The sequence below is a fragment of the Kitasatospora sp. NPDC058243 genome (assembly GCF_042882025.1).
Lineage (GTDB): Bacteria > Actinomycetota > Actinomycetes > Streptomycetales > Streptomycetaceae > Kitasatospora.
Genome location: NZ_JBHVWW010000033.1, coordinates 1 through 56,311, shown reverse-complemented (window position 1 = coordinate 56,311; position 56,311 = coordinate 1). Strand labels below are relative to the sequence as shown.

51 protein-coding genes and 1 pseudogene (1 of these 52 cut by a window edge) are annotated in these 56,311 nt (G+C 71.7%); 28 read left to right on the top strand and 24 right to left on the bottom strand.

All coding sequences use genetic code 11. The annotated features are described in order from the left end of the window. The 5 genes from ACFVX9_RS22075 to ACFVX9_RS22055 all read left to right on the top strand — a co-directional run. A protein-coding gene (locus tag ACFVX9_RS22075; RefSeq protein ID WP_380374712.1) for an HAD-IA family hydrolase crosses the window boundary here: on the top strand, positions 1-242 show its final stretch. Its footprint begins 424 nt before the window's first position; only the last 242 of its 666 coding nucleotides appear in the window; the start codon falls outside the window, past its left edge; the stop codon is at positions 240-242. 74 nt (positions 243-316) lie between these two features. Then, positions 317-586 (top strand): type II toxin-antitoxin system Phd/YefM family antitoxin, encoded by a 270-nt coding sequence (locus ACFVX9_RS22070; RefSeq protein WP_380374713.1) that lies wholly within the window; start codon positions 317-319, stop codon positions 584-586. Further along, complete coding sequence (locus ACFVX9_RS22065) at positions 579-842, top strand: type II toxin-antitoxin system RelE/ParE family toxin (RefSeq protein WP_371517250.1); 264 nt, start codon at positions 579-581, stop codon at positions 840-842. The genes ACFVX9_RS22070 and ACFVX9_RS22065 overlap by 8 nt, the downstream gene beginning before the upstream one ends. A 526-nt stretch (positions 843-1,368) precedes the next feature. Beyond that, positions 1,369-2,784: an AAA family ATPase gene (locus ACFVX9_RS22060; protein WP_380423923.1), complete on the top strand. Its 1,416-nt coding sequence runs from the start codon at positions 1,369-1,371 to the stop codon at positions 2,782-2,784. Next, positions 2,781-3,413, top strand: coding sequence for a hypothetical protein (locus ACFVX9_RS22055; RefSeq protein WP_380423924.1), 633 nt, complete (start codon positions 2,781-2,783; stop codon positions 3,411-3,413). The genes ACFVX9_RS22060 and ACFVX9_RS22055 overlap by 4 nt, the downstream gene beginning before the upstream one ends. A 468-nt stretch (positions 3,414-3,881) precedes the next feature. Here the strand turns inward: ACFVX9_RS22055 and ychF are convergent, their stop codons facing one another. After that, positions 3,882-4,955: a redox-regulated ATPase YchF gene (gene ychF / locus ACFVX9_RS22050; protein ID WP_063347971.1), complete on the bottom strand. Its 1,074-nt coding sequence runs from the start codon at positions 4,953-4,955 to the stop codon at positions 3,882-3,884. A gap of 254 nt (positions 4,956-5,209) precedes the next feature. Between ychF and ACFVX9_RS22045 the strand changes: the two genes are divergently transcribed. Then, entirely contained in the window at positions 5,210-5,848 is a 639-nt protein-coding gene (locus ACFVX9_RS22045; RefSeq protein ID WP_380424926.1) for a DUF6542 domain-containing protein, read from the top strand. A 22-nt stretch (positions 5,849-5,870) separates the two neighbouring features. On the opposite strand, the gene ppgK is transcribed toward ACFVX9_RS22045, so the two are convergent. Together ppgK and ACFVX9_RS22035 are read right to left on the bottom strand one after the other, a co-directional pair. Beyond that, entirely contained in the window at positions 5,871-6,617 is a 747-nt protein-coding gene (gene ppgK, locus ACFVX9_RS22040) for a polyphosphate--glucose phosphotransferase (RefSeq protein WP_063347972.1), read from the bottom strand. Between the two features lie 156 nt (positions 6,618-6,773). Beyond that, positions 6,774-7,748 carry a 4-hydroxy-3-methylbut-2-enyl diphosphate reductase gene (locus tag ACFVX9_RS22035; protein ID WP_063347973.1) on the bottom strand — a complete coding sequence of 325 codons (975 nt, stop codon included), beginning with the start codon at positions 7,746-7,748 and terminating at the stop codon, positions 6,774-6,776. A gap of 87 nt (positions 7,749-7,835) precedes the next feature. Here ACFVX9_RS22035 and ACFVX9_RS22030 point away from each other — a divergent pair, with 87 nt between their 5' ends. Continuing rightward, positions 7,836-9,200, top strand: a complete 1,365-nt coding sequence (locus ACFVX9_RS22030) for an APC family permease (protein ID WP_387983089.1) — start codon at positions 7,836-7,838, stop codon at positions 9,198-9,200. A gap of 10 nt (positions 9,201-9,210) precedes the next feature. Then, positions 9,211-10,431, top strand: coding sequence for an exodeoxyribonuclease VII large subunit (gene xseA, locus ACFVX9_RS22025; protein ID WP_387983087.1), 1,221 nt, complete (start codon positions 9,211-9,213; stop codon positions 10,429-10,431). Positions 10,432-10,459: 28 nt separating this feature from the next. Here the strand turns inward: xseA and ACFVX9_RS22020 are convergent, their stop codons facing one another. Further along, positions 10,460-10,954 (bottom strand): GNAT family N-acetyltransferase, encoded by a 495-nt coding sequence (locus tag ACFVX9_RS22020; protein WP_380423927.1) that lies wholly within the window; start codon positions 10,952-10,954, stop codon positions 10,460-10,462. 164 nt (positions 10,955-11,118) lie between these two features. On the opposite strand from ACFVX9_RS22020, the gene ACFVX9_RS22015 reads away from it, so the two are divergent. Next, on the top strand, positions 11,119-11,376 hold the full coding sequence (locus tag ACFVX9_RS22015; protein ID WP_063347976.1) for an exodeoxyribonuclease VII small subunit: 258 nt from the start codon (positions 11,119-11,121) through the stop codon (positions 11,374-11,376). A 113-nt stretch (positions 11,377-11,489) separates the two neighbouring features. Continuing rightward, the gene (locus ACFVX9_RS22010) at positions 11,490-12,092 is read left to right on the top strand and encodes a malonic semialdehyde reductase (protein WP_063347977.1); all 603 of its coding nucleotides are present in this window, start codon (positions 11,490-11,492) and stop codon (positions 12,090-12,092) included. A 151-nt stretch (positions 12,093-12,243) separates the two neighbouring features. On the opposite strand, the gene ACFVX9_RS22005 is transcribed toward ACFVX9_RS22010, so the two are convergent. Then, positions 12,244-12,759: a DUF4245 domain-containing protein gene (locus ACFVX9_RS22005; protein WP_063347978.1), complete on the bottom strand. Its 516-nt coding sequence runs from the start codon at positions 12,757-12,759 to the stop codon at positions 12,244-12,246. Between the two features lie 236 nt (positions 12,760-12,995). On the opposite strand from ACFVX9_RS22005, the gene glpX reads away from it, so the two are divergent. Continuing rightward, entirely contained in the window at positions 12,996-14,036 is a 1,041-nt protein-coding gene (gene glpX / locus ACFVX9_RS22000; protein ID WP_063347979.1) for a class II fructose-bisphosphatase, read from the top strand. Between the two features lie 87 nt (positions 14,037-14,123). Here glpX and ACFVX9_RS21995 read toward each other — a convergent pair whose 3' ends face one another. Together ACFVX9_RS21995 and ACFVX9_RS21990 are read right to left on the bottom strand one after the other, a co-directional pair. Then, entirely contained in the window at positions 14,124-14,507 is a 384-nt protein-coding gene (locus ACFVX9_RS21995; RefSeq protein WP_380342135.1) for a WhiB family transcriptional regulator, read from the bottom strand. Between the two features lie 313 nt (positions 14,508-14,820). After that, entirely contained in the window at positions 14,821-15,606 is a 786-nt protein-coding gene (locus tag ACFVX9_RS21990; protein ID WP_244293381.1) for a DUF1707 domain-containing protein, read from the bottom strand. Positions 15,607-15,751: 145 nt separating this feature from the next. Here ACFVX9_RS21990 and ACFVX9_RS21985 point away from each other — a divergent pair, with 145 nt between their 5' ends. The 3 genes from ACFVX9_RS21985 (at position 15,752) to ACFVX9_RS21975 (ending at position 18,117) form a co-directional block, all read left to right on the top strand. Then, a complete protein-coding gene (locus tag ACFVX9_RS21985) occupies positions 15,752-17,419 on the top strand; it encodes a fumarate hydratase (protein ID WP_387983084.1) in 1,668 nt (555 codons plus the stop codon). A gap of 168 nt (positions 17,420-17,587) precedes the next feature. Continuing rightward, entirely contained in the window at positions 17,588-17,860 is a 273-nt protein-coding gene (locus ACFVX9_RS21980; protein WP_387983117.1) for a type II toxin-antitoxin system Phd/YefM family antitoxin, read from the top strand. Next, on the top strand, positions 17,857-18,117 hold the full coding sequence (locus ACFVX9_RS21975; RefSeq protein ID WP_363372471.1) for a Txe/YoeB family addiction module toxin: 261 nt from the start codon (positions 17,857-17,859) through the stop codon (positions 18,115-18,117). The genes ACFVX9_RS21980 and ACFVX9_RS21975 overlap by 4 nt, the downstream gene beginning before the upstream one ends. 57 nt (positions 18,118-18,174) lie before the next feature. Here ACFVX9_RS21975 and ACFVX9_RS21970 read toward each other — a convergent pair whose 3' ends face one another. Further along, the gene (locus ACFVX9_RS21970; RefSeq protein ID WP_063347983.1) at positions 18,175-18,933 is read right to left on the bottom strand and encodes a GntR family transcriptional regulator; all 759 of its coding nucleotides are present in this window, start codon (positions 18,931-18,933) and stop codon (positions 18,175-18,177) included. Between the two features lie 197 nt (positions 18,934-19,130). Between ACFVX9_RS21970 and ACFVX9_RS21965 the strand changes: the two genes are divergently transcribed. Then, complete coding sequence (locus ACFVX9_RS21965) at positions 19,131-19,349, top strand: hypothetical protein (protein ID WP_063347984.1); 219 nt, start codon at positions 19,131-19,133, stop codon at positions 19,347-19,349. A gap of 246 nt (positions 19,350-19,595) precedes the next feature. On the opposite strand, the gene ACFVX9_RS21960 is transcribed toward ACFVX9_RS21965, so the two are convergent. Next, positions 19,596-19,880: a hypothetical protein gene (locus ACFVX9_RS21960; protein WP_063347985.1), complete on the bottom strand. Its 285-nt coding sequence runs from the start codon at positions 19,878-19,880 to the stop codon at positions 19,596-19,598. Positions 19,881-20,095: 215 nt separating this feature from the next. On the opposite strand from ACFVX9_RS21960, the gene ACFVX9_RS21955 reads away from it, so the two are divergent. From ACFVX9_RS21955 to ACFVX9_RS21945, 3 genes are all read left to right on the top strand, one after another. Next, positions 20,096-23,071, top strand: a complete 2,976-nt coding sequence (locus tag ACFVX9_RS21955) for a BTAD domain-containing putative transcriptional regulator (RefSeq protein WP_079135649.1) — start codon at positions 20,096-20,098, stop codon at positions 23,069-23,071. 471 nt (positions 23,072-23,542) lie between these two features. Further along, complete coding sequence (locus tag ACFVX9_RS21950) at positions 23,543-24,307, top strand: class I SAM-dependent methyltransferase (protein WP_079135650.1); 765 nt, start codon at positions 23,543-23,545, stop codon at positions 24,305-24,307. Positions 24,308-24,387: 80 nt separating this feature from the next. Continuing rightward, positions 24,388-26,271: a SpoIIE family protein phosphatase gene (locus ACFVX9_RS21945; protein WP_387983083.1), complete on the top strand. Its 1,884-nt coding sequence runs from the start codon at positions 24,388-24,390 to the stop codon at positions 26,269-26,271. Between the two features lie 68 nt (positions 26,272-26,339). On the opposite strand, the gene ACFVX9_RS21940 is transcribed toward ACFVX9_RS21945, so the two are convergent. Then, on the bottom strand, positions 26,340-28,526 hold the full coding sequence (locus ACFVX9_RS21940; RefSeq protein WP_387983082.1) for an MMPL family transporter: 2,187 nt from the start codon (positions 28,524-28,526) through the stop codon (positions 26,340-26,342). Between the two features lie 155 nt (positions 28,527-28,681). Between ACFVX9_RS21940 and ACFVX9_RS21935 the strand changes: the two genes are divergently transcribed. Continuing rightward, positions 28,682-29,305, top strand: a complete 624-nt coding sequence (locus ACFVX9_RS21935; protein ID WP_363372459.1) for a TetR family transcriptional regulator — start codon at positions 28,682-28,684, stop codon at positions 29,303-29,305. A gap of 20 nt (positions 29,306-29,325) precedes the next feature. Here the strand turns inward: ACFVX9_RS21935 and ACFVX9_RS21930 are convergent, their stop codons facing one another. Further along, positions 29,326-30,276 (bottom strand): LysR substrate-binding domain-containing protein, encoded by a 951-nt coding sequence (locus ACFVX9_RS21930; protein ID WP_063347990.1) that lies wholly within the window; start codon positions 30,274-30,276, stop codon positions 29,326-29,328. Positions 30,277-30,468: 192 nt separating this feature from the next. Between ACFVX9_RS21930 and ACFVX9_RS21925 the strand changes: the two genes are divergently transcribed. After that, positions 30,469-31,020 (top strand): peroxiredoxin, encoded by a 552-nt coding sequence (locus tag ACFVX9_RS21925; protein ID WP_063347991.1) that lies wholly within the window; start codon positions 30,469-30,471, stop codon positions 31,018-31,020. A gap of 3 nt (positions 31,021-31,023) precedes the next feature. Continuing rightward, complete coding sequence (locus tag ACFVX9_RS21920) at positions 31,024-31,566, top strand: alkyl hydroperoxide reductase (protein WP_063347992.1); 543 nt, start codon at positions 31,024-31,026, stop codon at positions 31,564-31,566. 74 nt (positions 31,567-31,640) lie between these two features. Here the strand turns inward: ACFVX9_RS21920 and ACFVX9_RS21915 are convergent, their stop codons facing one another. The 4 genes from ACFVX9_RS21915 to ACFVX9_RS21900 all read right to left on the bottom strand — a co-directional run bounded on the left by ACFVX9_RS21915 (position 31,641) and on the right by ACFVX9_RS21900 (position 37,032). Next, complete coding sequence (locus ACFVX9_RS21915) at positions 31,641-33,032, bottom strand: AI-2E family transporter (protein ID WP_363372455.1); 1,392 nt, start codon at positions 33,030-33,032, stop codon at positions 31,641-31,643. Between the two features lie 472 nt (positions 33,033-33,504). Next, positions 33,505-34,263: a transglycosylase SLT domain-containing protein gene (locus ACFVX9_RS21910; protein ID WP_208869075.1), complete on the bottom strand. Its 759-nt coding sequence runs from the start codon at positions 34,261-34,263 to the stop codon at positions 33,505-33,507. 433 nt (positions 34,264-34,696) lie between these two features. Beyond that, on the bottom strand, positions 34,697-36,031 hold the full coding sequence (locus ACFVX9_RS21905) for a PhoH family protein (RefSeq protein WP_063347994.1): 1,335 nt from the start codon (positions 36,029-36,031) through the stop codon (positions 34,697-34,699). 206 nt (positions 36,032-36,237) lie between these two features. After that, positions 36,238-37,032, bottom strand: a complete 795-nt coding sequence (locus ACFVX9_RS21900) for an isoprenyl transferase (RefSeq protein WP_208869076.1) — start codon at positions 37,030-37,032, stop codon at positions 36,238-36,240. 443 nt (positions 37,033-37,475) lie between these two features. Between ACFVX9_RS21900 and ACFVX9_RS21895 the strand changes: the two genes are divergently transcribed. After that, positions 37,476-39,071: a chitinase gene (locus tag ACFVX9_RS21895; protein WP_387983078.1), complete on the top strand. Its 1,596-nt coding sequence runs from the start codon at positions 37,476-37,478 to the stop codon at positions 39,069-39,071. Between the two features lie 140 nt (positions 39,072-39,211). Here the strand turns inward: ACFVX9_RS21895 and ACFVX9_RS21890 are convergent, their stop codons facing one another. Then, positions 39,212-39,922, bottom strand: a complete 711-nt coding sequence (locus ACFVX9_RS21890; RefSeq protein WP_387983115.1) for a prepilin peptidase — start codon at positions 39,920-39,922, stop codon at positions 39,212-39,214. Between the two features lie 99 nt (positions 39,923-40,021). Between ACFVX9_RS21890 and ACFVX9_RS21885 the strand changes: the two genes are divergently transcribed. Together ACFVX9_RS21885 and ACFVX9_RS21880 are read left to right on the top strand one after the other, a co-directional pair. Next, on the top strand, positions 40,022-40,729 hold the full coding sequence (locus ACFVX9_RS21885; protein WP_387983075.1) for a hypothetical protein: 708 nt from the start codon (positions 40,022-40,024) through the stop codon (positions 40,727-40,729). A 100-nt stretch (positions 40,730-40,829) separates the two neighbouring features. Beyond that, the gene (locus ACFVX9_RS21880) at positions 40,830-42,044 is read left to right on the top strand and encodes a pyridoxal phosphate-dependent aminotransferase (RefSeq protein WP_363372446.1); all 1,215 of its coding nucleotides are present in this window, start codon (positions 40,830-40,832) and stop codon (positions 42,042-42,044) included. A 203-nt stretch (positions 42,045-42,247) separates the two neighbouring features. Here the strand turns inward: ACFVX9_RS21880 and ACFVX9_RS21875 are convergent, their stop codons facing one another. Then, positions 42,248-44,074 (bottom strand): phosphoenolpyruvate carboxykinase (GTP), encoded by a 1,827-nt coding sequence (locus tag ACFVX9_RS21875; protein WP_350879979.1) that lies wholly within the window; start codon positions 44,072-44,074, stop codon positions 42,248-42,250. Positions 44,075-44,350: 276 nt separating this feature from the next. Between ACFVX9_RS21875 and ACFVX9_RS21870 the strand changes: the two genes are divergently transcribed. Further along, positions 44,351-45,055: a hemolysin III family protein gene (locus ACFVX9_RS21870; RefSeq protein WP_380345602.1), complete on the top strand. Its 705-nt coding sequence runs from the start codon at positions 44,351-44,353 to the stop codon at positions 45,053-45,055. Here the strand turns inward: ACFVX9_RS21870 and ACFVX9_RS21865 are convergent. From ACFVX9_RS21865 to ACFVX9_RS21855, 3 genes are all read right to left on the bottom strand, one after another. Continuing rightward, positions 45,026-45,508 (bottom strand): hypothetical protein, encoded by a 483-nt coding sequence (locus ACFVX9_RS21865; RefSeq protein WP_159398445.1) that lies wholly within the window; start codon positions 45,506-45,508, stop codon positions 45,026-45,028. The two genes, ACFVX9_RS21870 and ACFVX9_RS21865, sit on opposite strands and share 30 nt — an antisense overlap. Before the next feature lie 371 nt (positions 45,509-45,879). Then, a complete protein-coding gene (locus tag ACFVX9_RS21860) occupies positions 45,880-46,728 on the bottom strand; it encodes a hypothetical protein (RefSeq protein WP_387983073.1) in 849 nt (282 codons plus the stop codon). A gap of 8 nt (positions 46,729-46,736) precedes the next feature. Continuing rightward, positions 46,737-47,411 carry a papain-like cysteine protease family protein gene (locus ACFVX9_RS21855; protein WP_380377419.1) on the bottom strand — a complete coding sequence of 225 codons (675 nt, stop codon included), beginning with the start codon at positions 47,409-47,411 and terminating at the stop codon, positions 46,737-46,739. A gap of 265 nt (positions 47,412-47,676) precedes the next feature. On the opposite strand from ACFVX9_RS21855, the gene ACFVX9_RS21850 reads away from it, so the two are divergent. Beyond that, positions 47,677-48,609 (top strand): hypothetical protein, encoded by a 933-nt coding sequence (locus ACFVX9_RS21850; RefSeq protein WP_380377427.1) that lies wholly within the window; start codon positions 47,677-47,679, stop codon positions 48,607-48,609. Positions 48,610-48,621: 12 nt separating this feature from the next. Here the strand turns inward: ACFVX9_RS21850 and ACFVX9_RS21845 are convergent, their stop codons facing one another. Next, positions 48,622-49,242 carry a hypothetical protein gene (locus ACFVX9_RS21845; protein WP_380377417.1) on the bottom strand — a complete coding sequence of 207 codons (621 nt, stop codon included), beginning with the start codon at positions 49,240-49,242 and terminating at the stop codon, positions 48,622-48,624. Continuing rightward, complete coding sequence (locus tag ACFVX9_RS21840) at positions 49,239-50,990, bottom strand: alpha/beta hydrolase (RefSeq protein ID WP_380377415.1); 1,752 nt, start codon at positions 50,988-50,990, stop codon at positions 49,239-49,241. Before ACFVX9_RS21840 ends, ACFVX9_RS21845 begins: the two co-directional genes overlap by 4 nt. 67 nt (positions 50,991-51,057) lie before the next feature. Between ACFVX9_RS21840 and ACFVX9_RS21835 the strand changes: the two genes are divergently transcribed. Then, positions 51,058-51,414, top strand: a complete 357-nt coding sequence (locus tag ACFVX9_RS21835; RefSeq protein ID WP_380483556.1) for a hypothetical protein — start codon at positions 51,058-51,060, stop codon at positions 51,412-51,414. Here ACFVX9_RS21835 and ACFVX9_RS21830 read toward each other — a convergent pair. Further along, positions 51,405-52,280 (bottom strand): GNAT family N-acetyltransferase, encoded by an 876-nt coding sequence (locus ACFVX9_RS21830; RefSeq protein WP_380345612.1) that lies wholly within the window; start codon positions 52,278-52,280, stop codon positions 51,405-51,407. The genes ACFVX9_RS21835 and ACFVX9_RS21830 overlap by 10 nt on opposite strands. Before the next feature lie 39 nt (positions 52,281-52,319). After that, positions 52,320-54,420: pseudogene (locus ACFVX9_RS21825) on the bottom strand (thioredoxin domain-containing protein). 283 nt (positions 54,421-54,703) lie between these two features. Here ACFVX9_RS21825 and ACFVX9_RS21820 point away from each other — a divergent pair. Beyond that, positions 54,704-56,239: an ISL3 family transposase gene (locus tag ACFVX9_RS21820; RefSeq protein ID WP_387983071.1), complete on the top strand. Its 1,536-nt coding sequence runs from the start codon at positions 54,704-54,706 to the stop codon at positions 56,237-56,239. The last annotated feature ends 72 nt before the right edge of the window (positions 56,240-56,311 follow it).

The window sequence follows — 56,311 nt, the reverse complement described above, 5'->3', positions numbered from 1 at the left end:
GCAAGCCCGACCCGGAGGGCTTCCTCAAGGGCGCCGCCGCCCTCGGCTTCGCCCCCGCCGACTGCCTCGCCTTCGAGGACTCCGACGCCGGCATCACGGCCGCCCGCGCCGCCGGCATCCGCGTCATCGGCATCGGCCCCCGCGCCACCGCCCACCGACCCGACGCCCACGCCGCCACCCTCGACAACATCACCGTGACCACCACACCGGACGGCGTCATCACCGTCAGCATCCACCCCTGACCGAGCCGACCGCCCGCCCCGCAAGACCGCTCGATACATTGTGTACACATGGAACACTCGGTACTCTTGAGCGCATGACGCAGCCCTTGCCCATAGAGTCCATCCGCGACGTACGCGCGCACCTGGCCGAGGTCGTGGAGCGCGCCGACCGGGACGACGTACCCACGGTGATCACGCGCCGAGGCAAAGAAGTCGCCGCCGTGGTGTCCATCGAGGTACTTCGGAAGTACCAGAAGTGGGAAGAGCGCGAGATCAACCGGATCATCGACGAGCGCATGGCGAATCCGGCAGTCGGCATCCCGATCGAGGACGTCATGAGGGAGACGCTGGCGCGCAATGAGTGAGTTCCGGACGGTCTTCCGACCCGAGGCCCAGGCCGAACTCCGGAAGATCCCTCGCGACATGGCGCTGCGCATCCTGGCCAAGCTGACCGAACTGGAGACCGATCCCCTCGGCTTCAACACCACTGCACTCGTCTCCCAGCCCGAGCGTCGCCGCCTGCGCGTCGGCGACTACCGCGTCGTCTACACGATCGACAACGGGGAATTGGTGATCTGGGTCGTCCACGTGGGACATCGGTCCACCGTTTACGAGGCTTGACGACCACGGACCCGGCGTCAGAACATCCAGCACCCATCCAGCACGATGACGCGGAAGGGGCCGGACTCGACAGAGCCCGGCCCCTTCCGACCTGCACATTCGACCAATCAGTCAACTTGCAGCAACCAGACGGCTACACGTTGAAGCGGAATGTCGAGCACAGAGCTCCGACCTGAGGAAACGTGACTTCGGAGGGGGTCATCCCAGCACCATCCCAGCACGGGAGAGGCGTCCCAGCACGCCCTGCCACCCTGACCCCCTCCGCGAACAGTTGACGTAGCGAGCAACTCGGAAACCTCGGCCGCGCGAAAATTCGGCCCCCGTCAGTCGTTGGAGGTGGCCGCAGACTACCGTTCGTCGCCAGGCTCATCCACGGCTAGGAGGACTGCGAGCCACAGACCGGCAGACTGGGGAAGACGAGGCGGCGCGGGCTCTCATCAACGATGTGGAGAGCAACCGACACACGTAACGGCCCTCCTCGCCAGTAGGCTTGGGCGGATCCGCCCGGCGAGCTTCCGGAGACAGCATGCTGACCCGCATCGAAGTCCACGGGTTCAAGAACCTCCTGGACCTGTCCATCGACTTCGGACCCTTCACCTGCATCGCAGGGGAGAACGGCACCGGCAAGTCGAATGTTTTCGACGCCATCCAGTTCCTCTCCCTGCTGGCCGACCAGTCGATGATGGAAGCGGCCCAAGAGGTCCGGGGCGTACACGGTGAGCGCCAGGGTGACCCTCGTGACCTCTTCTGGAAGGGCTTCGAGCCTGGCCATCACCGGATGCGATTCGCCGCCGAGATGATCGTCCCGCTCAACGCGGAGGACGACTTCGGCCGGGCCGCGAAGGCCACGACCACGTTTCTGCGGTACGAGTTGGAGGTCGGCTACCAGGAGCCGTCCGGCCTAGACCGTTTCGGCCGCCTCACCCTCCTCCATGAGACGCTGAGTCACATCACCAAAGGCAAGGCCCCCCGGCACCTTCTCTTCCCCCACAGCGTGAAGGACTTCCGCAACAGCGTCATTCAGGGCCATCGCAGCGGCGCCCCCTTCATCTCAACGACGACCGAATCCGGCGAGTCGGTGGTCAAAATCCACCAGGACGGTGGCAGTCGGGGCCAGCCCAAGCCAGCCGCAGCGTCCCGTGCACCCGCAACAGTCGTCTCCACCATCACCAGCAGTGACGACCCCACCATCCTCGCGGCTCGCCGTGAGATGCAGTCCTGGCGACGGCTAGCTCTTGAGCCGTCGGCTCTGCGCAGGTCCGACCGCTATGTCGACCCACAGGTAATGGGCGCCGACGGCTCCCACCTCCCCGCGACACTCTTCCGTGTGGCCCACGGCACTCCCGGCGCGGATCCCAGCCAGATCTACGCCAGGCTGGCGGGACGTCTATCGGACCTGACCGGTATCCATATCCGCGATCTGGATGTCGATCAGGACGAGGTCCGGCAGCTCCTCACAGTCAACGTACGCGAGGTGGCCGGCATGACGCTGCCCGCCCGTAGCCTCTCCGAGGGCACCCTGCGCTTCCTGGCCTTGTGCGTCCTGCTCGAAGACACGTCCGTAAGTGGTCTGATCTGCATGGAGGAGCCCGAGAATGGCATCCATCCCGCGAATCTCAACGCCATGGTCGCCCTTGTCCAGGACCTTGCCGTCGACCCGTCAGAGGAACCTGGAACAGACAATCCGTTCCGGCAGGTACTGATCAACACACACTCACCCGGGGTCGTACAACTCGTCGAACCTGAAGACCTCTTGTTCGCCGACACCGCTATCCACATGGCCGAGAACGGCTCTCTGAACCGGGCTCTCCGCCTGCGTCCACTGGCCGAGACGTGGCGGGCCACGAGGGCGGGAGGCGACTTCGTGACAAAGGCAGACATCCTGCCGTACCTCACCACACCCATCGGAGCGCAGCTCACGCTGGACTGGGGGGTCGCGTGACCGCCCGCGTTCTGTTCATTGGTGAGGGCAGCAGCGACAACGGCCTCGTACCGCACGTCGAATCCATTGCCGTGCGCAGGGGGCTCGACGTCTCGATCACCGTCCCTGACTTCGGCCTACTGCGGCCACCGCCCGGCCATTCCGTCCGGGACAAACTGCGGGCAGCCCGTAAGTTGCACGGAACCTACGACTTGGTTGTGGTGCAACGGGATGCCGACCGGGGTCCCGCCCAGGACCGCAGGAACGAGATCGAAGAGGCAGTGTGCGCCGAGTGGCCCGGTCTCCGGCACGTCGCTGTAGTACCTGTCCGCATGCTGGAAGCCTGGCTGCTTCTCGATGAGGCATGTCTGCGCCAGGTCGCCGAGAACCCGAGCGGCCGCGTCAGCCTTGATCTCCCCAAGGGCATCGCGGCAGAAAAGGTCGCCGACCCTAAACAGCTCCTCAAGGACTCGCTCGCGCAGGCAAGCGAGTACAAAGGACGCCGCCTCTCCCAGTTCCAGAAGCGCTTCTCACAGCACCGGCTGCGCATGCTCGAACTTTTGGACCCGGAGGGCCCGGTGACCTGCCTTCCGTCATGGCAGGATTTCGTCAAGGATCTAGACGAAGCGTTCGAGATACTCAACGACTGACCTAGCCCAAACCGCACAACTACCTTCAGGTGCAGCAAACTTCACGCGCAGCCGCCCCACGGCCAGTCGCCTCGTCGATGTCGGCCCAACAATATGCTGCGTCCGCATGATCGGGGCCGCCCTGCCCCACGCACACTTGGCGAGAGCGTCCTGGCTACGGCCGTGCGTGATCGCCGGCCGACGGCGCGGAGGCGACCGAAAGTGGGCGCCGCGGCAGCAGCCGTCTCTTGAGCATGAGGTAAGCGTCCTCTGTGATCAGAGGGCGTCTGTCGAGCTGCGGTCGCTTATCTCACAAGCCTTACCGAGCCCAGCACGGTAAAGGTGAGCAGGGACGAAAATTGGCGACACGGGCTCAGATTTCCCAGCACCATCCCAGCACGGGAAACAAGCAGGGCCCGACTCCGTAGAGCCGGGCCCCTTGTGACCTGCATGTTTGCCAAGTCAGCGACGTGGTGTTATTTCATCCGCTTAGACGTTGAAGCGGAACTCCACCACGTCGCCGTCCTGCATGATGTATTCCTTGCCCTCGATGCGGGCCTTGCCCTTGGAGCGGGCCTCGGCGATGGAGCCGGTCTCGACCAGGTCGGCGAAGGAGATCACCTCGGCCTTGATGAAGCCCTTCTGGAAGTCGGTGTGGATGACTCCGGCGGCCTCGGGGGCGGTGGCGCCCTTCTTGATGGTCCAGGCGCGGGTTTCCTTGGGGCCTGCGGTGAGGTAGGTCTGCAGGCCGAGGGTGTCGAAGCCGACCCGGGCGAGGGTGGCGAGGCCGGGCTCCTCCTGGCCCATCGACTGGAGCAGCTCCAGGGCCTCGTCGTCGTCGAGCTCGATCAGCTCGGACTCGATCTTGGCGTTGAGGAAGATCGCCTCGGCCGGGGCGACCAGCTCGCGCTGGACGTTCTTGAAGTCCTCGTCGGCCAGCTCGGCCTCGTCCACGTTGAAGACGTAGAGGAAGGGCTTGGCGGTCAGCAGGTGGAGGTCGCGGATCGGGGTGGTGTCGAAGCCGGCCTCGAAGAGGGTCTTGCCGGTCTCCAGGACCGCCTGCGCGGCCTCGGCGGCGGCCAGCACGGGGGCGGTCTCCTTCTTCAGGCGCGCCTCCTTCTGGAGCCGCGGCAGGACCTTCTCGACGGTCTGGAGGTCGGCCAGGATCAGCTCGGTGTGGATGGTCTCGATGTCGTCCTTGGGCGACACCTTGCCGTCCACGTGCACCACGTCCGGGTCGGTGAAGGCGCGCACGACCTGGCAGATCGCGTCCGACTCGCGGATGTTGGCGAGGAACTTGTTGCCCAGTCCCTCGCCCTCGCTGGCGCCGCGCACGATGCCGGCGATGTCGACGAAGTCGACGGTGGCCGGGAGGATCCGCTGGGAGCCGAAGATCTCGGCGAGCTTGGCCAGCCGCGCGTCCGGGACGCCGACGACGCCGACGTTCGGCTCGATGGTGGCGAACGGGTAGTTGGCCGCCAGCACGTCGTTCTTGGTCAGGGCGTTGAACAGGGTCGACTTGCCGACGTTCGGCAGGCCGACGATTCCGATCGTGAGCGACATGAAGCGCAGTCCCGTGGGCTTGGAGGAGTTGGGTCGGCACCGTGCGGGCCGACCCCCAAGTCTACGGGCAGCGCCTCACGCCCCGGTCGCCGCCGGGAGGGGCTCCGGGAACTCCGGCCGGGTGCCGGGGTGGCTGGGCCGGACAGGTCAGGCCGCTGAACGACGATCACATCAGCACTCCGCCAGGAGACACGGGGCAAGACCTGAACGGTCCATTACACAGTGTGGCGATGATCGGACCGTACGTTGGGCGGGTGGAGCAGAGCATCCGTACCCAGCCGCCAGGGCCCAGACGCCGACCGCCGAACGGCGCGGCCGGGGCCGCCGTCCCCGGGCCCGGCCGGGCTCCCGAGACCGCCGGAGCCCCCGCAGCCCCCGCCGCCGCCCCCGCCGCCCGGCTACGCCCGGTAGCCGGGCCGCCCGCCGCCGCCCGCCCGGCCACCCCCAGGCTGCGGTTGCGGCTGCCGCTGCCCGGACGCTCCGAGACCCCGCTGTACGGGCGGCGCCGGACCGGACGGCCGACCCGGCTGACCGCCATCGGCACGGGCGTGGCCGCCGTGCTGGCGACGCTCGCCGTCGCGGGCCTGGACCGGCTGCTGTTCGACGGCCTCGGCTGGCTGTTCGGCCTCGGCTACCTGGCCGTCTGCTTCCAGCTGGCCGTCCGGGTGCGCTACGTCGACCTGCTGGCCGCACCGATCAGCGGGCCGATCGCCTTCGCGCTGGCGCTGCTGCTGCTCGGGCCGGTCACCTCCTCGGGCGTCACCGCCCAGGTGGTGGCGCTGGCGACCGGGCTGGCGCTGCGGGCCGGCTGGCTGTTCTCCGGCACCGGGCTGGCCGCGCTGATCGTGCTCGCCCGGTTCGTGGCCCAGCGCCGGATCCAGCGCTCCCGCTGAGCGGCGCCTCGGGCGGGCGGCCTCAGCCCGCCGCCCGGGCCGCCGCCATGGCGGCGCCGACGATGCCCGCGTCGTTGCGCAGCTCGGCCGGCACCACCCGCGCCTCCCGCTCCCGCAGCAGCGGCAGGAACTTCTCGTGCTTGCGGCTCACCCCGCCGCCGATCACGACCAGTTGCGGCGAGAACAGCATCTCGACCAGGTCCAGGTACTCGTCGACCCGCCCGGCCCACTGCTCCCAGGTCAGCCCGTGCCGTTCCTTGGCGGCCGAGGAGGCCCGGCGCTCGGCGTCCTTGCCGCGCAGTTCCAGGTGGCCCAGTTCGGTGTTGGGCACCAGCACGCCGTCGACGAAGAGCGCGCTGCCGATGCCGGTACCGAAGGTGAGCACCAGCGCCACGCCCGACTGGTCGCGCCCGGCGCCGTGCACGGTCTCGGCGAGCCCGGCCGCGTCGGCGTCGTTGAGCACGGTCGCGGGCAGGTCGAGCGCCTCGCGGAACAGGCCCGCGGCGTCCAGGCCGATCCAGCCCTTGTCCACGTTGGCGGCGGTTCTGGTCCGGCCACCGACCACCACGCCGGGGAAGGTGAGCCCGACCGGGCCCTGGTGGTCGAACTGGCGGACCACCTCGCAGACGGCGGCGACCACGGCCTCGGGGGCGGACGGCTGCGGGGTGAGCACCTTGTACCGCTCCTGGGCCAGCACGCCCCGGGCGAGGTCGACCGGGGCGCCCTTGATGCCCGAACCGCCGATGTCCACGCCGAATACCGCCGTCATCACGTCCACCCTCCGCCGGGGCCGCGGACCGCTTGTCCACAGCCTGTGCACAAAACTACGAGAGGGCACGGGCGGACGCACAGCAGAAAACCCGGCAACCCCGAGGGAGGTGCCGGGCTCTGCGCGAAGGGCCTGGGAGCGGTCCGGGGAGCGGCCCTACAGCTTGCCCGCCGCCTCGGCGCGCAGGTCGCGGCGCAGTTCCTTGGGCAGCGAGAAGATCAGGTGCTCCTCGGCGGTCTTGACCGTCTCGACCGTGTCGTAGCCGCGCGCGGCCAGCCACTCCAGCACGCCCTCGACCAGGATCTCCGGGACGGAGGCGCCGCTGGTCAGACCGACCGTGCCGACGCCCTCCAGCCAGGCCTCCTGGACCTCCTCGGCGAAGTCCACCAGGTGGGCGGCCTTGGCGCCGTACTCCAGGCCGACCTCGACCAGGCGGACGGAGTTGGACGAGTTCTTGGAGCCGACCACGATCAGCAGGTCGGTCTCGGGGGCCATCTGCTTGACCGCGACCTGGCGGTTCTGGGTGGCGTAGCAGATGTCGTCGCTGGGCGGGCTGACCAGCGCCGGGAAGCGCTTCTTCAGCTCGCCGACGGTGGCCATGGTCTCGTCCACCGACAGGGTGGTCTGGGACAGCCAGACGACCCTGGACTCGTCCCGGACCCGCACGTTGGCGACGTCCTCGGCGCCGTCCACCAGGTGGATCCGGTCCGGGGCCTCGCCCATCGTCCCGACGACCTCCTCGTGGCCCTCGTGGCCCACCAGCAGGATGTCGAAGCCCTCGTCGGCGAAGCGCACGGCCTCCTTGTGCACCTTGGTGACCAGCGGGCAGGTGGCGTCGATGGTGGCCAGCCGGCCGGCCTTCGCCTCGTCGTGGACGGCCGGCGCGACGCCGTGCGCGGAGAAGACCACGATCGAGCCCTCGGGCACCTCCTCCGTCTCGTCGACGAAGATCGCGCCCTTCTTCTCCAGGGTCTGCACCACGTACTTGTTGTGGACGATCTGCTTGCGGACGTAGATGGGCGCCCCGTACTGCTCCAGGGCCTTCTCCACGGCGATCACGGCGCGGTCGACACCCGCGCAGTAGCCCCGGGGGGCGGCGAGCAGGACACGGCGCGGCGCGGTGTTGGACATGGCTCCATCGTACGGGCGGCGCCGAGCCGCGCCGACGGGAGGCGCTTTCCGGACAGACCCGGTCGTCGGTGCTCAAATGTGGTGTCTATGAGCTCTGCGAACGGGCAAACGGAACCGGGCGGCCTGCGCCGCAGCCTGAGCGTCCGCGACCTGATGGTCTACGGCCTGCTGTTCATCGCTCCGATGGCACCGGTCGGCGTGTTCGGCGTCCTGGACGCCAGGAGCCACGGCGCCGTCGCCACCGTCTACCTGGCCGCGACCGTCGCGATGGGCTTCACCGCCTTCTCGTACGCCCAGATGGTGCGCGCGGTGCCGCAGACCGGCTCGGTGTTCGCCTACGCGCGGGCCGGGCTGGGCGAGGGGCCCGGGTTCATCGCCGGCTGGATGGCGATGCTCGACTACCTGCTGATCCCGGCGGTCGCCTACCTGTTCTCCGGGATCGCGCTGAACTCGCTGGTGCCCGGGGTCTCCCGCTGGGTCTGGACGGCGCTCGCGGTGGTGCTGACCACCGCGCTCAACCTGATCGGCGTACGGACGGCGGCCGTGGTCGGCTTCGCGGTGCTCGCCCTGGAGATCGCGGTGCTGGCGGTGTTCGTCGCCGCGGCCGTGGTGGCACTGGTCCAAGGCGGCGCCCGGCGCGGCTGGGACACCCCGTTCACCGCCGTCGGCGCCTTCTCGCTGACCGCGGTGATCTCGGCCGTGTCCGTCGCGGTGCTCTCCTACCTGGGCTTCGACGCGATCGCCACCTTCGTCGAGGAGGCGGTCGGCGCCTCGGCGGCGGTGGCCCGGGCCGTGCTCTGGTGCCTGGCACTGGCCGGGGTGCTGTTCGTCACCCAGACCTACCTGGCGGCACTGCTGGAGCCGCTGGGCCCCCAGCAGCTGGCGGCCGACCCGGTGGCGCAGGGCTCGGCCTTCTACGACACGGTGGAGAGCGGGGTCGGGCACTGGCTGCACGTCCTGGTGGCGGCCAGCAAGGCGATCGGCGCGGCCTTCGCGGCGCTGGCCGGGCAGGCGGCGGCCGGGCGGCTGGTCTACGCGATGGGCCGGGAGGGACGGCTGCCGCGCGTTCTCGGCACGGTCGACCCGGCCACCGCGGTGCCGCGCCGGGCGCTGCTGGCGGCCGCGGTGATCACGATGGCCGCGGCGGTCTGGGCGGCCAACCGGGACGACGGGCTGGACCAGCTGACCTCGGTGGTCAACGTGGGCGCGCTGACCGCCTTCGCGCTGCTGCACGCCTCGGTGATCGGCTGGTACACGGTGCGGCACGGCTCCCGGGACCGGGTGCGGCACCTGCTCGTCCCGGCCCTGGGGATCGCGGTGATCGCCGCAGTGGTCTACGAGGCCTCGACGACCGCGCAGCTCGTCGGGCTGATCTGGCTGGCGGTCGGGCTGGTGGTGCTGGGCGTCCAGGGCTCCCCCGCTCCGGGCGGCCCTGTCGGCCGGCGCCGCTAGCCTCATACGCATGGCCAACACCAGCTCCCCCGAAGCCCCGATCCCGGTCGGCAAGGTCTCCGCGCTGATCGGCGGCTGGATCGACCGGCTCGGCGCGGTCTGGGTGGAGGGGCAGATCACCCAGCTCAGCCGCCGGCCGGGGGCGGGCGTGGTGTTCCTGACCCTGCGCGACCCGCAGGCGGACGTGTCGCTCACGGTGACCTGCTTCCGCTCGGTGTTCGACCAGGTCGCGGACGTGGTGCAGGAGGGCGCGCGGGTCGTCGTGCACGCCAAGCCGGAGTGGTACGCGGCGCGCGGGCAGCTGTCGCTGCGGGCCTCGGAGATCCGGCCGGTCGGGCTGGGCGAGCTGCTGGCCCGGCTGGAGCAGCTGAAGCGGCGGCTCGCCGGGGAGGGCCTGTTCGCGGCCGAGCGCAAGCGCCCGCTGCCGTTCCTGCCGCAGTGCGTCGGGCTGGTCACCGGGCGCGGCTCGGCGGCCGAGCGGGACGTGCTGGAGAACGCCCGGCGGCGCTGGCCGGCCGTCCGCTTCGAGGTGCGCAACGTCCCGGTGCAGGGGGTCAGCGCGGTGGAGCGGGTGAGCGCGGCCGTCCGGGAGCTGGACGAGCACCCCGAGGTGGACGTGATCATCGTGGCCCGCGGCGGGGGCAGCGTCGAGGACCTGCTGCCGTTCTCGGACGAGGGGCTGGTGCGGCTGGTCGCGGCCGCCCGTACGCCGGTGGTCAGCGCGATCGGCCACGAGCCGGACCAGCCGCTGCTGGACTTCGTCGCCGACCTGCGCGCCTCCACCCCGACCGATGCCGCCAAACGGGTGGTTCCGGACGTCGGCGAGGAGCTGGCCAAGGTCCGCCTGCTGCGGGACCGTGCCCGGCGGCACGTCCTCGGCCGGGTCGAGCGCGAGCAGCACGGGCTGGACGGCGTGCGCAGCCGCCCCGCGCTGGCCGCCCCGCACCGGATGCTGGACGGGCGCGGCCAGGAGGTCACCGCGCTGCTGGAGCGGGCCCGGCGCACCCTGCGGCACCGGCTGGACCACGCGCAGAGCGACCTCGGGCACACCCTCGCCCGGGTGGTCGCGCTGTCCCCGGCGGCCACCCTGGAGCGCGGCTACGCGGTGCTCCAGCGGACGGACGGCACGGTGGTGACCGACCCGGCGCAGGTCACGGCCGGCGAGGGGCTGCACGCCCGGGTCGCGGGCGGGGCCTTCGACGTCGCGGTGGACGACGGCCTGGGCTCGTAGGAACACCCGGCGCCACGGTGGACGACGGTCAGGCCTCGTGGGAGCGCTGCCGGGAGAGCGCGATGGAGTGCTCGCCGAAGCCGAGGCTGCGGTAGAGCGCCTCGCCGCCACTGCTGGCGTGCAGGTCGATCCGGCCGACCCGCTGGTCGTCGAACCAGTCCAGCAGCGCCTCGGTGCAGGCCCGGGCGTAGCCGCGCAGCCGGTGGCCGGGGTCGGTGCAGATGTTGAAGACGAAGCCGAACCGGCCGTTCGGGTTTCCCGGCGCGGGCAGCCGGTGCTCCAGCGTGCCGACCGCGCAGGCGGCGAGCCGGCCGGGCCGTCGCGGATCGTCCACCACGAAGGACGGCATGGTCAGTTCCCCGGCCGGGGCGGCGAGGCGCTCGCGCAGCATCCGCTCGGCGGTGGCCTGCCAGGGCCCCGGCCCGGTCAGGCCGGCCATGCTGGGCATCGCCTCGAACATCAGGTCGCGCAGCCGGACGAGCTCGGGGGCGTCGGCCGGGGCGGCGGGTCGGACCGTGATCATGCGGCGGAGGGTAGCGCCGCCGGCCGGCCGGACGCATCCGATTTCGCCCCGCCGCCTCACCCGCTGCCTTCGCCTCACCGAGGCCGTTCCGGCTTTCGCCCCGCCGCGGCCGTTCCGTCGGCGCTGCGCCGGCTCTGTCGGCTCCAGCCCCTACGCTGGCACGCATGGCAGAGCAGCAGGAGCAGCAGGACGCGGCGGCACCGACCCCGGACGACGCGCTGGGCTACGAGCACGCCCGGGACGCGCTGCTGGAGGTGGTCCGGCAGCTGGAGAACGGCGGGACGTCGCTGGAGGAGTCGCTGGCGCTGTGGGAGCGCGGCGAGCAGCTGGCGAAGGTGTGCCAGCGCTGGCTGGACGGCGCCCGGGCCCGGCTGGACGCGGCGCTGGCCGCCGAGGAGGACGGGGCCGCGGGCGGGGAGTGACGCGGCTCACAGCAGGCCGGGGAATCGTTGAATCTTCACCCATGTTGAGATGGTGTGACCGGCCACGGCCGGTCAATCCGACGAACCCCCTCCCGCATGAGGTGCAGACAAGCATGACCACCGACGCCCTGGTACTCGACGCCGCCGCTCAGGACCTGCTGTTCCGCGAGGCCCGCACCGCGAACACCTTCACCGACGAGCCGGTGACCGAGGAGCAGGTCCAGGCCATCTACGAGCTGGTCAAGTACGGCCCGACCGCCTTCAACCAGCAGCCGCTGCGCGTCGTCCTGGTCCGCTCGACCGAGGGCCGCGAGCGCCTCGTCCAGCACCTGGCGGACGGCAACAAGGCCAAGACCAGCACCGCCCCGCTGGTCGCCATCCTCGCCGCGGACAACGAGTTCCACGAGGAGCTGCCGACCCAGTTCCCGCACTTCCCGCAGGCCAAGGACGTGTTCTTCTCCGAGCGCACCGTCCGTGAGCGCTCCGCCTCGCTGAACGGCGCGCTGCAGGCCGCCTACTTCATCATCGGCGTGCGCGCCGCCGGCCTGGCCGCCGGCCCGATGACCGGCTACGACGCCGAGGGCATCAACAAGGAGTTCTTCGGCGACGGCGAGCACTCGGTGCTGGCCGTGGTCAACATCGGCAAGCCGGGCGACGAGGCGTGGTTCCCGCGCTCGCCGCGCCTGGCGTACGACCAGGTCGTCACCACGGTCTGATCCGCCGCACGCGCGAGGGCCCGCACCGGTTCGTCCGGTGCGGGCCCTTTCCGTATGCGCACGGGGGCGTTCGGGGTCGTACGGGCGCGTCCGCGGGGCGTCCGCGGGGGCGTACGGAGCCGTTCCCCCGGGGGCGGCCCGGGGGGACGGGCTACTTGAGCGCCTGGGCCAGCTCGGCCAGTTCCTCGTAGGAGGCGGTGCCGGTGAGCACGGTGGTCGCGTCGCCGGTCTGCACGGTCAGGGCGCGGGACTTCTCGCCCTGCACCCGCTCCCAGGTGCGCCCGGCGACCTCGGAGGTGCCGTCCGGCTTGCCGCCCGCGATCTTGTCGGCCAGCAGCGCGTCGCGCGGGACGTCGCTCTGCTCGACCGCCGCGTACTGGCCGGACGGCGTGACGAAGCCCAGGTGCCAGGCGTTGCCCTTGCCCTTGCTGATCGCGGCCGGCTGGTAGCCGACCGAGGTGGCCCGCCACTGGTCGGACAGCCCGTCCGGGGAGAGCAGCGGGTACGGCGCGCCGCGCTTCGCGGAGGCCGCCGCCACCTTGTACTCGACCACGTGCACCGGGTCGCTGTTCGCGTCGTGCGGAAGGAACAGGTACCCGATCCAGACCACGGCGCCGACCGCCAGCATCGACAGGACCATGTCCCGTACGGTCTCCCGGCCCCTCATGCGTTTGCTCTCTCCAGCCACCCCCACATGGTGACTCATCCCTACGGCGGTACGGCCACCCGGGGTGCCCGCGTACGGGTGAAGCGGGACGAACCGACCAGGTCGGGCGCCGGGTGGCGACCCGCGCCACAGACAGTCATCCCATAGGCAGATACGATCGCAGGACCCTCACCACGGCGTTCGACCAGGCAGTAGTCGGGCGCTTACTGGCCGTCGCGTACAGAGAGGTAACGACGATGACCACGCAGTACCCGAACCACCTTCCCAGCGCCCTGGAGGTCGCGCCCGAGGCTCCGGACCGGAACCTCGCGCTCGAACTCGTCCGGGTCACCGAGGCGGCCGCGATGGCCGCCGGCCGGTGGGTCGGCCGTGGCGACAAGAACGGCGCGGACGGCGCCGCCGTCAAGGCGATGCGCACCCTCGTCTCGACCGTCTCGATGAACGGCGTGGTCGTCATCGGGGAGGGCGAGAAGGACGAAGCCCCGATGCTCTACAACGGCGAGCGGGTCGGCGACGGCACCGGCGCCGAGTGCGACGTCGCGGTCGACCCGGTCGACGGCACCACGCTCACCGCCAAGGGCATGAACAACGCCGTCGCCGTCCTGGCCGTCGCCGACCGCGGCACCATGTTCGACCCCAGCGCCGTGTTCTACATGGACAAGCTGGTGGCCGGCCCCGAGGCCGCCGAGTTCGTCGACATCACCGCCCCCGCGGCCGTCAACATCCGCCGGGTCGCCAAGGCCAAGGGCAGCGCCGTCGAGGACGTCACGGTCGTCGTCCTCGACCGCCCGCGCCACGACGGCCTGGTCCGGGAGATCCGCGAGGCGGGCGCCCGGATCAAGTTCATCTCCGACGGCGACGTGGCCGGCGCCATCATGGCCGCCCGCGAGGGCACCGGCGTCGACCTGCTGATGGGCATCGGCGGCACCCCCGAGGGCATCATCGCGGCCTGCGCCATGAAGTGCATGGGCGGCGTCATCCAGGGCCGGCTGTGGCCCAAGGACGACGCCGAGCGGCAGAAGGCCCTCGACGCCGGCCACGACCTGGACCGGGTGCTCACCACCGACGACCTGGTCAGCGGCGAGAACGTGTTCTTCGTCGCCACCGGCATCACCGACGGCGAGCTGCTGCGCGGCGTGCACTACCGCCAGGAGACCGCCACCACCAGCTCGCTGGTGATGCGTTCCAAGAGCGGCACGATCCGCGAGATCAACTCCGTCCACAAGCTGTCGAAGCTGCGGGCCTACAGCGCGATCGACTTCGACCGCGCCAACTGACACCGGGCAAGCGCACCCGCGGCCTCGGCGGAATCCCCCTCCGCCGAGGCCGCGGCGCGTCCGGCCCGGGGCACACCCGGAGCCCCGTCAGCCCGCTATCCGCCGCTGCCCCGCGACCACCCTGGTCGCCTCGCGCAGCTCCGACTCCCGGCGGCGGCGCCGGGCCAGCACCACCCGCCGCTCGGCGGCCGTCAGCCCGCCCCAGACCCCGTACGGCTCCGGCTGCGCCAGCGCGTGCTCGCGGCACTCCAGCAGCACCGGACACCGGGCGCACACCTGCTTCGCCTGCTCCTCGCGCGACAACCGGGCCGCCGTCGGCTCCTTCGAGGGTGCGAAGAACAGCCCCACCTCGTCCCGCCGGCAGGCCGCGCCGGTGTGCCAGGGGCTGTCCTCGCCCGAGGACGCGCCCTGGGCGACGGTCCGGGAGCCCTGGCCGCCCGGGGGGTGCGGCTGCGGACTGCGCTCCAGCAACTGCGCGGCGGCGACGGGCGAGGTGGTGCGGGACTCGATCGGATGCAGCACGGCCGTACTCCTGACGAGACTCTCGGACACGGGGAAGCTCGCTCCCCTGCCCGGCTGCGAGCCCCCGCTGTCCAACCCCGAGTCGGCCGCTGGGCCGCCTCCGGTGCGCAGCCGTACAAGAAGCGATGTGCGGAAGGAACTACCCCGCCCGCCCGCGATTCATGCACACTGCACGCAATCGACTACGGAGCGCACCGGAGACAACGCAGAACGCCCGGCCGGGAGTTGATCCCCGGCCGGGCGTTCGACCCGCCAACCCCGGCTACTCGGTGCCGAGTTGCTTGCGCACCCACTCCTTGAGCTTCTTGCCCCGGCGCGGCTTGGCCTCGCAACCGCCGAACACCGCGACGCCCTTGACCCGGACCACCGGCGCGTACGGGTCCGCCGCCGTCTGCTCCTTGACGTCGAATCCGCCGAAGATGCCGACGCCGCCGCCGTGCAGGCTCACGTTCTCCGGCACCCGGATCTCGACGCCGCCGAACAGCGCCGTCACCTCGATCTCCACCTCGGGCGACTCGAACACGGCGTCGGTCAGGTCGATCTCCACCCCGCCGAACGCCGCGAACGCCTTCAGGTGCGACCCCACCCGCCAGCGGCCCTTGCGGGACGAGCCGCCGAAGATCGCCACCATCGACGGCGACTCCTGGCGCGCGGGCGGCAGCGCCGGCGTCACCGCACGCGGCGCCGGGGCCTCCAGCGGCGGCTTCTCGAACGACAGCGGCCGGTGGCCCGGCAGGTCCCTGGTCAGCGGCACCAGGTCGCCGAAGGTCTTGGCGGCGTACGCGGCCCCGATCCGGTCCGCGTGCTCGTCCGCGTCCAGCCGGCCCTCGGCGTAGGCGTCCCGCAGCAGCTCCGCGATCCGCTCGCGGTCGGCGTCCGACACCCGCATCTCCGCCTGTGCCACCGGGGCGTGCGACGGCTGGGTCTTCTGCTCCGGCAGCGGCCGGAGTTGCGGCTGCGGCTCGGGCCGGGTCTCGGGCTTGGTCATCGGTACGGGCGCCGGCACGGACGGCTGCCCCGGATCGTCCTGCGACGGCGAGTTGTCCACGGCCCAAGACTAGTCGCTCGCACGTGCGCCCGAGTGAGCCCGGTCACGCAGGCTGCCCTGTCCGCGTGCGACACGGAGCCGGGTCCTACCCTTGAGGGTGCTTCGCCGACGCAGCCGGACCACTGGAAACCTAAGGACCGCCCCCATGGCTCCCACGCCAGACTTCGAGTACAGCGACCTGCTCCCCCTGGGCGCTGACCCGACCCCGTACCGCAAGCTGACCTCCGAGGGTGTCTCCACCTTCGAGGCCGGCGGTCGCACCTTCCTCCAGGTCGAGCCCGAGGCGCTGCGGCTGCTCACCGCCGAGGCGATGCACGACATCTCGCACTACCTGCGCCCCGCCCACCTCGCCCAGCTGCGCCGCATCCTGGACGACCCGGAGGCCAGCCCGAACGACCGCTTCGTCGCGCTCGACCTGCTGAAGAACGTCAACATCTCGGCCGGCGGCATCCTGCCGATGTGCCAGGACACCGGCACCGCCATCGTCATGGGCAAGCGCGGCCAGAACGTGCTCACCGAGGGCGGCGACGAGTCGGCCATCGCGCGCGGCGTCTTCGACGCGTACACCAAGCTCAACCTGCGCTACTCCCAGATGGCCCCGGTGACCATGTGGGACGAGAAGAACACCGGCAACAACCTGCCGGCCCAGATCGAGCTGTACGCCACCGACGGCGGCGTGTACAAGTTCCTCTTCATGGCCAAGGGCGGCGGCTCCGCCAACAAGTCGTACCTGTACCAGGAGACCAAGGCCATCCTGAACGAGGCGAGCATGCTCTCGTTCCTGGAGCAGAAGATCCGCTCCCTCGGCACCGCCGCCTGCCCGCCGTACCACCTGGCGATCGTGATCGGCGGCACCAGCGCCGAGTTCGCGCTCAAGACCGCCAAGTACGCCTCCGCGCACTACCTGGACAACCTGCCGACCTCCGGCGACGCCAAGACCGGCCACGGCTTCCGCGACCTGGAGCTGGAGGCGAAGGTCACCGAGCTGACCCAGAAGATCGGCATCGGCGCCCAGTTCGGCGGCAAGTACTTCTGCCACGACGTGCGGGTCGTCCGCCTGCCGCGCCACGGCGCCTCGCTGCCGGTCGCCATGGCCGTCTCCTGCTCCGCCGACCGCCAGGCGCTCGGCAAGATCACCGCCGAGGGCGTCTTCCTGGAGCAGCTGGAGACCGACCCGGCCAAGTACCTGCCGGACACCACCGACGAGCACCTGGACGACGACGTCGTGCGCGTCGACCTCGACCAGCCGATGTCCGCGATCCGCGCCGAGCTGTCCAAGTACCCGGTCAAGACCCGGCTCTCGCTCACCGGCACCCTGGTCGTCGCCCGCGACATCGCCCACGCCAAGATCAAGGAGCGCCTGGACGCCGGCGAGGGCATGCCCAAGTACCTCCAGGACCACCCCGTCTACTACGCCGGCCCGGCCAAGACCCCCGAGGGCTACGCCTCCGGCTCCTTCGGCCCCACCACCGCCGGCCGGATGGACTCCTACGTCGACCAGTTCCAGGCCGCCGGCGGCTCCATGGTCATGCTCGCCAAGGGCAACCGCAGCAAGCAGGTCACCGACGCCTGCGCCGCCCACGGCGGCTTCTACCTCGGCTCCATCGGCGGCCCGGCCGCCCGCCTCGCCCAGGACTGCATCAAGAAGGTCGAGGTCCTGGAGTACGCCGAGCTCGGCATGGAGGCCGTCTGGCGCATCGAGGTCGAGGACTTCCCGGCCTTCATCGTGGTCGACGACAAGGGCAACGACTTCTTCCGCGAGACCACCGAGGGCCCGTTGATCACCAGCCTCCGGGTCCGCTCCAAGGAGTAACCGCCCCGGCCGCCCCGGCCGCCCCAGCCGCCCCCGCCTCCTCAACCGCCCCGGCCGCGTTCGTCGCGACCGGGGCGGTTCTGCATGGACGCAATACGCTGGCAGGTGGTACTCAGGACTCGTACCATGGCGGTACCGAGAACCGGTGCGAACATGGAGGGCATGGCGATGGCGATCAGTGCGAGCGAGGCACGCACCCAGCTCTTCCCGTTGATCAAGAAGGTCAATGACGACCACACCCCGATAAGGATCACCTCCAGAAGCGGGGACGCGGTCCTCATGTCGGCCGAGGACTACGACGCGTGGCAGGAGACGATCTATCTCCTGCGCTCTCCCGCCAACGCCCAGCGGCTCATGGCGGCCGTCGCCCGCGACAAGGCCGGCCACCCCGGCGTCACCAGGACCCTGGAGGAGTTGGAAGCCCTGGCGGGTGAGGTGTGAGGAGTGTCCACTTCGACCCGGACGCCTGGGAGGACTTCCTGTTCTGGCTCGGATCGAACCGGAAGATGGCCCAGCGGATCACCCGCCTGGTCGGCGAGATCCAGCGCGACCCCTTCAGCGGGATCGGCAAGCCCGAGCCGCTGAAGGGCGACCTGGCCGGCTACTGGTCACGCCGGATGGACGACGAGCACCGCCTGGTGTACCGGGCCGACGAGAAGGAAGTGATGATCCTCAAGGCCCGCTACCACTACCAGTAGCGACGCACCCCGCCCCGGCCGCGTTCGTCGCGACCGGGGCGGCCGCGTTGCGCGTGCTCACGCGTCGAAGTCGTACTCCAGGACGTAGGAGGCGGCGTCGAGGATCATCTCGTTGAGCTCGACGACCTGGCCCTCGTCGGCGAAGGCGGTGCGGCAGATCAGGATGACCGGGGTGCCCGCCGACAGCTCCAGGCGGGCCGCCTCCTCCGCGCCGGGCATCCGGGAGCGGACCTCCTCGCGGAAGTGGACGGGCTTCGCGCCGATCTCGGCCAGCCGGGCGTAGGTGCCGCCCGGGCCGGTGTCCTCGCGGGTGATGGCCGTGCCGGCGACCAGGCCGGCCGGCAGGTAGGAGGTCGACAGCAGCACCGGCTTGCCGTCCAGCACGAAGCGGCGGTGCCGTACGCACATCGACGCGCCCGGATCCACTCCCAGCACCCGGGCGACGTGCTCCGGCGCGCCCCGTTCGGTGACGGACACCTGGTCGACCACCAGCAGGCGGTTGTCGATGTCCGCCGACCATATCGACCGGCCCGAGCCCCACTGCCCCTGCGCCAGCCGCTGGATCCCGCGCCGACGCAGCGGCCGGAAGTCCCGGACGAAGACCCCGGCTCCCCGGCGCGCCTCGGCGATGCCCTCGCTCTGCAGCACGCCGAGCGCCTGGCGGGCGGTCATCCGGGCCACGCCGTACTCGTCCATGAGGTCGTTCTCGCCCGGCAGCCGGTCACCCGCGCGGTACCGGCCGTCGTCGATGGCCGCCTTCAGCGTGTCGGCGATCCGTTGGTACTTGGGCTGTTTGTCGCCACTGCTGCCGGTCATCGCCGCTCCCTCTCCCTCGGACAAATCGTAGGCGCGACCGCGGCGGACGGTAAGCGGCTACGACTGTTGACATCTCTAGAGATATTAGCTTCTCTAGAGATGCTGGGTAGTCGCCGAGCACCACACACACGGACAGCGACCAGGGCGCGGCCCCCACCCGGCGCCGCACCCGCACCAGAACAGCGAGGAGCAGTGCGGTGAGCACCCGTCAGCGCGACTCCGCGGCCTACCGGCCGCACGTGGGTGAACTCGTCCTCGACCGGAGGACCGGACGCACCGGCATCTACATGGACACCATCGGCGGGGAGCACTACCTGCGCCCCGAGGGCGGCGGCCTCGAATGGACCGCCGAACCCGGACGGGTCTCGCCCGTTCCCGGGCCCCGCGATTCAGCCGAATACGATCTTCCGCGCTAATTGCGGCAAAAAGCACGCAAACAGCAGCATTCCCACCCGCAATCCCCCCGAGTGAATCCGGAATTCCGGAACGCCCCGCACCCACCGTCGGGCACGTTACGGATATCGCCGGTCACCATGAGTGCACCACGGGCTGGATTCGGCCACCGGGCGGGCACCGGTGCCGAATGGGGCACGCCCAAAACCCACAGCGCCCCCGTGCCCGGACCGGGACACGAGGGGCACGGGGCCTACGGCCGGACCGGCTTACGGGTGGCCGGAGATCATGCCTTCCGGCTCGTACCGCTTGCCCGGCCCGCCCGTGGCCGGCGCGACGGGCTCCACCACGTGCGCGGCCTCGTCCCCGAACAGGTCGTTCTCGATCGCCGCCTTCTGCGCGTCGGACGGCGCGGTGTACTCGGTCGTGTTCGAGGACGCGGCCACCGCGTCCTCGACAGCCTTGCCCGCCTCCACAGCGACGGCCGGGGCATCCGTCGTCGCCGCGTTCTCGGGCGCCGACGCCACCGGGGTCTCGCTCTGGTCGTTGGCCATTGGGCGGCCGCCTTTCGGTCATCAAATGTGTCTCGCCCGACCTCCGTGGCACGGGCGTGCGGACAGTATCGTAGGGTTGATTAAATGTCCGATAAACACCGTGCGGCTTGCGCTGCCGTCCGGCAGAGTCGGGCGTCCGCCTAAGCTGAAGCACCACGGCGGACCGCCGAGCGCCCTTTCACGGAATCGACACCACAGGCCATCGGGGGACTTTCATGGAGTTTCGGGAGACGCCGCAGACCTCTGCGCTGCGCTTCCAAGTCCTCGGTCCGGTCCAGGCCTGGCTCGACGGCAAGCCCCTTTCCCTCGGATCCCCCCAGCAACAGGCGGTTCTGACCACCCTTCTGCTGCATTCCGGACGCCCGGTCACCACACAGGACCTGGTCGACGCGCTCTGGGGCGAGCGACACCCGGCCCAGGCGGTGGCGGCGCTGCGCACCTACGTCTCCCGCCTGCGCTCCGTCATCGAGCCCCGGCGGGAGGTACGCCGGCCCTCCGAGCTGCTGATCTCGGTCGCCGACGGCTACGCGCTGCGCATCCCGGGCGAGGCCCTCGACCTGACGGTCTTCGAACGGCTCTCCGCCGAGGCCGCGGCCGCCCGGGCCGCGGGCGACAAGCACGAGGCGCACCGGCTGCTGGCACGGGCGCTGGACCTGTTCAGCGGCCGGCCGCTCACCGGCATCCCCGGCCCCTACGCCGACACCCAGCGGCTGCGGCTCGCCGAACGACAGGTGGCCGCCGCCGAGGAGCTGTGCGCCGTCGCCCTCGACATCGGCCTGCACGCCGAGATCGTCGGCGAGCTGAACAGCCTGACGGCCGAACACCCGCTGCGCGAGCGCCTGAGCGAGCTGCTGATGCTGGCGCTGTACCGCTGCGGGCGCCAGGCCGAGGCGCTCGGCGTCTACACCGACACCCGCAAGCTGCTGATCGAGGAGCTCGGGGTCGAACCCGGTGCCGGCCTGTCCGCGATGCACGCCCGCATCCTGGCGGCGGACCCGACGCTCGCCCTCCCGGCCGTACCGGCCCCGGTGAGCCGCGAGGACGGTCCGGCCGCTCCCCCGGCGCCCGCCCAACTCCCGGCCGACGTATCGGACTTCAGCGGCCGCACCGACCTGGTGAGCGACCTCTCGACGGTCCTGATGAACGCCACCGGCCAGGCCGTGGTGGTGACTTCGCTGGCCGGCATCGGCGGGGTCGGGAAGACCACCCTCGCCGTCCACGTCGCCCACCGCGTCCGCGGCGAGTTCCCGGACGGGCAGCTGTACGTCGACCTGCGCGGCGCCGGCACCTCGCCGGCCGACCCGGTGGCCGTCCTGGGCGACTTCCTGCACGCGCTCGGCGTCACCGACAGCCCCGACTCCCTCGAACAGCGCGCCGCCCTCTACCGGTCGCTGCTCGCCAGCCGGCGGATGCTCATCCTGCTCGACAACGCGCGCGACGCCGAGCAGATCCGGCCGCTGATCCCCGGCGTCTCCGGCTGCGCCGTGCTCGCCACCAGCCGCTCCCGGCTGGCCGGCATCCCGGGTGCGCAATTGTTCGACGTCGAGGAGCTGACCCCGAACGAAGCGCTGGCGCTGTTCTCGGCCATCGTCGGCGAGCAGCGGGTCGCCGCCGAACCGGAGGCGGCCATGCAGGTGGTCACCGCCTGCGGGTTCCTGCCGCTCGCCGTCCGCATCGCCGCCGCCCGGCTGGCCAGCCGTCCGCGCTGGAGCGTCTCCGACCTGGCCAGACGGTTAGCCGACCAGCGGCGGCGACTGGACGAACTCCAGCTCGGCAACCTCGCCGTGGAAACCACCATCGGACTCGGCTACGGCCAGCTCTCGGCGGACGAGGCCCGCGCCTTTCGGCTGCTCGCCCTGATCGACTCCCCTGACATCCCGCTGCCCGCCGCCGCGGCGCTGCTCGGCGCGAACGAGTACACCGCCGAGGACCTCGCCGAAGCGCTGGTCGAGGCGAACATGCTGGAGTGCTTCACCCCCGGCCGCTACCGCTACCACGACCTGCTCCGGCTCTACGCCCAGCGGCAGAACGAGCGGATCGGCGACACCACGGAGCAGGAACGGGCGGTGCTGCGCCTGCTCGACCTGCTGATCCCGACCGTCCGCAACGCGGCCCAGGTGATCGAGCCCGACGACCAGCTCCCGGAACCGCTCAACCCCTTGGGCTCGTCAGGCCTGGACCTGCCGACGAGCCAGGACGCCCGGCAGTGGCTGCGGACGGAGATCACCTTCCTGCTCAGCGCCGTCGAGGCGGCCGTGCGAGGACCGGACTTCGTGCTGCGCCCGGCCGTCGACCTGCTGATCGTCCTGAACAGCCTGGTCACGGATCCCACGCACGGCTCGCGGATGCGCCGGTTCCTGGTGACCGCCGAGCGCAACGCCGCCGCCTACGGAGACGCTGCCGCCCTGGCCCGGGTGCACTTCGCCTTCGGCACGCTGCAGTCGATCACCAATGACTTCCAGGGCGCCGAACAGTCGCTCCGCAAGAGCCTGAGCCTTCAGCGCTCCGACGACATGACGATCCTGCGGTCGGCGGCGAGCAACGACCTGGGGATCATCCTCAGCCTGACGAACCGCCCCGCCGAGGCCATCCCGCTCTTCGAGCAGGCCCTGGGCATCAGCCGGGTGGTCCGCGTTCCGATCAACGAAGCCCGGCTGCTCGGCAACATGGCGCGGGCACAGCTCAAGCTGGGAGACACCGAGACCGCTGTCCGCTCGGTCATCGAGGCGGTGGCGACGGCCCGGACGTCGAGCAACGGCCCCTGCCTCGCCGACACCCTGTACCAGACCGGTGTGGTGCTCGCCTCCACCGACGAGCCGAGGGCGGCGGTGGGCTACCTGCGAGAGGCCCACCAGCTGTTCCAGGCCCAGCAGAATCCGCTCTGGGAGGGCTACACCCTCGCCCGCCTGGCCTCCGCCCTGCTCGCCGCCGGACAGCACGCCGAGGCGGCCGAGGCGGCCGGCGAGTCGCTCGTGATCGCCCAGGAACTGGACGCCGCCTACTGCCAGGGCCTCGCGAACGCCACCCTCGGCGAGGCGCTACTGGCGCTGGCGCAGCCCGCCCGCGCGCTCGCCTGCCTGCGCGAGGCGCACGCGATCTTCACGCGGCTCGGTGTGCCGGAGGCCTCCCCCGTGGCGGACCTCATTTCCCAACAGCACACCGAGCCTCCCCCATCTTCCCCAGCGCCGTAGGTCTCCGCCCCCCGGCAGAGCCCCTACCCCCGTTGTGCGCGTCGGCGCCCCCGCAGCCCCCCGGCTGCGGGAGCGCCCTCAACGCTTCCCCGGCGCTGGACTCCACTCTGCACTCCGGCGATTGACGTTCGATAAACGCCCGACGGCCGGCCCTCGGCCCGGCGAAACCGCAGGTCAGCCGTTCCACCACGGCGCGCCATGCGGCGCGCGGAGCCCGCGCGCACCACCCCCGCCCGCACCGTCGTGCTTCCGCAACCCCGTCCACACCGGCCCAAGCATGACGAGTTGGCTGGAAAGGGACCCCATGGCGCAGAGATCACGCATATTCTCAGATGCCAGTACACACACGAGTGTCTGCCGGCAACGTGTGGGCCGGCGAGGCAGGACGGGCGCCGGGGCGGACGGCATCCCGCTCCCGTGCGGCCGCGTGCAGCCGGCCGGAGGCCACGGGTGGAAGGGTGCCTCTCAATCGTGACGACCGGACAGATATCCGACTCGTTCCCCGTCGACGAGGACGCGGGAGACGACGGGCCCGACGTGCGGCGGCGCCGGGCGGCGCGTGCCCTGCAAGCCGTCGCCTTCGACACCATCGGTGCCGGGTACGGCGAGGCGTTCCCGGCCAAGGACGGGCAGCTGGCCTGCGGACGGCAGCTGCTGGCCGAGCTCGAACCCGGCGCGCGAGTGCTGGACGTGGGCTGCGGCACCGGGGACCCGACGGTCCGGCAGCTGGTCGCGGGCGGGCTGCGGGTGACCGGGATAGACCTCTCGGACGTGATGCTCTCGCTGGCCCGGCAGGCCCGGTTCCCGGGCGAACACCCGCCGGAGTTCCATCGGATCGACCTGTTCGATCTGGCCACCGAGCGCGCCGGGCAGGTCTGGAACGCCCCCGGACTGGGACCGCTGGGCAAGGACGGGTTCGCCGCCGTCACCGCGTTCTTCTCGCTGATCCTGCTGCCGCAGGACGAGATCCCGACCGTGCTCGCACGGCTGCGCGAACTCCTCCGGCCGGGCGGACTGCTGGCGCTCGGTATGGTCGAGGCGGATCTGGATCACGTTCCGCTTCCGTTCCTTGGCAGAGAGCTGCGGATCAGTGGGTACCTGAGGGAGGATCTGGAGCGGGTTCTCGTCACGGCGGGCTTCACCGTCGAGGAGTGCTCGGGGCATCCGTACGCGCCGGCCAGCACCACGCTGCCGCCGGAGGAACAGCTGTTCCTGTGCTGTCGACGCGTCGGCTGACCCACCGGACGGCAGCAGGGCCCGCCAGCAGGACACCGCAGACCACCACAGAGACCACACCGAATCCAGGACAGGCAGCCGTGCGCGACCAGCTCAAGACCGAGGGCGGACAGCCGCCTGCCGTCCCGGGCCAGCGCGGCCTGCCCCTGGCACCAGCTTCAGCACCGGTGCCGGCACCGGCACCGGCACACCAACCGACCGCGCGCCCGGAGCGCGAGGACGTGGCGGGCCGGCTCGGCTACCTCGACCTGGCCACCCGGCGGATCAACAGCGCGCTCGACCTGTCCGCGACGCTGCGCAACATCGGCCGGGTGCTCGTCCCCACGCTGGCCGACGCCGCCGTGGTCCACCTGCGCGATCCGCTGCCCAACGTCGAGCGCGAGCCCGGCTTCCCGGACGAGCTGCGGATCCACCACAGCACCGGCACCCGGATCGGACGGCGCGGCCGGCCCAGCGGAGCAGACGACCGGCACCGCTCCCGGTACGGCTCCCGCTCCACCGCCGACACCGGCCCCGCCACCCCGGTGACCCGCGGCGGGGCGCTCGCGCACGCCCTGCTGAGCCGCCGCCCCGCCGAGTCCGCGGTGCTCGGCGCACCCGGCGCCGAACGCACCGAGGCACTGCTGCGCGAGCTGTACGGCACCCGCGGGCTGGCCCGGCTGGCCGCGGGCACGTCGGTGCTGGCCCTGCCGCTGCGCGGCCGCAAGGCCGTGCTCGGCCTGCTGGTGCTGATCCGCCGCCCTCCTGAACGCACCGGCCGGCCCGCCTTCGACGCCGCCGACACCGCGACCGCCGCGCACCTCGCCACCCAGGCGGGGCTGGCGGTGGACACCGCCCTGCGGTACGCCCGCGAGTGGGAAATAGCCAACGAACTCCAGCGCAGCATGCTGCCGTTGCGCCTGCCGCAGCCGCACGGCGTCCGCCTCGCCCAGCGCTACCTGCCGGGCGAGCGCGGCGCGCAGGTCGGCGGCGACTGGTACGACGCCGTGCCACTGCCCGGCAACCGGGTCGCCCTGATCGTCGGCGACGTGATGGGCCACTCGCTCACCTCGGCCGCCATCATGGGCCAACTGCGCACCAGCGCCCAGACCCTGGCCGCCCTCGACCTGCCCCCGCACGAGGTGCTCTACCACCTGGACGAGCAGGCCCAACGGCTCGGCCGCGAACAGCACCTGGCGACCTGCGTGTACGCGGTGTACGACCCGATCGCCAACCGGGTGGTGCTGGCCAACGCCGGGCACGTCCCGCCCGTCCTGGTCCGGCCGGACGGCACCGCCGAGTTGGTGGAGCTGGACTCCGGAGCCCCGATCGGGGTCGGCGGGGTGGACTTCAACTCGGTCGAGCTGCCCGCCCCGCCCGGCTCGGCCCTGCTGCTGTTCACCGACGGCCTGGTGGAGACCCGCAGCCGCCCGATCAGCGACGGCCTGGAGGTGCTCCGCGCCCGGATCGCCGCCGCCCGCTGGCAGTCCCCCGAGCAGTTGTGCCAGGAGGCGCTGCGGATCCTGCCGCCCGGCGACCGCGGCGACGACATCGCCCTGCTGGGCGCGTGCTTCGACGGCATCCCGGCCGGGGACGTCGCGCACTGGTACCTCCAGCCGCGCAACGAGACGCCCGGCCGGGCCCGCCGGCTGGCCGCCCACACGCTGCGCCGCTGGGGGCTCGGCGAGCTCAGCGAGGCGACCGAGCTGATGATCAGCGAGCTGGTGACCAACGCCGTCCAGCACGCGACCCGCCCGGTCACCCTGAGCCTGGTGCGCACCACCCGGCTGCGCTGCGAGGTCGGTGACGACAGCCCGCTGCTGCCGCGGCCGCGCCGTACCGGGCCGGAGGACGAACGCGGTCGCGGCCTGCAGATAGTGGCCCGGTGCGCGGACCGCTGGGGCGCCACCCGGCTGGGCACCGGCAAGGTCGTCTGGTTCGAGCAACGGCTGCCCCAGCCGCCCGTCGAGTCGCGGCTGCCGTAACCGCCCGGCCGCTCGTCGAACCACGGCTGCCGCGGCTCGACGGGTGGCTGCGGGCGCCCGGGAGCGGTTCAGACCCCGGCGGGCTCCTTCGCCGGCTGCTCCGCCGGCTCCAGCCGCGCGATCAGCTGCTCGCCCTCCATGTCGACCCGCGGCACGACCTTCTCCAGCCGCTTCGGGAACCACCAGGCGGCCTTGCCGAACAGCGCCATCGCGGCCGGCACCAGCGCCATCCGCACCACGAAGGCGTCCACCAGCACGCCCACCGCGAGGGCGAAGCCGATCGGCTGCACGATCGGGTCGTGACCGAAGACGAACGAGCCGAACACCGACACCATGATCAGCGCCGCCGCCGTGACCACCCGGGCGCCGCCGCGCACCCCGGCCACCACGGCGTCCCGCGGCGCCTTCCCGTGGACGTACTGCTCCTTCATCCCGGAGACCAGGAACAGCTCGTAGTCCATCGCCAGCCCGAACAGCACGCCGATCAGCAGGATCGGCACGAAGCTCACCACCGGTCCGACCTTCGGCACGTCGATCAGGCCGTCCAGCCAGCCCCACTGGTAGACCGCGACCACCGCGCCGAGCGAGGCGGTGATGCTGAGCAGGAAGCCGGCCACCGCCTTGAGCGGGACGAGCACCGAGCGGAACGCCAGCGCCAGCAGCACCACCGCGATGCCGACGATCACCGCGAGGAACGGCGGCAGTGCCTGGCCGAGCTTGGTGGAGACGTCGATGTTGGCGGCGGTGGTGCCGGTGACGGCGATGTCCGCGCCGGTCGAGGTCTTGAGCGGCGCGCGCTGGTCGCGGATCTCGTTGACCAGTGTCCTGGTGCCGGCGTCGTCCGGTCCGGTCTGCGGGATGACGGTGAGCAGGGCGGTGCGACCGGCCTGGTCGACGGCCGGGGGCAGCAGTGTCCGCACGCCCGACAGGGTCTGCAGCCTGGCCGCCACCCCCTGCACCGCCTGCTCCGGCTGCGGCGCGCCCCCGGCGTCCACGACGACCACCAGCGGCGCGTTGAAGCCCGGCCCGAAGCTCTCGCCGACCAGGTCGTAGGCCTTGCGCGCATCGGTGCCGGCGGCCTGCGAACCGCCGCCCGGCAGGCCGAGCTGGAGACTGGCGGCGGGCACCGCGAGCAGGCCCAGTCCGGCCAGTCCAACGAGCAGCACGGCCAGCGGGCGGCGGACCACGAAGCGGCCCCAGCGCTCGCCCAGGGTGGTGCGGCCGCCGGTGCGCAGCGCCCGCTTCCAGACCGGCAGCCGGTCGATGGCGCGGCCGGCGAAGCCGAGCAGCGCGGGCAGCAGCGTGATCGCGACCAGGACGGCCACCACGACGGCGCCGGAGGCGGCCAGGCCCATCACGGTCAGGAAGGGGACGCCGGCGACGGCGAGCCCGGCGAGCGCCACGACGACGGTGAGGCCGGCGAAGACGACGGCGCTGCCGGCGGTGGCGGTGGCGCGGGCGGCGGCCTCGTCCGGCTCCAGGCCCTCGTCCAGGTGGCGGCGGTGCCGGGAGAGGATGAACAGCGCGTAGTCGATGCCGACGGCGAGACCGACCATCAGGACCAGCACCGGCGCGGTGGTGATGATCTCGAACGAGCCGGACAGCGCCATGATCGCGGCCATCGCCACGCCGACCCCGACCAGGGCGGTCAGCAGCGGCAGCCCGGCGGCGACCAACGAGCCGAGGGTGATCACCAGGACCACCCCGGCGATGGCCAGACCGATCGCCTCGCCGCCGTCGACCTGCGCCATCCGGTTGTACGCGTCGCCGCCGAAGGCGACGTCCAACCCGGCCGCGCGGGCCGGTTCGGCGGCGGCCTTGACGGCCTCGCGCTGCTGGTCGGTGACGTCGGCGAGCTTGTGGTCGAAGGAGACCAGGGCGATCGCGACCCGGCCGTCCGGTGAGACGGCGTGGGTGGCGTACGGGTCGGGCACGGCAGCCACGCCGGGGACGGCGGCGATCCGGGCGACCGTCTCGCTGACCGCCCTGCCCGCCTCGGGCGTGGTGGCGCCGCCGGGCGCGGGGGCCGCGAAGACGACCTGGGCGGAGCCGTGGCCCTGCTCCGGGAAGGTGTCCTTGATCCGGTCCAGGGTGGTCTGCGCCTCGGTGCCCGGCACCTTGAACTCGTCGCTGGTCTTGCCGGCGAAGGCACCCGCGGCCCCGCCGACCGCGATCAGCACGGCGATCCAGACCGCCAGCACCGCCCGCCGTCTCCGGAAGCAGTAGCGGCCCAGTCGGTAGAGGTACGTGGCCATGGGTGACCCCTCGGTCAGATCGTCGGACAGGCAGGTGCCTGAACAGGTCGCGGTCCACCGTACGCGCAACCTTGTCAGACGACAAAGTTGGTCGACAGAATCGAGCGACAGAATCTCTCGACGCAGTTGTCCGACCATGGCGATACCCTGGCTGGATGGCTCATGTCCCCGCCTCCGAACGCCGACCGCAACTGGTCCAGGCCGCCCTCGACCTGATGACCCGGGAGGGGGTCGCCGCCGGCAGCACCCGGGCGATCGCGGCCGAGCTGGGCGTGGCGCAGGCGACGGTGCACTACACCTTCGGCACCAAGAAGGACCTCTACCGGGCCGTCGTCGAGCAGCTGACCGCCGAGTTCATCGGCCACGTCCGCGCCGCCTACCCGGGCGACGGCTCCTTCGGCGAGCAGGTCGCCACACTGGTCCACGCGCTCTGGGAGAGCTCGACCGGCACGGACGGGCGCTGCCTGCTGCTGAGCGAGTTCGCGGCGCTGGCGATGCGCGACCCGGACCTCCAGGAGATCATGCGGGCGCTCCAGCACGGGATCGAGCGCACCGCGGCGGAGATGCTCACCACCCTCGCCGAGGCGCACGGCCTCGAACTGGCCGCGCCCGCCGAGGAGATCGCCGTCCACTTCCTCACCGGCTTCGACGGCCTCACCGACCGCTACCTGGCCCTGCGCGCGCCCGGCGAGCAGCCCGACCACGGCACCCTGCGGGCCCTGGACCTGCTGGTGGCCACCACGGTCGGACTCTGCCTCGGCGCCCCGGCGAAGCCGTAACCCCGTAAGGCCGCAGGCCGCTAGGAGGCGATCCGGACCGGGAGTTCGGCCAGCACCTCGCGCAGCGCGGCCGCGAAGCGCTCGTACTCGGCGCTGCGGGCCGAGCCCGGGCGGGTGGCCAGCCCGATCCGGCGGCCGGGGGTCGGGGCGGCGAAGCGGACGGCGGCCAGCCGGTCGGTGCGGCCGGCCTCGACGTCCAGCGCGGTGGCGGGCAGCAGCGTCACCCCGAGGCCGCCGGCGACCAGCTGGACCAGGGTGGACAGGCCGGCCGCGCGGGTGGTGGAGCCCCCGGGATCGGCGCCGACCTCACGGCAGATGTCGAGGGCCTGGTCGCGCAGGCAGTGGCCCTCCTCCAGCAGCAGCACGTCCAGGTCGAGCAGCACGTCGCGCGGGACGTCGATCCGCCCGGCGAGCGGGTGGTCGGGCGGGGTGACCAGGACGAAGTCCTCGTCGAACAGCGGGATGTCGCGGGTCGGCGAGGTGCCGCCGGCCGGGAGCGCGAGCAGCAGGACGTCCAGCCGACCGGCGGCCAGCCCCTCCAGCAGCGCGGGGGTGCGCTCCTCGTGGACGTGCAGTTCCAGCTCCGGGAAGCGGTCGCGGACCAGCCGCAGCACGGTGGGCAGCAGGTAGGGCGCGACGGTCGGGATGACGCCGAGGTGCAGCGGCCCGGTGAACGGGCGGCGGGCGGCCTCGACCTCCTCGGTGAGGGCTTGCAGCGAGGCGAGCACCCGGCGCGCGTGCTCGCGCACGCGCTCACCCAGGGGGGTGATAATCACCCTGCGCGTCGTACGCTCGACCAGCTGCGCGCCCAGCGACTCCTCCAGTGCCGCGACCGCCCCGGACAGGGCCGGCTGGCTGGTCCCGGTGGCGGCGGCGGCCTCCCGGAAGTGCCGGTGCTCGGCGACCGCGAGGAAGGCCTTGAGCTGGGCGACGGTCGGCGCCCGGGGGCTGCGGACTGTGGCGCTCGCCACAGCGGCCTCGGGTTTGGCGGCGGCGCCCCTGCGGGGGCGGGGCCGCGACGTGGGCGGTTCGGTACTGATAGCCATCTCCGATCAGACACATCAAGTGTAGCTATTTCCCTGATCAGTCCACGATGTGGAACCGTAGGACGTGTCCGGAATCCGGACAAAACTCCCCTCAGTCTCACTTCAGGAGAAGCGAACGTGCTCACGATCGGTGACAAGTTCCCCGAGTTCGAACTCAACGCCTGCGTCGACCTGGACGCCGCGAACGCCTTCGCCGAGATCAACCACAAGTCCTACGAGGGCAAGTGGAAGATCGTCTTCTTCTGGCCGATGGACTTCACCTTCGTCTGCCCGACCGAGATCGCCGCGTTCGGCAAGCTGAACGACGAGTTCGCGGACCGCGACGCCCAGATCCTCGGCGTCTCCGGCGACTCCGAGTTCGTGCACCACGCCTGGCGCAAGGACCACAAGGACCTGCGCGACCTGCCCTTCCCGATGCTGGCCGACGTCAAGCACGACCTGATGCGCGCCTGCGGCGTCGAGGGCGCCGACGGCACCGCCCAGCGCGCGGTGTTCATCGTCGACCCGAACAACGAGATCCAGTTCGTCATGGTGACCGCCGGCTCCGTCGGCCGTAACCCCAAGGAGGTCCTGCGGGTGCTGGACGCCCTGCAGACCGACGAGCTGTGCCCGTGCAACTGGACCAAGGGCGAGGACACCCTCGACGCCCAGGCCCTGCTGGCGGGCTGACCCATGGCCCTCGACGACCTGAAGGCCGCCCTCCCGGACTACGCCAAGGACCTCAAGCTCAACCTGGGCTCGGTCATCGGCAACTCCGACCTCCCCGCCCAGCAGCTCTGGGGCACCGTGCTGTCCTGCGCGATGGCCACCCGCAGCGCCGCCGTGCTGCGTGAGCTGGAGCCCGAGGCCAAGGCCAACCTCTCCCCGGAGGCGTACACCGCCGCCAAGGGCGCGGCCGCGATCATGGGGATGAACAACGTCTACTACCGGACGCTGCACCTGCTCTCCGACAAGGAGTACAGCACGATGCGGGCCGGTCTGCGGATGAACATCATCGGCACCCCGGGCGTCGAGAAGGTCGACTTCGAGCTCTGGTGCTTCGCCGTCTCGGCCATCAACGGCTGCGGCCAGTGCCTCGACTCGCACGAGGCCGTGCTGCGCAAGGCCGGTGTCGAGCGCGAGGTCGTCCAGGCCTCGATGAAGATCGCCGCCGTCCTCCAGGCCGTGGCGGGCGTCCTCGACTCCGAGGCCGCCCTCGCCGCCGCCGGCGCCTGACGGACCCCGCACAACGCCGACGGGCCCTCCCGGACACCACGTCCGGGAGGGCCCGTCGGCGTTGCGCTTCGGCCTCAGCCGTCCGCCGCCGGGGCGGCGGAGGTGCGGCCCGCGGCCTCGCGGGCGGCCTCCATGGCGGTGAAGACGGCCTGGCCGGCCTCGTTGCGGCGGCGCAGGTGGGTGATCACGGTGTTGGTGACGGCGATCAGCGGGACGGCCACCACCGCACCGCCGATGCCGCCGATGATGCCGCCGGCCGCGACGCCGAGGACGACGCCCAGCGGGTGCACCCGGACGGCCCGGCCGAGGATCAGCGGCTGCAGGATGTGGCTCTCTATCTGCATCACCGCGACCAGCACGATCAGCACCATCAGCGCCGTCCACGGCCCCTCGGTGACCAGGGCGATCAGCATCGCGACCGTGCCGGTGACGAGTGCGCCGACCAGCGGGACGAAGGCGCCCAGGAAGATGATCACGGCCAGCGGCATCGCCATCGGCACGCCCAGCAGGTCGATGCCGATGCCGATGCAGACCGCGTCGATGAAGGCCACGCAGACGGTGCCGCGCACGTACGCGGTGAGCGTCGCCCAGGCCTTCGGGCCGGCGCCGGCCATGGCGAAGCGGGAGTGCCGGGGCAGTCCGCGCAGCGCCCAGTTCCAGATCCGCGCGCCGTCGTAGAGGAAGAAGAAGGTGGTGAAGAAGGCCAGCGCCACGGCGGTCAGCACCTCGACGGCGATCTGCGCGCCGGTCAGGCTGGCCGAGGTGATCTGGTCGGTGTTGGTGGTGATCGCCTTGCCGATCTGGTCGGCGTAGTCGTTGATCTGCTGCTGGGTCAGGTGCAGCGGCCCGGTGCTCAGCCAGTCCCGCAGCTGGTCCACGCCGTCCTTCACCTTGCTGGTGACCGTCGACAGGTTGGTGGACACCTGCCAGACCACGAACCAGCCGACCAGCCCGATTCCGGCCAGACCGCTCAGGAACACCCCGCCCGCCGCCAGCGAGCGCGGCACCCCGTGCCGGCGCAGCCAGGAGACCGTCGGCTCCAGCAGCGCGGAGATCAGCAGCGAGGCCAGCACCGCGAAGGCGACCAGCCGCAGCATGTCGACGATGTAGAAGACGACGTAGAGCGCGCCGCCGAGCAGCAGCAGCCGCCAGGTCGACTCGGCGGCCACCCGCAGCCCCCAGGGCACGGCCTCGGCCGGGGTGGCGGGCCGGCCGGGGTGGTACTCCCGCGCCAGGCCGGGCGGTGCCACCGGCGAGGGGGCCGCCGGGGCGGCGGCCGGCACCGCGGCGGGTTCGACCCGCGGGGCCGGCACCGGATCGGGCGCCTCGGCCAGTGCGGGGACGGCGAGCTCGTGCGGATCGGCCGCCATCGCGGCGCGCCGGCGCCGTTCGATCACGGCGGCCGCGCTCGCCACCACGGCCATGCCCTTGGCCACGGCCTTGAAGGCCTTTCCGCCCCGCGCCATCCTCGCTACCACCGCTCCCCTGCTGAGCCGCCGTGCCCGGCGGTACGCCGTGGGTCCCGCCACGGCCGTCAGGGATGACGCTACCCGGCGGCGGCCCGGCCAGTCCGGTCCCCGCCGGGTTCGGCTCGAACAACCTCGCCATCAAACCGGGGCAAAACGCCAGGTTTCAGATGGTTTCGGACCGAGATCGCTGGGGAGGAGTCGGGACGAGGCCCCCAGGGGAGAGCGAGGCCTCGGGCCACGGACCAACTGTCGGCGGACCGGCCGGCGCGGGAAGCAACCAGGACCCCTTCCCGCGCCCCGCGTCCGCACCGGGCCCGCACCGCCCGCAGGCGCACTGGTCAGCGCAGCCCGGGCGGCGCGGCCCGACCCGGCTCCCGGTGGGCGGGAACGCGAAGGCCCCCGGTCGCTCGTCGGGCGAGACGAGCGGCCGGGGGCCGTACGGGAGTCCACCGCCGGGCGGTGGCTGCTCCTAGTACCAGTTGTGGGACTGCCAGAACGACCAGGCGCCACAGGGGCTGCCGTAGCGGCTGTTCATGTAGCCCAGGCCCCACTTGATCTGGGTGGCCGGGTTGGTGCGCCAGTCGGCACCGGCCGAGGCCATCTTGGTGCCGGGCAGCGCCTGGACCAGGCCGTACGCGCCGGAGCTCCGGTTGGTCGCGGTGTAGTCCCAGCCGCTCTCGCGCTTCACGATCTGGCTGAAGCACTGGAACTGGGTGTCGTCACCGACGACCTGCCGGGCGATGTCCTGGACGGATCCGGGGCTGGTCGAGACCGGCGGGGCGCTGTTGTCGGTGGCGGCCATCGCCGAACGCGCCTTGGAACGGTTGGCAGCGGCCTCGTCGGCCTTGCGCTTGTCCTCGGCGGCCTTGGCAGCCTTGTCCGCGTCGGCCTTGGCCTGGGCGTCGGCCTTCGCCTGGGCGTCCGCGGCGGCCTTCTGGCGCGCGGCCTCCTCGGCGGCCTTCTGCTCGGCGGCGGCCTTGGCCGCGGCGTCGGCGGAGGCCTGCTGGGCGGATGCCTGCTGGCCGATGTTGTCACTGATGGTCTGCGCCTGGGCGCCAGAGGGGACTTCGGCAAGCAGGGTCGCGCCCGCGACGTCGACCGTCTGCGTCGTCTTGCCCTCGCTGCCCGAGGCCACACCCACGACGGCACCGACAGCGGTGACGGCGGTGGCGGAGGCCACAGCGACTCCCCGGACCGAGATCCGAGTCACATGGATTCCTTCCAGCATCGCCCACGCGTGACCGTGCGGGCGCAACATGCCCCTTGGCACTGACCTCCGCAGGTGCTCTGGTCACGGGAGGTGCTGGCCCGGCGTCCGGCCGAGGTGAGGCGACCGGGCGTTGGAATCGGGCGGCGTACGGCTCATCGGTCTTCAATTGTGCGTCCACCGACCGGAGTTGGTGGACCATCCGGGGCCGGGCTCATGGAGTCCGGAAGCCCTGCCACGCCGTACGCGGGGCCTGACAGAACCCTCACCATGCCGCACCGGACGCTGTCGACGCAATTCCCGTTCGCGTGGCGCACGTCACATTCACCGCACGGGAGTTCTTCGGACGGAAAGCACTCGATGTGATGAAAGGGATGAGGGCCCGCCCCGTCAGGAGCGGGCCCCACATCAAGAGTTGACCGTATTGTCCGACTATGTCCTGTTCAGGGACGGATCACGGGTGGATGTCCTCCAGCATCTCCGTGACCAGCGCCGCGATCGGCGAACGCTCCGAGCGGGTGAGCGTGATGTGCGCGAAGAGCGGATGCCCCTTCAGCTTCTCCACCACCGCCACCACGCCGTCGTACCGGCCCACCCGGAGGTTGTCGCGCTGCGCCACGTCGTGGGTGAGCACCACCCGCGAACCCTGGCCGATCCGGGACAGCACCGTCAGCAGGACGTTCCGCTCCAGCGACTGGGCCTCGTCCACGATCACGAAGGCGTCGTGCAGCGAACGACCCCGGATGTGGGTCAGCGGCAGCACCTCCAGCATCCCGCGGGAGATCACCTCCTCGATCACGTCCGGAGTGGTGACGGCGGAGAGGGTGTCGAAGACCGCCTGCGCCCAGGGGCTCATCTTCTCCGTCTCTGAGCCCGGCAGGTAGCCGAGCTCCTGCCCGCCGACCGCGTACAGCGGCCGGAAGACCATCACCTTGCGGTGCTGCCCCCGCTCCAGCACCGCCTCCAGCCCCGCGCACAGCGCCAGCGCGGACTTGCCGGTGCCCGCCCGGCCGCCCATCGAGACGATGCCGACGTCCGGATCGAGCAGCAGGTCCAGCGCCACCCGCTGCTCGGCGCTGCGCCCGCGCAGCCCGAACGCCTCGCGCTCGCCGCGCACCAGCCGGACCCGGCCGTCGCCGGTCACCCGGCCGAGCGCCCGGCCGCGCTCCGAGGTGAGCACCAGACCGGTGTGCACCGGCAGCTCGTCCGCCCCCTCGACGTCCACCGCGGCGTCGTGGCCGGCCGCGAACAGCGCGTCCACCTGCTCCGCCGGGACGTGCAGCTCGGACATCCCCGTCCAGCCGGAGGTGATGGCGAGCTCGGCCCGGTACTCCTCGGCGAGCAGGCCCACCGAGCTGGCCTTGATCCGCAGCGGCAGGTCCTTGGAGACGACCGTGACGTCGTACCCCTCGGCCTGGAGGTTGCGGGCGACCGCGAGGATCCGCGAGTCCGCCTCGCCGCCGCCGACCCGGTAGCCGGCCGGCAGTATCGACAGGTCGGAGTGGTTGAGCTCGACCCTGATGGTGCCGCCGAGCTCGCCGACCGGGATCGGCTCGTCGAGCCGGCCGTGGCGGATGCGGTAGTCGTCGAGCAGTCGCAGCGCCTGGCGGGCGAAGTAGCCCAGCTCCGGGTGGTGCCGCTTGGCCTCCAGCTCGGTGACGACCACCACCGGCAGGACGACCTCGTGCTCCTCGAAGCGGGTCATGGCGAGCGGGTCCGCCAGGAGCACGCTGGTGTCGAGAACGTACGTGCGCCGGTCTGGCGTCCGGCGGCTCTTGGAACTGACCACTAGGCCTCCAGAGCGGATGACCCTGCGTCATCCGCGGCAAGCCGGCCCCCGCTGCCCCGGTGGCCTCGGGACCGGACTGCCTGGAGTATTCCCAGGCGAGGGGCGGTGCATTCGCGCCCCCGGCGAACTGACGGATCATTGCCGGTGAACGTTTGGCCTCACCAGGGCTCCGGGTAGGCCAGCCCTACGGCGGTCACTTCACCCGTTCAGAGGCCCAGTCGCCGGTTGCGCTGCTCGAACGCCCGCAGCGCCCGCAGGAAGTCGACCTTGCGGAAGGCCGGCCAGTACGCCTCGCAGAAGTAGAACTCGCTGTGCGCGCTCTGCCAGAGCAGGAAACCGGACAGGCGCTGCTCGCCCGAGGTGCGGATGATCAGGTCCGGGTCGGGCTGGTTGCGGGTGTAGAGGTGCTCGGCGATGTGCTCGACGTCGAGGATCTCGGCCAGTTCCTCGATCGAGGTGCCGCGCCCGGCGTGCTCCTGGAGCAGCGAGCGGACGGCGTCGGCGATCTCGTGCCGGCCCCCGTAGCCGACCGCGACGTTGACCGTGATGCCGTCGATGTCGGCGGTCTCCTCCGCGGCCCGCTTGAGCACGTCGGCGGTGTGCTGCGGGAGCAGGTCCAGCGCGCCGACCGGGTGGACCTTCCAGCGGCGGGCGGCGGCCAGCCCGGTGACGGCGTCCTCGATGATGCCCAGCAGCGGGACGAGCTCGTCGGCGGGGCGGTCGAGGTTGTCGGTGGAGAGCATCCAGAGGGTGACGACCTTGACGTGGGTCTCGTCGCACCAGCCGAGGAACTCGCTGATCTTGTCGGCGCCGCGCTGGTGGCCGTACACGGTGGTGCCCCCGGCGGCCTTCGCCCAGCGGCGGTTGCCGTCCAGGATCACGCCGATGTGGTGCGGGGTGCGGGCGAGGTGGACCTCGACCCGGCGGCCGTAGAGCCCGTACATCCCGCCCAGCAGGGTACGCAGACCCGGCGTCCGTTCGGCGACATCGCGCAGACCCATGATTCCCGGCCCCTCCGTGCTCGTTCAGCTGGTGCGTCAACGCCCCGGCGCAGCCTACTCCGGCGGGCAGGCACACGGTAAAGCCGCAGGTAGCGGTCTGGTCACGGTCCTGTACGGAGTCCGTCCCGGCAGGCGTGTCGCGGGCCTTCCCCGGCGGTTCCGACGGCGGACACGGAACGGTCTCCGAATCCTTAAAGAATCCGTAAGCCGACTGTCCAATGCTTGACGACCGGCAATGGTCTAGTCCAGCTTTTGATCCAAGGCGGAACGAACCCCACGGTCCCGCCCCACCCCCACGCACCACCGTGCACCACCATGCACCACCGCGGTCGCCCACCCCCACGTACGACGACCCCACGCACCACGACGGACCTCCCCTCCCCCACACGCGGCCGCCGCGCCCCCCACCGCGGCGGCCGCTCCCTCCCCAGGAGCGTCACCCCATGGCCCGTACGCTGAACCAGCCCGCGCACAAGCGCCGGCGCAGCCCCCTCCCGGCCGTCGCGGCCGGCGCCACCGCCCTCGCCCTGGCCGGCAGCGGCCTGGCCCTCTTCGCCGGCGGCGCCAGCGCGGCCGTCGGCAACCTGGTCACCAACGGCGGCTTCGACAGCGGGCTGGGCGGCTGGAACTGCGCCGGCGCGGCGACCACCGTCTCCTCCCCGGTCCACTCCGGCACCGGCGCGCTGCAGGCCACCCCGGGCGCCGGCGACACCGCCGAGTGCACCCAGACCATCAGCGTGCTGCCCAACACCAGCTACACGCTGAGCGCCTGGGTCCAGGGCCCGTACGTCTACCTCGGCGCGCGCGGCACCGGCGGCACCGACCCGTCCAGCTGGTCGAACCAGAACAGCTGGAACCAGCTGTCCTCCACCTTCACCACCGGCGCGAACGCCACCAGCGTCACGGTCTACCTGCACGGCTGGTACGGCCAGAGCGCCTACCTCGCCGACGACGTGAGCCTGATCGGCCCCGGCGGCCCGTCCACCCCGAGCCCGACCGCCACCGCCACCCCGTCGCCGACCGCCACGCCCACCGCGACCGGCACGCCGACGGCCACCGCCACCCCGACCGCGACGCCCACCCAGACCGCGACGCCGACCCCCACGGCCACCGCGACCTCCACCACCCCGCCCGCCACCGGCCTGCCCGCGCACGCCGTCACCGGCTACTGGCAGAACTTCGACAACGGCTCGACCCCGCAGCGCCTCGGCGACGTGCAGAGCGCCTACGACATCATCGCGGTGTCCTTCGCCGACTCCGTGCCCACCCAGACCGGCGCGATCAGCTTCACCCTCGACCCCGGCCTGTCCAAGGCCCTCGGCGGCTACAGCGACGCGCAGTTCCGCGCCGACATCAAGGCCAAGCAGGCGGCCGGCAAGAAGGTCGTCCTCTCCATCGGCGGCCAGAACGGCGCGATCACCGTCGGCGACGCCACCGCCGGCAACAACTTCGCCAACAGCGCCTACGCGATCATCAAGGACTACGGCTTCGACGGCATCGACGTCGACCTGGAGAACGGCGTCCAGGCCGGCCCGCTCGGCAACGCGCTGCACACCCTCCAGGCCAAGGTCGGCCCCGGCTTCATCCTGACCATGGCGCCCGAGACGATCGGGATGTACAGCACCGCCGGCGCCTACTTCCAGCTGGCGCTGAACACCAAGGACATCCTCACCGTCGTCAACACCCAGTTCTACAACTCGGGCGGCATGAACGGCTGCGACGGCAAGGTCTACAACCAGGGCACCATCGACTTCATCACCTCGCAGGTCTGCACCCACATCCAGGGCGGCCTGCGGCCCGACCAGGTCGGCATCGGCGTCCCCGCCTCCGCCAAGGCGGCCGGCGGCGGCTACGTCTCGCCGACCGTGGTGAACAACGCGCTGGACTGCCTGGCCACCGGCAACAACTGCGGCAGCTTCGTCCCGCCGGCCAAGTGGCCGACCATCCGCGGCGCGATGACCTGGTCCACCAACTGGGACGCCAACAACGGCAACGCGTTCTCCAACGCGGTCGGCCCGTTCGTCCACAAGATGCCGTAACCCCCCACCGCCAATCCCCCACCGGCGCGCCGCTCCTTGAGGGTGGGGCCCGCGCGCCGGCGGCGGGGCCCGCCGTACCCGACCCGGTACGGCGGGCCCTCCCGCGTCCGGGCCGGTCCGGGCGCCACCGGGCCCGGACGCTACCGGGCCAGCACCGCCAGCAGCGCGCCGAGCAGCAGGAACGGTCCGACCGGGAGGTCGAGCCCGCGCACCGGGCGCCGACGGGCCAGCGCGACGGCGGCCCGCAGGATCGCCCAGAGCCCGGCGAGCACCACCGCGGCGAACAGCCCGCCGACCGCCACCGGCCAGCCGTACCAGCCGAGCAGCCCGCCCAGCGCGAACCCCAGCGGGGAGTCACCCGGGCCCAACGCGCCGATCCAGACCGCCAGTTCGAGCAGCGCCCCGACCGCGAGGGCCACCAGCAGGCAGCGCAGCAGCACCCCCGGGCGCCCCGCCACCAGCGCCGCCACCGACAGCAGGGCGGCCACCCCGCCGGCCAGCGGCAGGGTCAGCCGGTACGGCAGCCGGCGCACCCTGGCGTCGACGAAGCCGAGCACCACGCCGAGCCCGGCCGCCCAGCCCAGCGCCGCGGCCGACGGCCCGTCCGCCGCGTACGCCAGCCCGGCGGCGACCACGGCCGCCACCAGCTCCACCGACCAGGCCCCCGCGCCCAACCGCTCCCGGCAGCCCGGACAGCGCCCGGTGGGCGGCAGCAGCCGCACCTCGTGCCCGCACAACGGGCAGGCACCGCACCAGGGTTCGCCCTCCGGCACGGCGAACCGGGCGACCAGCCCGCGCAGCAGCGGAGCCACCAGAAATCCGGCCAGCACCGCACCGACTGCGGCTACCATCACCGGCGCACCCCCTTTTCGATCAACGCCCGCACGTCCGTGCGGCACCCGGGGACCGGGCTGGGCGCACCGACCACATCATCCAACGGGGGAACGACCATGACGAAGACCCAGTCCATCCGGAGAATCGCGGCCGGCCTGCCGGCGGCGGCGCTCGTCCTGGCGCTGTCGGCCTGCGGGCCGGACAACGCCGACCCGGCGGCCGCCCCGAGCGCCCCGGCCGCGCCGCCCACCGGCGCCGCCACGGCTCCCGGCGCCCCGACCGGCGCCGCGGCCCCCACCACCCCGAGCGCCCCGGCGGCCCCGACCACCCCGGCCGGACCGCAGCCGTCCGTCACCGCCGGCGGCAACAACGTCACCCAGGTCAGCTACGACCGCCCGCTGCCGCTCGGCAGCGCCGGTCGCTACGTCGGCAAGAGCTCGGTGGTGGACGCCGCCGCGGTCTCGATCGTCAAGGGCACCGCCGCGGAGATCGCCCCGTTCAACCTCCCGTCGACGACCACCAGCGGCAAGACGCCGTACTACGTCACCGTCTCCTTCACCAACCGCACCGGCGCCCCGCTGGCCGAGGACGCCTACATGATGCGGGTCTGGGTGAAGCCCAAGGACCACTCGGCGGGCGCGCTGCCGGCCGCGACCCTGCAGAAGGCGATCCCGCAGTGCGACACCCGGTCGCTGGTCACGCTCGCGGACGGGCAGTCCGTCAAGCTGTGTGCCGTCTATCTCGTCCCGAACGAGGCCCCGCCCAGCTTCCTCACGTACGGGAACATCCTGGACACCGCGCCCCTGGTTTGGAAGGTCGGCTGACACCCCCGCCTGCCGATCCAAGGAGGCCGCTACGGGCGGTCCGGTGCGCGTCCCGGGACGCGCACCGGAGTGCCCGGAGGTGCCCCTAAAGTAGGCAGGCATGCAGGTCATCCAGTCCAGCAAGCTCGCCAATGTCTGCTACGACATCCGCGGCCCGGTACTCGACGAGGCGATGCGGCTGGAGGAACAGGGCCACCGCATCCTCAAGCTCAACACCGGCAACCCCGCCGTCTTCGGCTTCGAGGCGCCGCCGGAGATCCTCCAGGACATCCTGCGCAACCTCTCGACCGCGCACGGGTACGGCGACTCCAAGGGCCTGCTCGCCGCCCGCCGCGCCGTGGTCATGCACTACGAGGACCGCGGCCTGCACGGGCTGAGCGTCGAGGACGTCTTCCTCGGCAACGGCGTCTCCGAGCTGATCCAGCTGGCCATGACCGCCCTGCTGGACGACGGCGACGAGGTGCTCGTCCCGGCGCCCGACTACCCGCTGTGGACGGCCTCGGTCTCGCTGGCCGGCGGCACCGCGGTGCACTACCGCTGCGACGAGCAGGCCGAGTGGTACCCGGACCTCGCCGACATCGAGGCCAAGGTCACCGACCGGACCCGGGCCATCGTGGTGATCAACCCGAACAACCCGACCGGCGCGGTCTACCCGCGCGAGGTGCTGGAGGGCATCGTCGAGATCGCCCGCCGGCACCGGCTGGTGGTCTACGCGGACGAGATCTACGACAAGATCCTCTACGACGACGCCGAGCACATCCCGCTGGCCACCCTGGCACCCGACCTCTTCTGCGTCACCTTCAACGGCCTGTCCAAGGCGTACCGGGTCGCGGGCTTCCGCTCCGGCTGGATGGTGCTCTCCGGCGACCGGCAGCGGGCCCACAGCTACATCGAGGGCCTGGCCGTGCTGGCCTCGATGCGGCTGTGCGCCAACATGCCCGCCCAGCACGCGGTGGCCGCCGCGCTCGGCGGGCGGCAGTCGATCCGCGACCTGGTGCTGCCCGGCGGGCGGCTGCTCGCCTCGCGCGACGCGGCGTACCGGCTGCTCAACGAGATCCCGGGGGTCAGCTGCGTCAAGCCCAAGGGCGCGCTGTACGCGTTCCCGCGGCTGGACCCGAAGGTCTACAAGATCAAGGACGACGCCCAGATGGTGCTGGACCTGCTGCGCTCCCAGCGCATCCTGCTGGTCCAGGGCACCGGCTTCAACTGGCCCGAGCCGGACCACTTCCGGCTGGTCACGCTGCCCCGGGCGGAGGAGATCACCGACGCGGTGACCCGGATCGGCGACTTCCTGAGCGGCTACACCCAGCCGTAACGCCGGAACAGCTGCACGCAGCCGCAACCGCAGCCGCGACCCCCGCGCCCGGCGCGCGGGGAAAAGCACTACGGCCGGAGTCCCGGCCCGGGCGGTCTCCTTGGTCGGGGAAAGACCGTCCGGGGGAACTCCGGCCGTCCTGTCACTCGGCGGGCGCGCGGTTCGTGCCGCGCGACCGCCTCTCGCTCTGCTGAGGCTCAGGCTCAGCCGAGACGCGCGACGAGGCTCCGGTACTCGTCCCACAGCTCCTTCGGGGTGTGGTCGCCGAACAGCTCCAGGTGGGCCGGCACCAGCGCGGCCTCCTGGCGCCAGATGTCGGCGTCCACGGTGAAGAGCAGGTCGAGGTCCTCCTTGGACAGCTTCAGGTCGCCGAGGTCGAAGCCGTCGACGGTCGGCAGCACGCCGATCGGGGTCTCGACGCCCTCGCCGGTGCCCTCCAGGCGCTCGACGATCCACTTGAGGACGCGGCTGTTCTCGCCGTAGCCCGGCCAGACGAACGCGCCCTCGGCGTTCTTGCGGAACCAGTTGACGTAGTAGATCTTCGGCAGCTTCGCGGCGTCCGCCTGGGCGCCGACCTTCAGCCAGTGGGCGAAGTAGTCGCCCATGTTGTAGCCGCAGAACGGCAGCATCGCGAACGGGTCGCGGCGCAGCTCGCCGACGGTGCCCTCGGCGGCGGCGGTCTTCTCGGACGCGATGTTGGCGCCGAGGAAGACGCCGTGCTGCCAGGTGAAGGACTCGGTCACCAGCGGAACGGCGGTGGCGCGGCGGCCGCCGAACAGGATCGCCGAGATCGGCACGCCCGACTGGTCCTCCCACTCGGGGGCGATGGTCGGGCACTGCGCGGCCGGGACGGCGAAGCGGGCGTTCGGGTGGGCGGCCGGGGTGCCGGACTCGGGGGTCCAGTCGTTGCCGCGCCAGTCGGTGAGGTGCGCCGGGGGCTCCTCGGTCAGGCCCTCCCACCACACGTCGCCGTCGTCGGTCAGCGCGACGTTGGTGAAGACCGTGTTGCCCCACAGGGTGTCGATGGCGTTGGCGTTGGTGTCCACGCCGGTGCCGGGGGCGACGCCGAAGAAACCGGCCTCGGGGTTGATCGCGTAGAGCTGGCCGTCGGCGCCGAAGCGCATCCAGGCGATGTCGTCGCCGATCGTCTCGACCTTCCAGCCCGGGACGGTCGGCTGGAGCATCGCCAGGTTGGTCTTGCCGCAGGCCGACGGGAAGGCGGCGGCGACGTACTTGACCTCGCCGGACGGCGGGGTGAGCTTCAGGATCAGCATGTGCTCGGCCAGCCAGCCCTCGTCACGGGCCATGGTCGAGGCGATGCGCAGCGCGTAGCACTTCTTGCCGAGCAGCGCGTTGCCGCCGTAGCCGGAGCCGAAGGACCAGATCTCCCGGGTCTCCGGGAAGTGCGAGATGTACTTGGTGCTGTTGCACGGCCACGGCACGTCCGCCTGGCCCTCGGCCAGCGGGGCGCCGACGGTGTGCACGGCCTTGACGAAGTCGCCGTCCTCGCCGAGCTGGTCCAGCACCGCCTTGCCCATGCGGGTCATCACGCGCATCGACACGGCGACGTAGGCGGAGTCGGTGATCTCGACGCCGTACGCGGCCAGCGGGGAACCGACCGGGCCCATCGAGAAGGGCACGACGTACATCGTGCGGCCCTTCATCGCGCCGCGGAACAGTCCCTTCTCGCCCTGGAAGACCTCCCGCATCTCGGCCGGGGCCTTCCAGTTGTTGGTCGGACCGGCGTCCTTCTCCTGCTCGGAGCAGATGTAGGTGCGGTCCTCCACGCGCGCCACGTCCGTCGGGTCCGAGGCGGCGTAGTAGGAGTTGGGGCGCTTTTCCTCGTTGAGCTTCTTGAAGGTGCCCTGAGCCACCAGCAGGTCCGCGAGGCGCTGGTACTCCTCGTCGGAGCCGTCGCACCACTCGACGCGGTCCGGCTGGGTGAGCTCGGCGATCTCGTTCACCCACGCGAGCAGGCGCTGGTGGCGGGTGGGCGCGGAGGCGCTGAGAGCAGAGATCTCGTACGACACGATCGCTCCGTTTCACACCATCTCGGCGAGGAGGTGGCGTAGCGGGGGTCTGAGGGTGCTTGCAGCGTAGCTCCGGCTTCGACGCCAAACTGAGGCACAGCGTCGAAATTGACTCATCTTTTACTACAGTAAGTACGATTACCGGCCAGTAATAGGTCGCCCACATCCCGGCCCGGACACCTTCGCGGGCGCCTCGAATACTCCAAAACGTCCAAGAGTGATGATCGCCACTTTCCTACGCGTCAGTAACCTACGGCCCCGTAGGTAGCGGGTAGCATGCTGCGCATGACTGCTGAGCTCGTCGAGAGCACGGAGAACGAGGGCGCGGAGAACGAGGCCTCGGGACGCAAGCCGAAGTGGCGCGGCTGGCTGCACGCCGGGATGTTCCCCGCCACCGTCGCCGCCGGGATCGTGCTGATCTGCCTGGCCGACTCCACCCCCGCCAAGATCGCCTGCGCGATCTACTCGATCAGCGCCTGGCTGCTGTTCGGGGTCAGCGCGGTCTACCACCGCTTCGACTGGGGCCCGCGCGGGGACGCCGTGCTGCGGCGGCTGGACCACGCGAACATCTTCCTGATCATCGCGGGCACCTACACGCCGTTCACGATCCTGCTGCTCAAGGGCGCCGACCAGCAGGTGCTGCTCTGGGTGGCCTGGGGCGGCGCGCTGGCCGGAATAGCGTTCCGGGTGTTCTGGGTCGGCGCGCCGCGCTGGCTGTACACGCCGGTGTACATCGCGCTCGGCTGGGCCGCCGCCTTCTTCCTGCCGGACTTCCTGCACGCCGGCGGCGTCGCCGTCCTGGTGCTGATGATCGTCGGCGGAGTGCTCTACAGCATCGGCGGCGTGGTGTACGGGCTCAAGCGGCCCAATCCGTCACCGCGCTGGTTCGGCTTCCACGAGGTGTTCCACGCCTTCACCCTGGGCGCGTTCATCGTGCAGTACGTCGGGGTCTCACTGGTGGCGTACAGCGCGGCCGGCTGAACCCGGCGCGCCACGGCGGGCGGCCGCGCGGTCCACGGACCGGGCGACCGCCCGTTCCGCTGTCCAGGGGCGCTCGTACGGCGCCCGGCCCTGCGGGCGGCGCGAGTACGGCGGGTGGTCCGCCGCGCCGGCCTCCGGCCACGGCTCCACCGCCGGCCCGGCGGTGCGGCCGCGCGCCTGCCGGGCGTCCAGCGCCTCGCGGGCCCGGCGGCAGCGCTCGCAGTGCGCGGCGTCCGGGGTGACGGCCGACGGCCGGTGCCCCCGCGGGGCGGCCGGCCGGTGGAGCGCCCGCCAACGGCGACCCACGTAGACCATGAGCAGCAGCACCTCGACCCCGGCGACGACCAGGACCAGCATCGCCCCGTTGATCAGATAGGCCGCGACCACGGCGAGCGCGGACGCCACCACCACCGCCGCACCCCACACCTGGGCGCTCGACTCCCTGCCGGCCATTCGACTCCCCTTTCCCGGCGCCGGGCTCGTGGTCGGCTCCGGCCGCCCCACCCCTTCTCCGCTCTCGGCACGCGTCAGTCAGCACTGACCGATTGCCACATGGTATCTACCGTCCGTCACCCGGAGCTGCCCCCGGGCGGCGAACGACAGATCAACGTTGCGTCAATTCCTTGTGCGGAAGCATTACTTCCAGGACACACCACGCAGCGCGCCCGCTCGGCTACAGGTTGACGCGCCGGGGCCGCACGCAGCACGGCGGGGCCCGGCTGTATCAGCCGGACCCCGCCGCATGTCTCGCATGGCGTACGTGTCGTGCACGTCACACACGTCGCACACGTCGTGCATGTCGTGCATGTCGTACCCGAGAGGCCCTACCCCCGTCGGACACCCGCCCTGCGCCGCACGGCCGCACCCGCGCCCACGAGCGCGGTGACGCCCAGGGCCGCGGCCGCCGTCACGGCCGGCAGCGCCGAACCGCCGCCCGCCGCCCGCTCCCGGTCGGCCGCCAGCTGGTAGCCGCCGCCCTTGCCCTCCCGGTCGTACGCCGAGCCGGGCAGCTTGTCCCCGTACCGCTCGTGCACCAGCTTCTGGTACGCGGCCAGCGACACCCCGCCCGCGCCCACCGAGCGCCGGGCCTCGTCGTCCAGCGGCAGCACCCGGCCGTCGCGCAGCACGTACCAGGCGTTCACCTGCGGCTCGCGGAACGCCGTACCGCCACCGCCGCCGGCCGCCTTCGCCGCGTAGTCGCTCTCGTCACCACCGGAGGCGATGTTGACCACCCGCCAGGAGTCGCCCTGCCGGATCGTCCACACCGAGGCCGTCTGCCCGTCCGCCGCGACCACCTTGCTCGCGGTGAACTCGGCCTTCGCCACCGGCGCACCCGGGGCGCCGGCCACGAAACCCGCGTCCAGGGTGTACACCGGCACGGTGTCGCCGGCCAGCCGCGGCGCGGCCGCGCTCGCCGCCTGCGCCTCCTGCGCCGCACCGATGGTCAGCTGCTGGGTCGGCGGGACGCCCTTGCGGGCGAAGAAGTGGCCCACCTTGTCGAGGACGGCCTGGTCCTGGACCACGCCACGAGCGTTCGCCAGGTCCGCGGCGGGCACCGGCACCGGGGCGCCGGCCGGCCCGTCCGCGTGCGCGGCCGGGGCCAGCGCCAGCCCGAGGCCGGCGGCGAGCAGGGCGGTGACGGCGGCCCGACGGGCCTTTCCGAGGTCAGTCATGGTCACCCTCACGCGCCGATCCGGTACAGGGAGTGGGTCCACGAGAACGTGTTGTTGTTCACGTAGTAGTTGTAGTCCGCCCAGTTGTAGCGGTAGTTGGACGGCCACGGGTCGCCCCAGTACACCCAGTTGCTGCTGGTGTCGTAGCCGTAGACGACGTGCATGTGCCCGCCGCCGGAACTCCACTGGATCCGGGTCTCGATCGGCCGGTTCGCGTCCACCTCGGACTGCACGGTGCTGTAGCGCAGGTAGCCGGTGACGTACGAACCCGGGTTGATGCCGGCCCAGTCCAGCCCGTTCTGCACATCGGCCAGCGAGGCCTGGCTGTTGGGGCAGCTGGAGTTGGCCGAACGGCCGAACGCGGCGTTGCAGAACTGGTTCTGGCTGTAGTTGTAGCCGAACCAGGTGGCGATGGTGTTCCCGCTCGCCGCCCAGCACCAGTTGGTCTGCTGTTGCTGCTGCATGGTGATGTTGAGTTTCTTGAACGTGCCGGCCAGATCGGCCGTGCTGCCGGGCGCGGCAGCCTGGCGAACCTGCGCCGGGGCGCGGTCCTGGACGGGAGCGAGGCCTTGGGCGGGGGCGGCGAGCGCCGGAGCGGCCGCCACCGCGGTCAGCGCCGGGCCCAGCACGCCGAGGGCGAGCAGCGAGACCGCGCGGCGCAGCCGTATCCGTGGAACTGGCATGGGGGAAATGCCTCCTTGCACAAGCGGAGCGAGGTGCTGTGTGGGGGCGCGGTCCGGATCGCGCCATGAGCATCCCGCCACCCTCGGAGGCCGGTCAACGACCCTAAGGACCACCACAGTTCAGGTGTGAACGACCGGTCACAGGTGTGAACGCCACCCCGAAAACCCCCGCGTGGCACACCAGGGCCGGTGACAAACCGCCGCCCTGATGTGAATATTCACGGTCAAACACGGTCTGCCCGCACCCGTCCCCCAGGAGGCCGTCATCCACCGCACCGACCAGGCCGACCTCACCGCCGCCCTCCGAACCGGCCCCTTCCACCTCGCCCTGCGCACCGCCATCGCCACCCGCGGCCTCGCCCTCCACCGCATCCGACGCCACCTCGCCCTGCGCGGCGTCCACGTCGGCCTCACCAGCCTCAGCTACTGGCAACAAGGCCGCCGCCGCCCCGAACGCCCCGAATCCCTCCGCGCCGTCGCCGCCCTCGAAGACGTCCTCGACCTCCCCGAACACTCCCTCACCCGCCTGCTCGGCCCCCGCCGCGCCGCCGACACCACCCCCGCCGGCCCACCCGTACGCCCCTACCGCGACCTCATCTCCCCCGCCACCGCCGTCGACGACCTGCTCGCCACCATCGCCGGCCCCCGCGACACCGGCCTGCACACCATCACCCACATCGAACGCATCCGCCTCGGCCCCGACCGCCAACTCGCCCGCCGCGACTCCCAACACGCCCTCCGCGCCCACCGCGACGGCATCGACCGCTACCTCGCCCTCTACCAGGGCGACCCCGGCAGCGACATCACCCGCGTCGGCGTCCGCGCCGAAGAGAACTGCCGCCCCGGCCGCATCCGCCGCGACCAGACCCACCACCTGCTCGTCGCCGAACTCCTCCTCGACCGCCGCCTACGCGCCGGCGACACCCACCTCCTCGGCTACGGCTTCGACGACACCCCCTCCCCCGACCCCAGCTGCGAATACGTCCGCGGCTTCAACTCCGGCGCCGGCCAGTACGTCCTCCAGATCACCTTCCACCCCGCCGCCCTCCCCGTCCGCTGCCACCGCTTCGCCCTCCACTCCCCGGGCGAAGCCCCCTACGAGACGGAGGAACTGACCCTGGACGGCCACCACTGCGTCCACCTGGTCGCAACGGCACTGCGACCGTGCCTGCTGGGAATCAGGTGGGACTGGGAGTGACGGGGGGCGGCGTCAGTGCGACCAGTACGGGTCGTCGACCACATCGACCTTGGCGTCGAGCGATGTTCGGACGAGCGGGGGCACGGGCTTGTACTCATGGGCGGTCTGGTACAGCACCCCGATGGCCTCTGCCCTGAACGTCACCAGGTAGCTCGAGTCTTGCTGGGCCCTCGCGTAGAACGTCAGGAACGTCTCCCCACCCACGTCTCCCATACCCCGCAGGGCCTGAGTCTCATCGGCGGGGTCCGACCGATCGACCACCCGGCTCCCAAGTGCCTTCCAGGCTTGGGTCACCTGATCCATCAAGGTCGGCAGTTTTGCCCGCGAGACCGCGGTCCGCACGGTGACGATCTCGGTGACGGCCGAACCCATACTCCGCTCGCCGTCCCAGAGATCGTCCTCCCTCCGCACCTCGAACTCTGCCCCCGCATAGGTGAATGAAGGCGAAACTCCATCCATGGTGGCGCGCAGGGCATGGTCGATCCGGCCCTTCCCCTCGCCTGTCCCCACCCGGCCCGATCGATCGGCCAACGCCAATGGCCCGTACCCGTTGGCGAACAGCACCGCACCGAGGGCCACCGTGACGACGAACGACAGCACGATCGAGCCGATCACCTTCCAGCGGGTCGTCATCGGCCCTCCGTCAGGTGAACGTCGTCGGCCTTGCCCGTCACGATCGAGGCGATGTTGCCCAGCGAGGGGCCGCCGGTCTCCGGGGCCAGGTACTTGGTGTGCATCCCGAAGTCCTCCCAGCTCCACGACTTGCTCCAACCGTCGACGGTGAAGCGCTTGGCCCCGAAGGACTCGCTCGCGGGGTCTCTCCCGTACCAGAGGTCGTGCGGGTCGGCACCGACCAAGCCGCCGAAGGGCCAGGGCACCGTCGCGGCGTTCGCCGAGGGGATTTGGGTGACCGGGTCGTTGCCGGCCGCTCCCGCCCACACATGTCCGGCGGGCATCCCCAGGTCCGAGGCGTGTGTCACGCCGACACCGGGACTGCCGATGATCACCACGTCGTCCGGCAGCGTGTAGTTCCCCTGGTGGGCGGCCATCTTCGTGGCCTGCCCGACGAGGAGCGAGCCGTAACTGTGCCCCATCGAGGTGATGTGCGGGCCCTGGCCGCTCGTATTGGTCGCCCGGAGCCCGGTGACGAACCTCGCGTAATCGGGTGCACCCTTGACCGCCCGCTCGGGCGTGGCCGCTTTGATGTCGATGTCCGGCGGGTCGTAGCCGAGCCAGATGATGGAGGCCGCCGATCCACCGGGCTTGATCTTCTTGTTGGCCTCTCGCCAGACGTTCAACGCGTTTTCCGACTCGTTGGTGCCGGGCGTCGTGCCTGGCTTCGCCGCGCCGAGCGAATCGGGGGTGGTCGTGATCCCGGGCACGTAGGAGGAGATGTCGGTGGCGGTGTCGGGGTTTCCGAAGGACAGGATCGCGCGGCCTTGGCCTTCCGCTCCGACGCCGATCAGGTAGGTGGGTGGCCGACCGTCCTTCGCCTGGGAATCCTGGGCGAGGCGCTCTTGGATGGGCTTGAGCTTCTGGTATTCCGCCTCTTCTTCCTTCGTCCGGTTCCTGCCTTCGAGTTCCCTCATCCGCTTGTCCAGGTACGTCTGGTTGACCCGGTCTCGCACCTCCACCGGGACCCCGTCCAGGTTTCCGATGTTCTCCGGGTGGTGGTCGATGTACCACTGCCGGCCCGCCGGGTCGAGGCCGTTCCACCAGTTGTTGACCTCCGTCGGGGGCGCCCCCACGGCGGGCATGTCCCTGAGGTAGGGGGAGCCCGGGCTGTTCGCGGCCTTCTGGTCGGCCTCGGCGACGGCGAGGGTCAGCCCCGACTTGCTGGTGGCGTGCTGGGTGAAGCCCTTGAGCAGCCCCGCCAGGGTCTGGTCGGCCGCACTCGCCTCCGTGATGGCGGCATTGATCCGCTTGGCGACGTCCTCGGCCGCCGTCTTCTGTTTCGTCTCCCAGGTGGCGTCCACGGGGCCGGTCGCCGGGGGCCAGCTCACCGTCCCGGTGTCGCTGACCGCCAGTCCCTTGGCGGTGGCGTCGACGAGGGCCTGCCGGAGTTTCGACTGGGCGAGCCCGAAGAGGTCCGCGTGGTCCCGTAGGGTCTGGCCGATGGCGGCCAGTTCGGTTTCGGCGGCGTGCAGTTGGCTGGTGGTGCCGTCCAGTGAGCGGAAGGCGGCGTCGGCCGCCGGGCCGGTCCAGCCGGATCCGTGGACCCGGTCGGCGGTACCGCTCTTCCAGTCGGCGGTGTGCTGCGTGTACGCCTTGTGCAGCGCGTCGTAGGCGTCCGCCGCCGTGTGCAGGTCCTCCGGCTTGGCGTTCTTCAGGCTCGCGAGATCGAGGCGGTTCTCCCCCGCTTGCCGATCCGTGTCAACCATGAGTGCACCCCCCAGTACTCGCCGCTACCATAGCCCACGACCGACATCGGACGTCCGGGGGGACATCGTGCCGAGCGACCCAGGATTCACCGTCAAACCGGGCGAGTTGACCGCGGCCGGGAACAGCGCGCTGACCGTCGCCGGGAAAGTGCCCGACGAGACCGCGAAGTTGGCCGAGCCGAGCGCCAAGGCGGCCGGGAGTCTGGCGGGTTGGCAGAGCGGGGCGGCGTTGCAGGGGTGCGGTGCGGCCTGGAAGGCGCTGTTGGACGGCCTGGCCGGTGACATGAGGTCGGCCGGCGGCAATCTGCTGACCTGCGCGCAGACGTATGTGAACGCGGACCATCTGCCGGCACCCGTCGCGACTTCGGCCGCCGACCCCTTCAACACGAAGGTGGTCGGCGGCCGTCCGGTCGACTACGCGTGACTTCCGTCCTGCGTCGTGAAGTCCAGGGTCAGGCAGTCCTCGACCGGCCGGTAGCCGATCTGCTGGTAGATGGAGTTGCTGGTCGGGTTGGCGAGGTCGGTGTAGAGCAGGACCTCGGCCGCCCCCTGGGCGAGGGCGTGTGCGGAGGCGGCGGCGGTGACGGCGCTGGCGTAGCCGCGTCCGCGCTGGTCGGTCGGGGTGTAGACGGGGCCGATGCGGGACATGCCGGCGATCACCGGGCTGCTGCCGGCCAGGGCGACGGGGCGGCGGCCGTCCTCCCACAGGTGGAGGCCGCCGGTGGCGATCCGGTCGTCGACGGCCTGGGGGATGTTGGGCAGGTCGACCCCGGCTTCGACGAGGAACTCCTCGTACCAGCGGATCGCCAGTTCGCGGTCGGCCGGTGTGGCGGGTCGGTGGTGGCCGGCGGGCGGACGGGGCGGGTCGGTCAACTCGCCGAGCCGGTAGAGCCGTTCGTTGAAGCGGACGGACTGGTCGGCGCCGGTGGCGGCGGTCCAGGCCGCGGCGAAGGCCCGGACCGCGTCCGCGCCTCCGCCGACGCCGGACACCTCGGTGAACTCGCTCCCGGCGGCGGCCAGTTCGACCGCCAGCTCGGCTGCCGCCGCCGGCGTGCAGGAGAGCCGGGGGCTGAACGGCGGCGTCTGGAGGAAGGCTCCTTCGACCGGGCCGCCGTCCACCGGGCGCCACCAGCCGAAGACCGGTGGCCGCTGCCCGAACACGTCCAGGCCGCGTTCGGCCAGCCGGTGGACGACCGTGAGCAGGACGGTGCTCTCGGCCGGGCGGGCGGCGAGGAACTCTTCCGCGTGGCGCCGGAAGTCGTCGAACGAGCTGCTCAAGGTCCAGGTCATGGCCCATTCTGGCCCGGCCGCGCCCCTCCCACCAGCGGATTATTCGACGACGACGCCCAGCCGCTCGCCGAGGACTGCCGGGTCGGTGGTCGGCGCTTCGCAGGCGAAGTGCCGGCAGACGTAGGCGGCGGGCGCTCCGCCGACCAGCGGCCGGTCCGCCAGCAGCGGCACCTCCGCACCGCCGTCCTCCACTGAACCATCCGCTGGGCCCGCCGGCGAGCCCACCGCGACGACCGCCCCGGGCGCGGTGCCGAGCAGCGCGGCCCGGCGCAGTGCGGCGGTGGCCGGGTCGTCGGCCGGGCCGACGACGGCGACTTCACGCGGCCCGTCGAGCAGCGCCTCGGCGACGGCGAGGCCCCAGCCGATGAACCGGGGGGCCCGGGACGCGAGCGCGCCGACGATGCCGAGGGCCCGTTCGGCGGCCGTCCGGTGCCGGTCGGAGCCGGTGTAGGCGGCGTAGGTGAGCAGGGCGCCGGCGGCGGCGGTCCAGCCGGACGGGGTGGCGTTGTCGGTGGGGTCCTGGGGGCGCCGGATGAGTTCCTCGGCGTCGTCGGCGGTGTCGTAGAGCGCGCCGGAGGCCTCGTCGGTGAAGTGCTTGAGCACGGTGTCGAGGAGTCCGCCGACCAGTTGCAGCCAGGCGGCGTCGCCGGTGACGGCGTACAGGGCCAGGAAGCCCTCGGCGGTGTCGGCGTAATCCTCCAGGACGCCCGCGTTGGTGCCGGCCCGGCCGTCGCGGGAGGTGCGCAGCAGCCGGCCGTCGGGGGTGAGGTGGACGGCGAGCAGCAGGTCGGCGGCGCGTTCGGCGGCCTCGACGAGGTCGGGGCGCTCCAGGAGGGCGCCGGTCTCGGCGAGGGCGGCGATGGCGAGGCCGTTCCAGGCGGCGACGACCTTGTCGTCGCGGGCGGGGGCGGGCCGCCGGGTGCGGGCCTCGAACAGCCGGGCGCGGATGGTCTCGTACTCGGCGAAGTCCTCGGGATCGACGAGGAGTTGGAGGACGGAAGCGCCGTGTTCGAAGGTGCCGCCGGCGGTGACGGTGAACAGCCGGGCGGCGGTGGCCGCGTCGGCGGGGCCGAGCAGGTCGACCAACTGGCCTGGCTCCCACACGTAGTAGGCGCCTTCGGTGGACTTCCCGGTCTCCTCGTCGAGGCTGTCGGCGTCCAGCGCGGACGCGAACGCGCCTTCGGGGGTGCGCAGTTCGCGCAGCAGGAAGTCGGCGGTGGTCAGCGCGGTCCGGCGGGCCAGCGGGGAGCCGGTGGCCCGCCACAGGTGCAGGTAGGCGCGCAGCAGCAGGGCGTTGTCGTACAGCATCTTCTCGAAGTGCGGCACGACCCAGTCGGCGTCGACCGCGTACCGGGCGAAGCCGCCGCCGAGTTGGTCGTGGATGCCGCCGCGGGCCATCGCCTCGCCGGTGCGGACGGCCATCTCCAGGGCCGCCTCGGAGCCGGTGCGGGCGTGGTGGCGCAGCAGGAACTCGACGACCATGGCCGGCGGGAACTTGGGCGCGCCCCCGAAGCCGCCGTGCCGGCCGTCGAACTCCCGACTGAGGGCGACCAGCGCCTGGTGCAGATCGGCGCCGGCGGGCGGGTGGTGGGCACCGGCCGAGTAGACGGCGGCACGCTCGGCGAGGTCGGCCCGGATCCGCCCGGCGACCTCCGCGACCTCCTGCCGCCGGCCCCGCCAGGCGGCGTCGACGCCTTCCAGCACCTGCCGGAAGGACGGCATCCCGTGCCGGGGCTCGGGCGGGAAGTAGGTGCCGAAGTAGAACGGCTCCTTGTCGGGCGTGAGGAACACCGTCATCGGCCAGCCGCCCTGCCCGGTGGCGGCCTGCACGGCCTCCATGTAGACGGCGTCGACGTCGGGCCGCTCCTCCCGGTCCACCTTGACGGCGACGAACCGCTCGTTCAGGTACCCGGCGACCCCGGCATCCTCGAAGCTCTCGTGGGCCATCACATGACACCAGTTGATTTGTCGTCAGAAGCGGTAACCAATGGCAGGATGCGTACCCTACCGAGAGGAGGATGGGTACGTCCCGCCTTGCTGCTTCTGACATCGCCTCCTCTCCCCACTCCCACCAGTCCACAGGATTGGTGGCGTGCTGCTGGAGATACGGCGACTGGGCGTGCACCAGTCGATTCACCATGGGAGCAGTATCCCAGACCCCTGGCCCACCGCTCGGATCGTTCTGCCAACACGCCGAGACGCCAACATCCAAAGCCGTCGACACACCTTCAGGGCACAGGACGCAGGTTGCGCCACTGGTGTCCCACCGCTCACGAGGACGGCGTGTCGGCAACGGGTGAAATGAGGTTCTGGGTCACTTTCCGTGCTGGGCTGACGGAGCGTCACCGAAACCGCGATCATGAACGGTTGTGGCTGACGATCTCCTCCAAGACCTCTGGCTTCACCGGACTACTGACGTCGCGGTGAACTCCCTGACCATCCGCGCCGACCGCGTGACCGTTCACGCCACCGTGACCGGCGACGAGGCGGGCTGTCCGTCGTGCGGAACTGTCTCGACCCGGGTACACAGCAGCTACCTGCGGCGGGTGGACGACAGCGCGTCGGGCGGGCGTCGGGTGGTCGTCGAGTTACGGGTCCGCCGGTTCCGCTGCCCTGAACGAGCTTGCCTCCGGGGCACGTTCGTCGAGCAGGCGGCAGGGCTGACCTTCCGCCATGGGCGGCGGAGCCAGGGCCTGCAGACTGCGCTGCGGCAGCTCGCCCTGGCCCTGGCCGGCCGGGCCGGCTCCCGCCTGGCCGAGACCTTCGCGGTCCCGGTGAGCCGCTCCACGCTTCTGCGGCTGATACGCGCCCTGCCCGATCCGGCGCACTCGGTGCCGTGCGTGCTGGGCATCGACGAGTTCGCCCTGCGCAAGGGCCACGTCTACGCCACGATCCTGGTCGACATCGAGACCCGCCGCCCGGTCGATCTGCTACCCGACCGCACGGTCGCAACCGTCCGGTCCTGGCTGGCCGACCACCCGGGGGTCAAAGTCGTCTGCCGCGACCGATCGGCCTCCTATGCCGAAGCCGTACGGCTCGGTGCCCCGGACGCGATCCACGTCGCCGACCGATTCCACCTGTGGCAGAACCTCGCCGACGCGGTGGAGAAGACCGTGCTCCAGCACCGTGCCCTGCTGCCCGAACCAGCCCCTGCGGCCGAGTCGGTCCCGGCTGTCGCCTTGGCGCCCGTCAGCTCCGAGCCCCGCCGGACCGGCCGACTGTCCGACCGGGTCCGCGAACAGCACGCCGCCGTCCACGCACTCATGGAGGACGGGTTCAGCCTGCGCGTCATCGCCCGCAGACTGGACCTGGCTCGCGGCACAGTTCGCCGACTGGCCCGCGCGAAGGACCCCGACGAACTGCTCGTCGGCCGCTGGACGGGACGCACCAGCATCCTCGACCCCTACAAGCCCTACATCGACCAGCGTTTCGCTGAGGGTCACACGATCGCCCGGCGCCTGATCGAGGAGATCCGGCAGCGCGGATTCCCCGGGCAGGAACAGATCGTCCGCGAGTACGTCCGCCGGCTTCGAGCAGCGTTCCCGCACCAGGACCCGCCACGCCGAAAGCCCTCCGTCAGGGACGTGACCAGCTGGATCACCCGCCGCCCCGAACGCCTCCGCAGCGAAGAGGCCGAGCAGCTCAAGGAGCTTCTCGCCCGAGTCCCGGCGCTGGCCACCACCGCCGAGCAGGTCAGGGCCTTCGCCGAGCTGATGAACGACCGCCGCGGAAGCGAGCTCAAGGACTGGATCACACGCGTCCAGCAGGACCATGTCCCGGCCCTTCGCAGCTTCGCCAACGGTCTCCTGCAGGACCTCGATGCGGTCGTCGCCGGCCTGACCCTGCCCTACAGCTCCGGCGCGGTCGAGGGCCACAATAACAAGATCAAAATGCTGAAGCGGCAGATGTTCGGCCGAGCCAACTTCGATCTCCTACCCCTCTCTGTCAGCCTTGGGTGAGACATCCCGCTTTGTCGGGTTAGCCTGAGAGGGCCCGAGTAGGAGTTCCACCCCTGATGACCAGCACCAATC

Excerpts from the sequence above, each read along its gene's own strand:
- ACFVX9_RS22010 (WP_063347977.1), top strand. The coding sequence starts at position 11,490 with ATGACCACCGACGCCCTGGTACTCGACGCCGCCGCTCAGGACCTGCTG.
- ACFVX9_RS21845 (WP_380377417.1), bottom strand. The coding sequence starts at position 49,242 with ATGACGACCCGCTGGAAGGTGATCGGCTCGATCGTGCTGTCGTTCGTC.
- ACFVX9_RS22070 (WP_380374713.1), top strand. The coding sequence starts at position 317 with ATGACGCAGCCCTTGCCCATAGAGTCCATCCGCGACGTACGCGCGCAC.
- ACFVX9_RS22065 (WP_371517250.1), top strand. The coding sequence starts at position 579 with ATGAGTGAGTTCCGGACGGTCTTCCGACCCGAGGCCCAGGCCGAACTC.
- ACFVX9_RS22005 (WP_063347978.1), bottom strand. The coding sequence starts at position 12,759 with ATGAGGGGCCGGGAGACCGTACGGGACATGGTCCTGTCGATGCTGGCG.
- ACFVX9_RS22015 (WP_063347976.1), top strand. The coding sequence starts at position 11,119 with ATGGCAGAGCAGCAGGAGCAGCAGGACGCGGCGGCACCGACCCCGGAC.
- ACFVX9_RS21840 (WP_380377415.1), bottom strand. The coding sequence starts at position 50,990 with ATGGTTGACACGGATCGGCAAGCGGGGGAGAACCGCCTCGATCTCGCG.
- ACFVX9_RS21895 (WP_387983078.1), top strand. The coding sequence starts at position 37,476 with ATGGCCCGTACGCTGAACCAGCCCGCGCACAAGCGCCGGCGCAGCCCC.
- xseA (WP_387983087.1), top strand. The coding sequence starts at position 9,211 with ATGGCCAACACCAGCTCCCCCGAAGCCCCGATCCCGGTCGGCAAGGTC.
- ACFVX9_RS21890 (WP_387983115.1), bottom strand. The coding sequence starts at position 39,922 with ATGGTAGCCGCAGTCGGTGCGGTGCTGGCCGGATTTCTGGTGGCTCCG.
- ACFVX9_RS21830 (WP_380345612.1), bottom strand. The coding sequence starts at position 52,280 with ATGACCTGGACCTTGAGCAGCTCGTTCGACGACTTCCGGCGCCACGCG.
- ACFVX9_RS21910 (WP_208869075.1), bottom strand. The coding sequence starts at position 34,263 with ATGCTGGAAGGAATCCATGTGACTCGGATCTCGGTCCGGGGAGTCGCT.
- ACFVX9_RS21855 (WP_380377419.1), bottom strand. The coding sequence starts at position 47,411 with ATGCCAGTTCCACGGATACGGCTGCGCCGCGCGGTCTCGCTGCTCGCC.
- ACFVX9_RS21880 (WP_363372446.1), top strand. The coding sequence starts at position 40,830 with ATGCAGGTCATCCAGTCCAGCAAGCTCGCCAATGTCTGCTACGACATC.
- glpX (WP_063347979.1), top strand. The coding sequence starts at position 12,996 with ATGACCACGCAGTACCCGAACCACCTTCCCAGCGCCCTGGAGGTCGCG.
- ACFVX9_RS21940 (WP_387983082.1), bottom strand. The coding sequence starts at position 28,526 with ATGGCCACGTACCTCTACCGACTGGGCCGCTACTGCTTCCGGAGACGG.
- ACFVX9_RS21860 (WP_387983073.1), bottom strand. The coding sequence starts at position 46,728 with ATGACTGACCTCGGAAAGGCCCGTCGGGCCGCCGTCACCGCCCTGCTC.
- ACFVX9_RS21885 (WP_387983075.1), top strand. The coding sequence starts at position 40,022 with ATGACGAAGACCCAGTCCATCCGGAGAATCGCGGCCGGCCTGCCGGCG.
- ACFVX9_RS22035 (WP_063347973.1), bottom strand. The coding sequence starts at position 7,748 with ATGTCCAACACCGCGCCGCGCCGTGTCCTGCTCGCCGCCCCCCGGGGC.
- ACFVX9_RS21955 (WP_079135649.1), top strand. The coding sequence starts at position 20,096 with ATGGAGTTTCGGGAGACGCCGCAGACCTCTGCGCTGCGCTTCCAAGTC.
- ACFVX9_RS21865 (WP_159398445.1), bottom strand. The coding sequence starts at position 45,508 with ATGGCCGGCAGGGAGTCGAGCGCCCAGGTGTGGGGTGCGGCGGTGGTG.
- ACFVX9_RS21900 (WP_208869076.1), bottom strand. The coding sequence starts at position 37,032 with ATGGGTCTGCGCGATGTCGCCGAACGGACGCCGGGTCTGCGTACCCTG.
- ppgK (WP_063347972.1), bottom strand. The coding sequence starts at position 6,617 with ATGACGGCGGTATTCGGCGTGGACATCGGCGGTTCGGGCATCAAGGGC.
- ACFVX9_RS21915 (WP_363372455.1), bottom strand. The coding sequence starts at position 33,032 with ATGGCGCGGGGCGGAAAGGCCTTCAAGGCCGTGGCCAAGGGCATGGCC.
- ACFVX9_RS21970 (WP_063347983.1), bottom strand. The coding sequence starts at position 18,933 with ATGACCGGCAGCAGTGGCGACAAACAGCCCAAGTACCAACGGATCGCC.
- ychF (WP_063347971.1), bottom strand. The coding sequence starts at position 4,955 with ATGTCGCTCACGATCGGAATCGTCGGCCTGCCGAACGTCGGCAAGTCG.
- ACFVX9_RS22060 (WP_380423923.1), top strand. The coding sequence starts at position 1,369 with ATGCTGACCCGCATCGAAGTCCACGGGTTCAAGAACCTCCTGGACCTG.
- ACFVX9_RS21870 (WP_380345602.1), top strand. The coding sequence starts at position 44,351 with ATGCTGCGCATGACTGCTGAGCTCGTCGAGAGCACGGAGAACGAGGGC.
- ACFVX9_RS21980 (WP_387983117.1), top strand. The coding sequence starts at position 17,588 with ATGGCGATCAGTGCGAGCGAGGCACGCACCCAGCTCTTCCCGTTGATC.
- ACFVX9_RS22030 (WP_387983089.1), top strand. The coding sequence starts at position 7,836 with ATGAGCTCTGCGAACGGGCAAACGGAACCGGGCGGCCTGCGCCGCAGC.
- ACFVX9_RS21935 (WP_363372459.1), top strand. The coding sequence starts at position 28,682 with ATGGCTCATGTCCCCGCCTCCGAACGCCGACCGCAACTGGTCCAGGCC.
- ACFVX9_RS21920 (WP_063347992.1), top strand. The coding sequence starts at position 31,024 with ATGGCCCTCGACGACCTGAAGGCCGCCCTCCCGGACTACGCCAAGGAC.
- ACFVX9_RS21985 (WP_387983084.1), top strand. The coding sequence starts at position 15,752 with ATGGCTCCCACGCCAGACTTCGAGTACAGCGACCTGCTCCCCCTGGGC.
- ACFVX9_RS22020 (WP_380423927.1), bottom strand. The coding sequence starts at position 10,954 with ATGATCACGGTCCGACCCGCCGCCCCGGCCGACGCCCCCGAGCTCGTC.
- ACFVX9_RS21960 (WP_063347985.1), bottom strand. The coding sequence starts at position 19,880 with ATGGCCAACGACCAGAGCGAGACCCCGGTGGCGTCGGCGCCCGAGAAC.